Origin of the sequence: Pseudomonas sp. BF-R-01, assembly GCF_019946615.1 — a bacterium.
In the GTDB taxonomy this organism is placed as follows: domain Bacteria; phylum Pseudomonadota; class Gammaproteobacteria; order Pseudomonadales; family Pseudomonadaceae; genus Aquipseudomonas; species Aquipseudomonas migulae.
The window spans coordinates 1-40,674 of record NZ_JAGYFX010000056.1 but is presented as its reverse complement, the minus strand read 5'-3'; the positions used below and the strand labels follow the sequence as shown (position 1 = coordinate 40,674).

Below are 40,674 nucleotides of genomic sequence, written 5' to 3'. Positions count from 1 at the left end.
GTCAGGCACCATTGATGTCGACTGATCCACCGCTATCGCCAGCAAGCCGGCTCCTACAGGGGAATGTGTGAATTCGATTATCCCGCCTTTCGCACCAAGCCCATATCAATCCCCAGGTGCACCAGCTCGGCATGGGAGCTCACCTGCAATTTGCTCTTGAGCAACGTCAGGTGATTGGAGACGGTCTTGCTGCTGATGCTCAGCTGTTCGGCAATCACACGGGCCGGGGTGCCTTTGGCGAGCATCACGAAAATCTCCAGTTCGCGCTGGGTCATGCTCTGCAAACGCGGGTCGCTGGCGTCCTGTTGCGGGTGACACGCCAGTTGAGTGGCCAGGGGCTGTTCGATATAGGCGTGGCCCGCGAGAATCCGCCGCACCGCCTCGATCAGCACTTCGGGCGCCGAGCTTTTGGTCAGGTAACCCGAAGCGCCCGCCTCCAGTGCCTGGCGCACCAGCGGCAGCTCATCGTGCATGCTGAAAAACAGCACGCGCAGTTGCGGCAGACGCTGTCGCAACCGGCGCGTGGTTTCCAGCCCGCTGATCCCCGGCAGGCCGAAATCCATGATCACCAGATTCGGCACGGTCTCCTGAACCCTGATCAGCGCTTCTTCACCCGTCGCTGCTTCACGCACTTCCATCGCCGGCAGCAACGCGCGCAATAAACTCGCGTAGCCCTGTCGGACCACCGCATGGTCATCCACCAGCAGAATATTCATGACGCCTCCAAAGGCATGCTCAAGGCCAGCGCCCAACCGGCGCCGGGGTGGCTGATGATGCGTAACTCACCGCCCAGACTGCGGGCGCGCTCGAACATCGAATACAAACCGACACCCGGCCGCTGTGGCTGGCGGGCGCCGCATCCGTTGTCACGAATCAATAAGCGCAAGTGGCCGCCGCAGTGTTGCAGGCGAACCCGCACCTGGCTTGCATCGGCGTGGCGAGCGACGTTGGTCAAGGCTTCCTGCAACAGGCGGTAGAGATGGGTTTTGGCCGGCGCAGACAATGGCGGCAACGAAGCGCTGACGCGCAACTGACAATCGACACCCTGTCGGCCTTGCCACTGCTCCACCAGCAACGCGAAAGCCTCGGCCAGCGGCAGGTGTTGCAACACCACCGGATAGAGGTCGTGCACCAGCGCTCTGAAACCTTGTTGCAGGTGCTCGCAGTTGTGTTCCAGCTCACGCACCGTGCGCTCCACGGTGTCCGGCTGATCGGCGACCAGGCGCAACAGACAGGCCTGCGCGCGAATCCCCGCCAGGTATTGACCGAGGTCGTCGTGCAGGGTCTGCGCCAGATGAGTGCGTTCCTGTTCCTGCACCGCCAGCAAGGTCTGGGTCAGTTGCGTGTTGTCGGCGCGCGCCTGTTCCAGTGCTTCGGTCATGCGATTGAAGTGCACCGCCAGTTGCCGCGCTTCCGGCAGCCCTTGCGCGCGCAGTCGCACCTTGAGCTGGCCTCCGGAAACCTGCCGCAATGCGCGCAGCAACTCATCGAGCAGGCCCATGCCCCGGCGCACGGCCCAGCGAATGGTCAACAGACTCAACAACAACGCCAGGCCACACAGGCTCAGTAATTGCTGGAGGGAATCCCAGACTTCATCGATTTCATCCCGTGGGTCGACCGCAATCAGCACACGCCGGCCATCCTGCAGATCCAGCTCCCGCGCGCTGTACCGGGCCTCGGCAAACAGCAATCGCCCGAGCCAGGCGTCGAGCCCGTCCTGCATTGGCGGTTGTGCCGCTTCGCCCGGTTCGAGCCAGCGCACCCGCACGTGACGCAGACTTTGCGTCAGCCGTGGTTGCAGGCTGGCGGGATCGCGCGCGGCGGTTTCGCTCAAGTACTCGACCACCGCCTCGGCGGATTGCAGCTCTCGCTCCACATCCGCCAGCGCCTGGTGCATCAGCAAGCCCATGCACGCCAAAGTGACCAGCGCGAAAAATCCGCAGACCCAGAGGTTGATCCGCCATAGGGCCGACACGCCTAGCGCCCCGGTGTCGCAGGCATCACCAGCAGCGACGCAGGGCGCGGGCCGTGGAGTTTGTCGACGCCGATCAGGCTCAGGATCAGCAGCAACGGCAGGAGCAGCGCCTTGAGAATACGCATGGTCGATCTCCTTCAGAGTGATGGCCGTTGTTGCCCATGCTAAAACCGCGCCGCCCTCGGCGAGTTACTACCTTGGTACTGCCTCACTGGTACTTTCTGCATATTTCATCCCGTCCTCAGGCTTCCTATGCTGGCGCTACCCGTGATGGAGTGCCCTATGCGCCAGCTTGCCCCTTACGCCCTGATCTACCTGTTGGCGATTGCCTGCGCCGCCGGGCTGGCGACGCAAAGTCAGGCGGCCGATGCACCGCTGCAAGTGCAGATCGGTTACCTGGGTTATCGCCCCGACCCGGGGCCCTTGCTGTCGAACATCATTCCCGAGCCCGTCGATGCCGGCCTGCGTGGCGCCGAACTGGCGATCACCGACAGCAACAGCACCGGGCGCTTTCTCAATCACAGTTACAGCCTGGCCAACGCCAACGTCGACAACCCGCAGGCCTTGCTCGATGCGGCCAAGGCGCAACACGCGCAAGGCCTGCGCCTGTTTGTGGTGAACGCACCGGTGGCCAGCCTGCGGCAACTCAGCGCCGCCCTGCCCGACAGTTTGCTGATCAACGCCGGCAGCCCGGATGACAGCCTGCGCACCACCGATTGCCTGCCAAACGTGCTGCACACGCTGCCAAGCCGGGCGATGCTCGCTGATGCCTTGGCGCAGTTTCTGGTGGTGCGCAAATGGCAACGGGCGCTGCTGATTGTCGGCCCGACCGTCGACGATCAAGCCTATGCCGCCGCCCTGCGCCGCGCGGCGAAACGCTTCGGCGTGCAACTGGTGGCGGAAAAAGCCTGGAGTTTCGATAACGATCAACGCCGCAGCGCCCAGGCCGACATGCCGCTGTTCACCCAGACCGCCGAGTACGACGTGGTACTGGTGGCCGATGAACGCGGTGACTTCGGCGAATACGTGCCCTACCAGACTTGGTATCCGCGCCCGGTGGCCGGCACTCAAGGCCTGACCCCGGTGGGCTGGCACAAGACCGTGGAAACTTACGGCGCAGCGCAATTGCAGAAACGCTTCGAAGCTATGGCCGGGCGCTGGATGAACGACCGCGACTTTGCCGCGTGGATAGCCGTGCGCAGCATCGCCAGCGCGGTGAGCAAACTGCGTCAGACCGATCCGATGGCGATCCGCAACCTGGAAGTCAGCGACCAATTGCCGCTCGATGGCTTCAAGGGTCGCAAGCTCAGTTATCGCCCTTGGAACGGCCAGTTGCGCCAGCCGATTCCCATCGTGCAGCCGCGGGCGCTGGTCAGCACCTCGCCACAGGACGGCTTTCTGCACCCCTTCAACGAAATGGACAGCCTCGGTTACGACAAACCCGAGGTCAGCTGCCGCTTTCCCTGATCTTCCACAACAACAATAAGGAATCCGCCATGCGCCGCACCCTGCTTTCATGCGCCCTGTTGCTCGCTGCCGGGCACGCCGCGGCCAGCACCGCCTGGGTCTCCAACGAAAAAGACAACAGCCTCAGCCTGATCGACATGCAGACCCTGCAAGTCACCGACACCCTGCCCGTCGGCCAGCGCCCGCGCGGTCTGTTGCTGTCCCACGACAACAAGCTGCTGTACATCTGCGCCAGCGATTCGGACCGGGTGCAGGTGATGGACGTGGCCACGCGCAAGATCATCAAGGAGCTGCCTTCGGGCAAGGACCCCGAGCAATTCGCCCTGCACCCGAACAATCGCTGGCTCTACGTTTCCAACGAGGACGATGCGCTGGTGACGGTGATCGACACCGAAACCTCCAAGGTGCTGAGTCAGATCAACGTCGGCGTCGAGCCCGAAGGCATGGCCGTCAGCCCGGACGGCAAATGGGCGGTGAACACCAGCGAAACCACCAACATGCTGCACTGGATCGACACCGGCACCCAGACCCTGGCCGACAGCACGCTGGTGGATCAGCGCCCGCGTTTTGTCGAGTTCGCGCCCGATGGCAAACAGTTGTGGGCCTCGGCGGAAATCGGCGGCACCGTGACCATTCTTGACACCGCCACCCGGCAGGTCCTCAAGACCCTGACCTTCCAGATCAAGGGCGTGCACCCGGACAAGGTGCAACCGGTGGGCATCAAACTCAGCGCCGACGGCAAGTACGGTTTCGTCGCGCTGGGCCCGGCCAACCACGTCGCGGTGATCGATGCTAGAACCTTCGAAATCCTCGATTACCTGCTGGTCGGCCGGCGCGTGTGGCAGATGGCATTCACCCCGGATCAGAAGCAATTGCTGGCCACCAATGGCGTCAGCGGCGATGTGTCGGTGATTGATGTCGACAGCCTCAAAGTGAGCAAATCGGTAAAGGTCGGGCGCTATCCATGGGGCGTGGTGGTGACGCCATGAACGCACTGGAAGTCAGCGACCTGAGTTTCGCCTACGGCGCGCGGGAGGCGTTGCGCCAAGTGAGTTTCAGCCTGGCGCCCGGTCGTTTTGCGGCGCTGCTGGGGCCGAACGGCGCCGGCAAATCAACGCTGATTGCCTTGCTGACGCGGCTGTACGATGTGCAACGCGGTGATATCCGTGTCGGTGCTTGTTCGTTGCGGGATGCGCCGCGCCCGGCGCTCAAGCAATTGGGTGTGGTGTTTCAGCAAAGTACGCTGGACCTTGACCTCAGCGTCGAGCAGAACCTGCGTTATCACGCCGCGCTGCACGGAATGTCGCGGCGTGAAACCGCAATTCGGGTCGATGCCGAACTGGCCCGTCAGTCGTTGACCGAACGCCGTCGCGAGCGGGTACGCGAGCTGAATGGCGGTCATCGTCGCCGGGTGGAAATCGCTCGCGCGCTGCTGCATGAGCCACGCCTGTTGCTGCTCGATGAGGCCAGTGTCGGCCTCGATCCGGCCAGTCGCCTGGCGCTCAATCAACACATCCGCAGCCTATGCCGAGAGCACCGCCTCAGCGTGCTCTGGACCACGCACTTGCTGGACGAGGTGCAGCCGAGCGATGACTTGCTGATTCTCCATCAGGGTCGTTTGGTCGCCAGTGGCCAGGCCGATGCGTTGAGCCTGGAACACGGCGGCGACCTCGGTTCGGCCTTCGCTCGCCTGACGACATCGGGAGCCGTGCGATGAACGCGTATTGGCAATGTTTCAGCGGCATCGTGCTGCGTGAATGGCTGCGTTTCGTGTTGCAGCGCACGCGGTTTCTCAGTGCACTGGTGCGCCCGCTGCTGTGGCTGCTGGTGTTCGCCGCCGGCTTTCGCGCGGCACTTGGCATCGCGATCATCGAGCCCTACGACACCTACATTCCGTATGAGGTCTACATCATTCCGGGGCTGGCCTGCATGATCCTGTTGTTCAACGGCATGCAAGGTTCGCTGTCGATGGTCTACGACCGGGAGATGGGCAGCATGCGCGTACTGCTGACCAGCCCCCTGCCCCGCACGTTTCTGCTGTGCAGCAAACTGTTGGCCACGTCGCTGATTTCGCTGTTGCAGGTGTACGCCTTCCTGGCGATTGCCTGGGTGTACGGCGTGCAGCCGCCGGCCATGGGCCTGTTGATCGCCTTGCCGGCGTTGCTGCTGGTGGCGTTGATGCTCAGTGCGTTGGGGTTGTTGCTGTCAAACGCGATCCGCCAGTTGGAGAACTTCGCCGGGGTGATGAATTTCGTGATCTTCCCGCTGTTTTTCCTGTCGTCGGCGCTGTACCCGCTGTGGAAGATGCGCGAGTCGAGCGAGTGGTTGTATTGGTTGTGCGCCGTGAATCCGTTTACGCATGCAGTGGAACTGGTGCGGTTTGCCTTGTATGAGCGCTTCAACCCGTTGGCATTGGCGGTATGCATCGGCCTGACGCTGCTGTTTTCGCTACTGGCAGTCCTCACCTTCAACCCCCAGCACGCCGCTCTGCGCAAATCCAACTAACCACCCAAATCCCCCTGTGGGAGCGAGCCTGCTCGCGATGGCGGAGTGTCAGCCGACATCAATGCCGGATGTGATGGCTTCATCGCGAGCAGGCTCGCTCCCACAATTGGATCTCCATCAAACATGGCAAAATTACTACTTTAGTACTGGTTTTCCTGTCTATCGTCGCATTCCCAACGCACCGCGACTGGCATGTAATGGGCTCATAACTATAAGGACTGAACCCATGCCGCGTGCCCGACGTGTTCTGCTGCGCCCTTCCCTCGCTGTGTTATCGCTGAGCCTGTTGCTGGGCGTCGCACACGCCGAAACACCGCTGTTCTCTGCTGATGGCTATCGCATCGGCCTGTACCGCAGCCCCACGCCGAATCAGGCCGAAGGTGCCGCCATCATCGACACCGCCGCCCTGCAAACCCTGCTCACCCAGACGCCTCGCCCAGTGTTGATCGATGTCTACCGCCGCCAATGGCTGCAAGGGCGTTTCATCGAAGACCAACCCCACGAAAACCTGCCCGGCAGCCACTGGCTGGCCAACACCGGCGACGGCGACCTGACGCCCGACTGGCAGGATTACTTCTCGCGCAATCTGCAAAAATTCACCGCCGGCGATCCCCGGCAACCGCTGGTCTTTTACTGCCGGTCCGATTGCTGGTTGAGCTGGAATGCGGTCAAACGCGCCGCCGCCATGGGCTATAAGACTCTGTATTGGTATCGCGATGGCCTGGATGCCTGGCAAGCGGCGAACCTGCCCGTGACACCCGCCCTGCCCGAACCTTTTCCCTGACCTTTACGCGTGCGTGTTGTTGCCACACCATAATCAAAATAATGAGGTGAAAGGCTATGTACAAAATTCTGATTGCCGACGATCACCCGCTGTTTCGCGAAGCCATTCATAACGTCATCAGCGATGGATTCCCGGGCAGCGAGGTCATGGAAACCGCCGACCTCGACAGCGCCCTGGCGCTGACTCAGGACCACGACGACCTGGACCTGATCCTGCTCGACCTGAACATGCCCGGCATGCACGGCCTCAATGGCCTGATCAATCTGCGCAACGAGGCACCGACCATTCCAGTGGTGATCGTCTCGGCGGAACAGGACAAGCAGATCGTGCTGCAAGCCATCACCTATGGCGCGGTGGGTTTCATCACCAAGTCCTCGCCACGGGTGCAGATGACCGACGCGATCCAGCAGATTCTCAATGGCAACGTCTACCTGCCGCCGGACATCATCCGCACGCAGAAAAGTGGCACCCACCGCCGGATGAACGACACCCCGAGCTTCCCGCCGGAACTGCTCCAGGCCCTGACCCGCAAACAGTTGCTGGTGCTGGAGCGCATGACCAAAGGCGAGTCGAACAAACAGATCGCCTACACCCTGGAAATCGCTGAAACCACGGTCAAGGCCCATGTTTCGGCGATTTTGCGCAAACTCAATGTGCACAATCGGGTGCAGGCGATCCTGAGTGCCGGGGATATTGATTTCGGCTCTTATCTACGACGTTAAACCGCGTCGCGCCCATCGCCAGCAAGCTGGCTCCTACAGGAACAACGCAACCCCCTGTAGGAGCCGGCTTGCCGGCGATGAGGCCATCAGCCCCCGCACAAATTTCAGGGCCTGCCGAGCAAATCGCCAGCAAGCTGGCTCCTACAGGAACAACGCAATCCCCTGTAGGAGCCGGCTTGCCGGCGATGAGGCCATCAGCACCCGCACAAACTTCAGGGCTGGCGATGAGGCCCTCAACATCAACAAATATCTCAAGGCCGGCCGAGCAAATGACTCATCGCCGTCTTCAGCTTCATCGGCCGCACCGGCTTATGCATCAAGGTGTGCCCCAGCTCTCGAATCTGCAATTTGAGTTCATTGCTGTAATTGGCGGTGATCATCATCGCCGGAATGGCTGAGCCGCGCCGGGCGTTGATCCGCGCCACGGCATCCACGCCGTTCTGATCGTCATCCAGGTGGTAATCGGCAATCAGCAAATCCGCCTCGGCGTGATAATTGTCCACTTGCCGCGCCAAATCCTGCTCCGACAGCGCCGTCACCACCAGACAACCCCACCCTTCGAGCAAGGTGCGCATGCCGGCGCAAATCGCCGCATCGTTATCCAGCACCCATACCCGTGCACCGCGCAGACGTTCGAGCATCGGCTCGCTCATCAACAGGCTCGGCAGTGCCTTGGGTGCCGTCGCGCTCAACGGCACCTCGACGGAAAACACCGAGCCCTTGCCCGGCCACGAACGCACGTGAATGCGGTGCCCGAGAATCCCGGCAATTTTCTCGACGATTGCCAACCCCAGCCCCAACCCGCGATCCTGATCCGGACGTTGCACATCACCGCGTTTGAACTCCTGGAAAATCTCTTCCAGACGGTTTTCGGCGATGCCCATGCCGCTGTCCCAGACCTCGATCGACAGTCGCTGATGATGCCGCCGGCAACCGAGCACCACGCGGCCGCTGTAGGTGTAGCGAATAGCGTTGCTCAACAGGTTGCGCAGGATCCGCGCAAGCAATTGAATGTCGCTGCGCACCAGCGCCGAACACCCGATGAAATGCAGCTCAAGCCCTTCGCTACGCGCGACCTGGGTGTACTCGGCGGCGAGGTTTTCCAGCAACTCGCTCAAGGCGAACGGCGCAATGTCGGCCTTGATCACCCCGGCATCGAGTTTGGAAATGTCGACCAGCGTACCGAGCAGATTCTCCACGTCCTCCAGGGAATTGCTGACGTTGCGCACCAGAATCTCGTTGGCCAGCGGCTCCCGGCGTTCGAGCAAGGCGCTGGTGAACAGGCGCGCGGCGTTCAGCGGTTGCAGCAAGTCATGGCTGACGGCGGCAAGAAACTTGGTCTTCGACAGGTTGGCCTGCTCGGCTTCGAGCTTGGCCTCGCGCAGGCGTGATTCAACCCGCCGACGTTCGTCGATCTCGCGCAGCAACTGGTCATTGAGGGTCGTCAGTTCCGCCGTACGTTCGCGCACCCGCAGTTCAAGGTTCTGATAGGCCTGGTGCAACGCCTCGGCCGTGCGGCGGCGCTCGGTGATGTCGCGGATCAACACGAAAATCCCCACCACTTCGCCGGTTACCAGCCGATTGGGCACGTAGGAGCGCAGCATGTAGCGCTCCTGGTTGTTGATGTTGGTTTCGGCGAATTCGAACGTCACGCTCTCACCGGCCAATGCCCGCGCCACATAAGCTTCCAGGCGCTGGTAATGCTGCTCGCTGTGCACTTCGCGCAGGCTCTGCCCGAGCATCACGCCACGCGGCCAGCAGTACCATTCTTCGTAGACCTTGTTGGTGAACTCGTAGACAAGGTCGGCATTGAGGTAGGCGATCAGCGCCGGTACGTGGTCGGTGATCAGGCGAATCCAGCGCTCGCTTTCGCTCAGCGCTTCGGCGTGCTGGTAGCGTTCGGTGATGTCGGTAAAGGTGTTGACGAAGCCGCCGGTGGGCAGCGGATGCGTGCGGATTTCCAGGACCCGGCCATCGTAAAGTCGCTGCTCGCATTCCTGCACCGGGCGCCCGTTGCCGTCGCGGCTGGCCGGGGTCAGCAGGTTCAACTCGCTGTCGGCGATCACTTCGGCGAACGGTCGATGCGCCGCCACCGGCGCCAGGCCGCTGAGTTCAAGGAAGCGTCGGTTCCACAACTCCAGAATGCCCTCGGCGTTGACCATCGCTACGCCTTGGGACAGGTTGTCCACGGCCCGTTGCAACAAATGCGATTTCTGCGCCACGGCCTGCTCGCGGCGCACGGTTTCACTGAGTTTGACGTCGGTGATGTCGGTGAACAGGATCACCCGCCCGCCTTCCTGGGTCGGCCGTTCGCTGACTTGCAGCCAACGACCGTCCTGCAAGCGGAACAGCAGGTTCTCGTCGGCCTGCCCGCGCGGTTCTTCGGTGAACAGCCCGGTGGACAGCATCAACCGCTTGACCTCGGCCAGGCGCATGCCGGCGTTGATCCGCACCCGGCTGTTACCCCAGAACGCCTTGAAGCGGCTGTTGAACAGCACGATCCGCTGCTCTGCGTCGAACAATACAAAGGCGTCGGAAATGCTCTCGATGGCATCGATCAAGTGTTGATGCGCGGTTTCCGCTCGCAGACGCGCTTCACTGAGCAAGTGATTGCCTGACTTCAGTTCAGCCATGGCCTGGTTCAAGGCATCGGTGCGCTCACGTACCTGTTCGGCCAGCACCACCGAATGCTGGAACGCCGCGTACGGGTCGTTGCCGCGGGTGATGCCGGACTCGATCCGTTCGATCAGCGCAGCATTGATGCGCTGCAATTTGTGGTTTTCGTGCCGCAGGCTGGCGACTTGAGCCGCAAGCTCAGCGATGTCCAGGGGAGCGGCCTCGGGCAATGGCAACCCCGGTGAAGGTCTGGTTGATGTGCATGCCATTGAACTGTTCTCCGTAGGTGTTGAAACCCATCACCCGCTGGTCGCGCAAAAACCTGCCGATCTGCTCCAGATTGCCGCCGTCTTCCAGTTCCAGGCGCCTGAGAAAACAGTCGCAGCCGATGGTCAACAACAGGTCACCGAGGCGTTCCTGCAAACCGTCGAACAGGGTTTGCAGATTGGGCAGCATCGGCCCTGGGGTCATGACGGTGAGGACGATGCCGTTTTCCACGGCGCAGTAGAAACTCAGGCTCAAGTCCGGGTGCACCTGCTGGATGGCCCGCACGTAATACTGATCGTTGATCCGCACCGCCAGCGGGTGGGCGGCGAAGATCCGATGATCGAGTTCAGCCACGGGCACGCCGATGTGCCGGGCGTACTCCTCGGCGGCCGGTTCGGCATTCAGTTCGAAGACCCGGCGCGAGGCACTGTCGGCGCCAGTGACCACCAGTTTTTCCGCTCTCGGCAGGATGTGGTGGGTGGTGAAGACTTCGAAGTCGAGCCAGGTGTTGACCAGCACCACCACCGCCGCGCCGCTGTGGAACTCGCCGCCGAAGTAAACGTGGGTGTGGGTCAGGTAATTGTCGTCGCCGGCCGAGCCACCGAAATGCGGAATGTCGCCCAGCGCCGCGCTCAACGCCGCGAGCACCATTTCTTCACGGCTGGACAAACCATCGAGCAAGGTCAGCGCAAAGCTGTTGCCCTTGATCGGCGCCAGGGTGTTGCTGCGACAACCACTGACCAGACGCTCGACCATTTGCTGGGCGTCGATCAGGCTGAAGCGCTCCATCTCGTCGATCAATTCGGCATCGATGGAAAAATGCCGATGGTCGAAACCCACCGCCGTCACACAGTTGCGCCCGTAACCCAGCGGGGTGATTTCCCCGGCGCTTGTGCAACCGACCAGACGGATCCCGCCGAAGCTCTGCTGCAAGGCCTGGCCCAGCGCCTGCAAGTCGTACTCGGCGGAGCAGAAAAACAGCACAAAGCCCAAATGCGGATGCAGCAACTGCCGCGCCAGCTCCTGAGCCACCTGCTGGGCATCGGTCGCCTGGGACATCGCACTGACGACCCCGTCGCTCTGAACCTGCTGCATCGTCGCCTCCCGCAGGTGCGCATGTGTGAGGTTGGAGTGTACGAAGGCAGCGGTCGGCGACGTATGCTACTTGGGTAGCGGTCAGGCGCTTCGATGGGATGAGAGTCCCAGCAAACACCACAAAACCTGTAGGAGCCGGCTTGCTGGCGATAGCGGTGGGTCAGGCAACAATGATGGTGACTGACAGTCCGTCATCGCCGGCAAGCCGGCTACTACAAATCCGCGCCCGGCGCGCCATTTTCTGCCATGACACAAAACCTGTAGGAGCCGGCTTGCTGGCGATGGCGGTGAGTCAGGCAACAATGATGGTGACTGATGCGCCGCTATCGCCGGCAAGCCGGCTCCTACAATTCCGTGCCCGGCGCGCCGTTTTCTGCCATAACACAAAACCTGTAGGAGCCGGCTTGCTGGCGATAGCGGTGGGTCAGGCAACAATGATGGTGACTGACAGTCCGTCATCGCCGGCAAGCCGGCTCCTACAAATCCGCGCCCGGCGCGCCGCTTTCTGCCATGACACAAAACCTGTAGGAGCCAGCTTGCTGGCGATAGCGGTGGGTCAGGCAACAATGATGGTGACTGACAGTCCGTCATCGCCAGCAAGCCGGCTCCTACAAGGGATTGGGGGTTACCAGGTCAACACCGCCCCCACCGCGAAGGTGTCGGTGTCTTCGTTTTGCGCGCTGGTTTGGTGGCCATTGATTTCGAACTGGTTGTACTCGGCCACCAGTTTCAGGTTGTCGTTGACGTCATGGAACAGCGCAATGCCGCGAGTCTCATAGTCCGCGCCGCTGCCCACCACGCCGTTGCCGTCGTCCTTGGTCTTGCCGTAGGACAAGGCCAGGCGGTTTTTGCCCAGCTTGTACGAGCCCTGTAACAGGTAGCCGTCGCTGTCGACATTACGCAACGTCGGTTCGCCAGCGTTGTTGGTGAAGAACGGGTTGATACCCTTGGCCTGAAAGCCCGAACCGGTCAGCGACAAACCGCCCATTTTCGCCTGCACGCCATAGCCCAAACCTTTGGAGGTCACGGACTGCACCGTGGAATCGGTGTTGTCCGAAGTCTGGTAGCTGCCGTTCACCCAGCTGTAAATCTTCGCCCCGGCGAGGTCGAACTGGTAAGTGATCTCGCTCTCGGTGCGCGGGTTTTCCTGATAGGCCTTGCCGGTCGCGCTGCTGTCGTTGGTGTCCACCGGGTCCATGATCCCGACCGCGACTCGCAGGCCGTCCATCACCGGGGTGCGGTAAGTGATCTGCGATGTCGGGAACGGGTACGGATAGCCGCTGCCGATGTTGCCGAACGACACCCCGCCGCCATCCACCAACCCGAGCGTGTCGCTGACCTGGCCGTAACCGGCCAGCAACTCATCGAGCAGAATGTTGGAACGGGCAAACAGGCCGAAGTCCTTGCCGATCAGCACTTCGCCCCATTCCGGGTTGGCCACTGTGCCATAGAACTGCCGCACGTCGATGGCGGTGTCGGTGCCGTTGGTTTCGCTGTCGTTGATGGTCACCCAGAACGACGCCCGGGCGCCGAGCTTGAGGTCATCGACCTGCTTGCCCATGTTGAAGCCTAGGTAGTTGGGCAAAAAGCCCATTTTCACCCGCGCCTGTCGACGGTCGAACTGCTCGCCGGCACGGTCGACGTCGCTGTTCACATAGAAGGCGTTGATGTAGCCATCGGTGGAAAACGTGGTCTGGTCCTTGTCGTACAGCATGATTTCGGCTTCGGCCATTGAGCTCAAACCCAGGGCCGACAGGCTGGCGATGAAGGCTGGCAAGTAACGGTGCTTGAAATTCTTATTGTTGTGCATGACGCGCTCCGCAGCGGGGGACTGGATGTCGGAGGCGATTATCGAAAGCGGACCGGCGGCGTCATACGCTGCCTTGGGGGTGATTTTGAAGTGCTTTGGCGTGGCCGGTGGAGTGCAGCAAGTTGGGTGTAAGACCGGGCCACGACGAGGGCCCGGAACTTAAGGTGTAAGACGCCTAGATGCCGGCCTTGAACAGCATGTAGGCCGCGACCACCACGCAGAGGCTGGCGAAGCCGATCTGCAAGGCCCGGGCCGGTACTCGGGCGCACAACTGTCGGCCAACGATCATGCCGATGACGCTCGCAACAATGAACGCCACCCCCAGACCATCGATCCGCACCCCGGCATGAAATGCACCGATCACGCCGATGGCAGAAATCAGGCTGATGACCATCAAGGACGTCGCGACGATCCCGCGCATCTGCACATCGGTCAGTTGTTTGAACGCCGGGACGATCAGAAACCCGCCGCCGACCCCGAGCAACCCCGAGACCACGCCGGTCACCGCGCCGAGTGCAGCCAGGGTTGCGGTGCATTTGGCGGTCCAGGAAAAGCGCCCGGTCTGTTGATCGAGCATGCAGTTTTTCTGGCCCCAGTTGGCGTGGCCGTGATCGCTCGGCCCTTCTTCATGGCGCTCGCGGCGCAGCATCCGCCAGGCCACCATGACCATCAGCAGGCTGAACAGAATCATCAGGATTTTTTCCGGCAGTTGATGGGCAAAGTAGATGCCGACCGGGGAAAAAATCGCCCCCAGCAAGGCGATCAACAACGCTGCGCGATAACGCACCAGGCCATGGCGCAACCCATCGACGGCGCCGACCGCCGCTGCGCTGCCCACCGCAAACAATGCAACGGGGGCCGCTTGTGTCATGGTCAAACCCAACCCCAGCACCAGGGCCGGAACCGCAAGAATGCCGCCACCGGCGCCGGTCAATCCGAGGACCAGGCCCATGGCCACACCAAAAAAACTTGCCAGCAACATAAAACGCTCGTGATCCGTGAGAAGAGCCGGGAACGCCCGGTATCGATGACTGACAGGATAGAGCCCGCGCAGCTTTTTTCCTGCATTGAATTGATCGGGGCTGGTCAGCGCAGGGAAAATGAAACTACCCTGAACACCTGTCCCAAAAGAAACGGCCACCATGCCCGCCTTGATTGAAGCCTTCCTCGACCCCGCCTCATCGACCTACAGTTACGTCGTTTACGAGGCCGACGGCAGCCAGTGTGCAATCGTCGACCCGGTACTCGACTACGACCCGGCCGCCGGGCGCACCGCCACCACCCAGGCCGATAAAATCATCGCCTTTGTGGGTGAACATCAGTTGCAGGTGCAATGGCTGCTGGAAACCCATGCCCACGCCGATCACATGTCTGCCGCGCCTTATCTGCGTCGGGAGCTGGGCGGCAGGATTGCGATTGGTCAGTCGATCAGCAAGGTGCAGGGCGTGTTCAAAGGCCTGTTCAACCTTGAGCCGGAATTTGCCGTGGACGGTTCGCAGTTCGATCACCTGTTCGCCCCGGACGAATCGTTCATGATCGGCAACCTCAAGGCCACGGCGCTGCACGTGCCCGGTCACACGCCCGCGGACATGGCCTATTTGATCGACAGCAGTGTCATTCTGGTGGGCGATACGTTGTTCATGCCGGATGTCGGCACTGCGCGCTGCGACTTTCCCGGCGGGAATGCCAATCAATTGTTCGCCTCGATCCAGAAGCTGCTGGCGTTTCCGGCCAGCGTGCGGCTTTACGTTTGCCACGACTATCCTCCTGAAAATCGCAAACCCCAGTGCCAGACCACGGTGGGCGAGCAGCGCAAGAGCAACATCCACATCCATGACGGCATCGACGAAGCGGCATTCGTCGCCATGCGCACCCGGCGCGATGCGGGGCTGGGTATGCCGACGCTGTTGTTGCCGGCGATTCAGGTCAACGTACGAGCCGGGAATTTGCCACCGCCCGAGGAAAACGGCGTCACCTACCTGAAAATCCCCCTGAACAAACTCTGACTCTTGCTGGCGATGGCGATCCCGAAACCGCCATCGCTGGCAAGCCAGGCTCCCACAATTGCGCGGTGCCGCACCAACCCGCCCCCACCACAAAACCTGTAGGAGCCGGCAAGCCGGCTCCTACAGGTTTTGTGGTGTTTTTTTGGGGGGGGGCAGGTCAATTGGTCAGGGTCAATCCATTCGCCGGCAGCGGCAGCGCGGTTTTATAGCGCACCTGCTTCAGCGCAAAGCTTGAGCGGATGTTCGCCACACCGGGCACTTTGGTGAGGAAGTCCATCATGAAACGCTCCAGCGACTGAATGGTCGGCACCAGCACCCGGATCAGATAATCCGGATCACCCGCCATCAAATAGCACTCCATCACTTCCGGGCGATCCGAGATCGCTTCTTCGAAATGCTGCAACGCCTCCTCCACCTGTTTCTCCAGGCTGACATGAATGAACACATTCACATGCAGCCCCAACAGGTCGGCGTCCAACAGCGTCACTTGCTCGCGAATCAGGCCCAATTCTTCCATCGCCTTGACCCGGTTGAAGCACGGCGTCGGCGAGAGATTCACCGAGCGTGCGAGGTCGGCGTTGGTGATGCGCGCGTTCTCCTGAAGGCTGTTGAGAATGCCGATATCGGTACGGTCCAATTTGCGCATGAGAAAAAACCACCTGTTATTTTTGTTTATGCAGATTTTTTAACCTCAAATGACCACCAACGCAACGAAACACAGATAAATATTCTCCTGCGCCGGGCCTATGATGTTTGTAGGACAAGATTTCCATAACACGTGGAATGACGGTCAGCTCACTACAAGAAATTCACAAGATCGAGCGTAGAAGCCATGAACCAAGCGTATGAACCGCTGCGCCTGCACGTCCCTGAACCCTCGGGCCGTCCAGGCTGTAAAACCGACTTCTCCTACCTGCATCTGACCGATGCCGGCACGGTGCGCAAACCCCCAATCGACGTTGAACCCGCCGACACGGCCGATCTGGCCCGCGGCCTGATTCGCGTGCTCGACGATCAGGGCAATGCCCTGGGCCCGTGGGCCGAAGGCGTACCGGTGGAGATCCTGCGTAAAGGCATGCGCGCCATGCTCAAGACGCGGATCTACGACAACCGCATGGTGGTCGCCCAGCGTCAGAAAAAAATGTCGTTCTACATGCAAAGCCTTGGCGAAGAAGCCATCGGCAGCGCCCAGGCCCTGGCCTTGAACATCGACGACATGTGCTTTCCGACCTACCGCCAGCAAAGCATCCTGATGGCACGTGAAGTGCCGCTGGTGGACCTGATCTGCCAGTTGCTGTCCAACGAGCGCGATCCGCTCAAAGGCCGTCAGTTACCGATCATGTACTCGGTCAAGGAAGCTGGTTTCTTCACCATTTCCGGCAACCTCGCCACCCAATTCGTCCAGGCTGTCGGCTGGGGCATGGCCTCGGCGATCAAGGGCGATACCAAAATCGCCTCGGCCTGGATCGGCGACGGTGCCACTGCCGAGTCGGACTTCCACACCGCCCTGACCTTCGCCCACGTGTACCGCGCGCCGGTGATCCTCAACGTGGTCAACAACCAATGGGCCATCTCCACCTTCCAGGCGATTGCCGGTGGTGAAGCCACTACATTCGCCGGTCGTGGCGTCGGTTGCGGCATCGCCTCCCTGCGCGTCGACGGTAACGATTTCTACGCGGTCTACGCCGCTTCCGCCTGGGCTGCCGAGCGCGCCCGCCGCAACCTTGGCCCGACCATGATCGAATGGGTCACCTACCGCGCCGGCCCGCACTCGACCTCCGACGATCCGTCCAAATACCGTCCTGCCGACGACTGGAGCCACTTCCCGTTGGGCGACCCGATTGCGCGCCTGAAGCAGCACCTGGTGAAAATCGGTCACTGGTCCGAAGAGGAACACGTCGCCGTCAGCGCCGAACTGGAAGCCGAAGTCATCGCCGCGCAGAAAGAAGCCGAGCAGTACGGCACCCTCGCCGGCGGCCAGATTCCGAGCGCCGCGACCATGTTCGAAGACGTCTATAAAGAGATGCCGGAGCACTTGAAGCGCCAGCGTCAAGAGTTGGGGATCTGACATGAACGATCACAACAACAATATTCAACCGGAAACCGCCATGACCACGACCACCATGACCATGATCCAGGCCCTGCGCTCGGCCATGGATGTGATGCTTGAACGTGACGACAACGTCGTGGTGTTTGGTCAGGACGTTGGCTACTTCGGTGGCGTGTTCCGTTGCACCGAAGGCTTGCAGAACAAGTACGGCACCTCCCGCGTGTTCGATGCGCCGATCTCCGAAAACGGCATCGTCGGTGTTGCCGTGGGCATGGGCGCCTATGGTTTGCGTCCGGTGGCCGAAATCCAGTTCGCCGACTACGTGTACCCGGCATCGGACCAGATCATTTCCGAAGCCGCCCGCCTGCGTTATCGCTCGGCCGGCGAGTTCACCGCCCCGATGACCCTGCGCATGCCTTGCGGCGGCGGCATCTACGGTGGGCAGACGCACAGCCAGAGTATCGAGGCGATGTTTACCCAGGTCTGCGGCTTGCGCACGGTGATGCCGTCCAACCCGTACGACGCCAAGGGCCTGCTGATCGCCTCCATCGAAAACGATGACCCGGTGATCTTCCTGGAGCCAAAACGCCTGTACAACGGCCCGTTCGATGGTCACCACGAACGTCCGGTCACGCCATGGTCGAAACACCCGGCTGCGCAAGTCCCGGACGGTTACTACACCGTACCGCTGGACGTCGCCGCCATCACCCGTCCGGGCAAGGACGTGACCATCCTGACTTACGGCACCACCGTTTATGTGTCGCAAGTCGCCGCTGAAGAAACCGGGATCGACGCTGAAGTCATCGACCTGCGCAGCCTGTGGCCGCTGGACCTGGAAACCATCACCAAGTCGGTGAAGAAAACCGGCCGTTGCGTGATCGTTCACGAAGCGACCCGCACCTGCGGTTTCGGTGCCGAACTGGCTGCCCTGGTGCAAGAGCACTGCTTCCACTACCTGGAAGCGCCGATCGAACGCGTCACCGGTTGGGACACCCCCTACCCGCACGCGCAAGAGTGGGCGTATTTCCCTGGTCCGTCCCGAGTGGGCGCGGCTTTGCATCGGGTTATGGAGGTCTGAATGGGCACGCACGTTATTAAAATGCCGGACATTGGTGAAGGCATTGCAGAAGTTGAACTGTCGGTATGGCACGTCAAAGTCGGCGACATGGTCGTCGAAGATCAGGTGCTGGCCGATGTCATGACCGACAAGGCGATGGTCGACATCCCTTCGCCGGTGCACGGCAAGGTCATTTCGCTGGGCGGCGTGCCCGGCGAAGTCATGGCGGTTGGCAGCATCCTGATCAGCATTGAAGTCGAAGGCGCGGGCAACGTTAAAGAGTCGGCCCAGCCTGCGGTTGCCGCCGAGAAAGAAGCACCGGCACCCAAAGTCGAAGCTGTTGTGGCAACCAAACCGGCTACTGCCGCAGCGCCGCGAGCGGCCGTCTGCCAGGGCCCGATGGTGGCTCGCGAAGCCGACGAGCGTCCGCTGGCCTCCCCGGCCGTGCGCAAACATGCACTGGACCTCGGCATTCAATTGCGCCTGGTGCGTGGCACTGGTCCTGCCGGTCGTGTGCTGCACGAAGACCTGGACGCCTATCTTGCGCAAGGTCAGTCGAATGCAACGACTGCCACCGCCGCTTACGCCCAGCGTAACGACGAAGAACAGATCCCGGTGATCGGCATGCGCCGCAAGATCGCCCAGCGCATGCAGGACGCCACTCAGCGCGCTGCCCACTTCAGTTATGTCGAAGAAATCGACGTCACGGCCGTGGAAGAACTGCGTGCGCACCTGAACGAAAAACACGGTGCGACCCGTGGCAAGCTGACCCTGTTGCCATTTTTGGTCCGCGCCCTGGTCGTCGCCCTGCGCGACTTCCCGCAGATCAACGCCCGTTACGACGACGAAGCCCAGGTCATCACCCGCCTCGGCGCAGTGCATGTGGGCATCGCCACTCAAGCCGACATCGGTTTGATGGTGCCCGTGGTGCGTCACGCCGAAGCCCGCAGCCTGTGGGATAACGCCGCCGAAATCTCCCGCTTGGCCAACGCCGCGCGTAACGGCAAGGCCAGCCGCGATGAATTGTCCGGTTCGAGCATCACCCTGACCAGCCTCGGCGCGTTGGGTGGAATCGTCAGCACCCCGGTGCTGAACCTGCCGGAAGTGGCGATCGTCGGCGTCAACAAAATCGTCGAACGCCCAATGGTGGTCAAAGGCCAGATCGTGATCCGCAAGATGATGAACCTCTCCAGCTCCTTCGATCACCGCGTGGTCGATGGCATGGACGCGGCGCAATTCATCCAGGCCGTTCGTGGCTTGCTCGAACAACCCGCTACCTTGTTTGTGGAGTAAGGCATGCAGATTTTGAACACCACGCTGCTGATCATCGGTGGCGGTCCTGGCGGTTATGTGACGGCGATCCGTGCCGGTCAGTTGGGCATCTCGACCATTCTGGTAGAAGGCGAATCGTTGGGCGGTACCTGCCTGAACATCGGCTGTATCCCGTCGAAAGCGTTGATCCACGTTGCCGAGCAGTTCCACCAGACGCAGCACCACAGCAAACACTCTGCGTTGGGCATCAGCGTCTCGGCGCCGACCCTCGATATCAGCAAAAGCGTCGAGTGGAAGGACGGCATCGTTGATCGCCTGACCACTGGCGTTTCGGCGCTGCTGAAAAAGAACAAAATCCAGGTTATTCAAGGTTTTGCGAAAGTTATCGATGGTAAAACCGTAGAAGTCGGCGACACGCGCATTCAGTGCGAGCACCTGGTGCTCGCCACCGGGTCGAAAAGCGTGAACCTGCCGATGCTGCCGATTGGCGGGCCGATCATCTCCTCCACCGAAGCCTTGGCGCCGACGTCGGTGCCAAAACGGCTGGTGGTGGTCGGTGGCGGTTACATCGGTCTGGAACTGGGGATTGCCTATCGCAAGCTTGGCGCCGACGTCAGTGTGGTCGAGGCGCAGGATCGTATCCTGCCGGCTTACGACGCTGAACTGACCCAGCCTGTTCATGATGAATTGAAAAAACTCGGCGTGAAGCTTTACTTGAAGCACAGCGTCCAAGGCTTTGATTCTAATAACAATACCTTGCAGGTTCTCGAACCGAACGGCGAAACCCTGAACCTGGAAACCGATCAGGTACTGGTCGCCGTTGGCCGCAAACCCAACACCCAGGGCTGGAACCTCGAAGCGCTGAATCTGGACATGAACGGCTCGGCGATCAAGATCGACAACCGTTGCCAGACCAGCATGCGCAACGTGTACGCCATCGGCGACCTCAGCGGTGAACCGATGCTTGCGCACCGGGCCATGGCTCAAGGCGAGATGGTGGCCGAGCTGATCAGCGGTAAAACCCGCGAGTTCAACCCGACGGCTATCGCTGCCGTGTGCTTCACCGACCCGGAACTGGTGGTGGTCGGCAAGACCCCGGACGAGGTCAAGGCTGCGGGCCTGGACTGCATCGTTTCAAGCTTCCCGTTCGCGGCCAATGGCCGGGCGATGACGCTGGAATCGAAAAGCGGCTTCGTGCGAGTGGTCGCTCGTCGGGACAATCACGTGATTGTTGGCTGGCAGGCCGTTGGCGTGGGTGTTTCGGAATTGTCGACCGCGTTTGGCCAAAGCCTGGAAATGGGCGCCCGGCTGGAAGACATCGCCGGCACCATCCATGCGCATCCGACCTTGGGCGAAGCCGTCCAGGAAGCCGCGCTGCGGGCTCTTGGCCACGCGCTGCACCTGTAAAACAAAGCGTACGCCGAACCTGTAGGAGCCGGCTTGCCGGCGATGGCGGTATATCTGGCACACCGAGTCGTATCGATCGCCGGCAAGCCGGCTCCTACAAGGATTGCATTCCGGGCTGCGAATTGGGCCCGGAATGAAGTATTGTTGTCCCCATCCAAAAAACGTCAGAAGCCTTGAACCGTTTCGACGGTTGTTAAGTGATAGAGGGTGTCATGGGTAACGAAAGCATCAATTGGGACAAGCTGGGTTTTGATTACATCAAGACAGACAAGCGCTATCTGTCGCACTGGCGTAATGGCGAGTGGGACAAAGGCACCCTGACCGAAGACAATGTGCTGCACATCAGCGAAGGCTCGACTGCCCTTCACTATGGCCAGCAATGCTTCGAAGGCCTGAAGGCCTACCGTTGCAAGGACGGTTCGATCAACCTGTTCCGCCCGGACCAGAACGCCGCCCGCATGCAGCGCAGCTGCGCCCGCCTGCTGATGCCGCATGTGTCGACCGAGCAGTTCATCGAAGCGTGCAAGGAAGTGGTCCGCGCCAACGAGCGTTTCATCCCGCCTTACGGCACCGGCGGCGCGCTGTACCTGCGGCCGTTCGTGATCGGCGTGGGTGACAACATCGGCGTGCGTACCGCACCCGAGTTCATCTTCTCGATCTTCTGCATCCCGGTCGGCGCTTACTTCAAAGGTGGCCTGACCCCGCACAACTTCCTGATCTCCAGCTACGACCGTGCCGCCCCACAAGGCACCGGCGCAGCCAAGGTCGGTGGCAACTACGCCGCCAGCCTGATGCCTGGTTCCCAGGCCAAGAAGGCGCATTTTGCCGACTGCATCTACCTGGACCCGATGACCCACACCAAAATCGAGGAAGTCGGTTCGGCCAACTTCTTCGGGATCACCCACGACAACAAGTTCGTCACCCCGAACTCGCCGTCGGTACTGCCGGGCATCACCCGTCTGTCGTTGATCGAACTGGCCAAGACGCGTCTGGGCCTGGAAGTGGTTGAAGGTGACGTGTTCATCGACAAGCTGTCCGACTTCAAGGAAGCCGGCGCTTGCGGTACGGCTGCCGTGATCACCCCGATCGGCGGTATCAGCTACAACGACCACCTGCACGTGTTCCACAGCGAAACCGAGGTCGGCCCGGTCACCCAGAAGCTCTACAAAGAGCTGACTGGCGTGCAAACCGGTGAGATCGAAGCGCCAGCAGGCTGGATCGTCAAGGTTTGACCTGACCTCTGCTGCATCCAAGCCCCCCATCGTCTTGGCGATGGGGGGCTTTCTTTTGGGGCTTCCACTGGCTTAGCCCGATCCATTGTAGGAGCCAGCTTGCTGGCGATGGTCGTTAACGATAACGCGTACGGACTGGTTCACCGCGACGCACTTGAGCTCATCGCCAGCAAGCTGGCTCCTACAGGCTCTGTGTTTTTCAGGGAGAGTCTTTCTTTATCAGTCAGAAACTCCGTTTGCCAGTGTGAGGCGCTTGCCCACCCTGCCCTTGATGCCGCTGACCTGACCGGCCTGGGTGATCAATCCCGGAATCAGCGCGCCGACGGGCAGATTTTGCTTCAGGTCAAACCGGGCGCCGATTTCCTTGCGGCCCAACGCGGTCAACGTCAGCGCCCGGCTGTCCAGATCCTGCGTCACCCATTTGCGCTTGATCGCCGTTTGCAGCAACGCCGCGCCCAACGAACCACCCAGATGCGGGCGGCGCATGCTCCAGTCCAGGCACGGGCAGGCAAACCGTCGGCGCTGCGTGGTCAGGTCGTTGACTTCAATGCCCAGCCCTTCGAACAACGCCTCGCCGCTGTCACTCAACCGATAAGCCTGTTCATCGGTTTCCAGCAACCAGCCTTTTTCCAGCAGCCGGTCATGCAGCAACACCGCCAGCGTGCCGGCCATGTGGTCGTAGCACGTGCGGGCAAATTGCAGGCGGTCCGGAGTGCGTGGGTTAAACGTCGGCGCGGTGTTCTGGCCGATCACCATCAACGCTTCCAGCGCCTGGGCCACGCGTTTGTCCGCGAGGCTGTAATAGCGATGACGCCCTTGAACATGCAGACGCAGCAGCGCCAGGTCCTTGAGTTTGGCCAGATGCACGCTGGCAGTGGAAGCGCTGACTTCGGCAATCGCCGCCAACTCAGTGCTGGTACGGGCGTGGCCATCCATCAAAGAACACAACATTCTGATCCGGGCCGGTTCGGCAATGGCCGCCGCCACCTGTGAAACACCGAGGTCGTGAAGTTCTGCGTTCATATTTCGCTCCCGGACGAATCAAGCCCCTTTCGGACTGGAGATAGTAGCAACACTTTTCCCACCACGAACAAGGCTGCGACCCATGGACCCGATCATCGCTGCGACTCATGCCGATCCTTATCCGTATTACGCGCAACTGCGCGCTCAAGGCGGACTGGTTTTTCACCAGGGACTGAAACTGTGGGTGGCCAGTAGCGCCAAAGCGGTGGCGGCGGTGCTGGCGCATCCTGACTGTCACGTGCGGCCGACTCACGAACCCGTGCCCAAGGCCATTGCCGGTGGCATGGCCGGCAAGGTCTTCAGTCAGTTGATGCGGATGAACGAGGGCGAACGCCAGCGTTGCCCAAGATCGGCGATCCAGCCGGAGGTGGCGCTTATTGACGGGGAGGAAGTCAATGCGTTGTTCGGTGCGCGGTTGCTCAGCCCCGACGCCGAAGGGCTGCACAAGGCAATGTTTCTTGGCCCGGTGTGCGTAGTGGCGGCGTTGCTGGGGTTTTCGCCCGCACAGGCTCGGGTGATCAGCGAGCTGACCGGGGATTTCGTCGCGTGCCTGTCGCCCCTCAGCGCTCAGGCACACCTGGACGCTGCCCATGCGGCGGCGGAACAGTTGCGTGGTTGTTTCATTGAGCTGCTGGACGACCCGGACAATCAAAGCGCCCTTCTTGCCGGTATCCGCCAGCGGTTTTCGGCAACCTCCGCCGACAGCGAAGCCCTGATTGCCAACCTCATCGGCCTGTTCTCCCAAACCTATGAAGCCACCGCCGGGCTGATCGGCAATGCGTTACTGGCGTTGATTCGACATCCGCAGTGGCTGAACGATTCGATCAACATTGACGACCTGTTGGCCGAAGTCCAGCGCTTCGATCCGCCGGTACAGAACACCCGTCGCTTCGTCGCCGCATCCTGTGAAATCGAGGGTATGAACTTCAATGCGGGCGATGTGATCCTGGTAATGCTGGCGTCGGCCAATCGCGATCCGCAGTTCAATGAGCAGCCTGATGCATTCATGCTTGAACGCCCGCAGCGACGCAGTTTCACCTTCGGTGCCGGTCGTCATCAATGCCCGGGGCAGGTGCTGGCCATGAGTATCGCCAGCGCCACGCTGAGGCAGATTCTGGCCTTGAAACCCGCGCTGGAGCACTTGACCTGGCGCTACCGCCCTTCCCTGAATGGCCGAATCCCGCTGTTCTCGTGAAGATCACGCCGGCGCATTTGTTACATCAGGTTAAGTGTGTAATGACTGGCAATGCGTTTATCGCGAGTGACTTTCTCCCTAGAGTCACTCTGATAAACGTCAGCGAGGCGCCATCGATGCAAACCCAACTGGACAAAGCCCTGAGCGCATTTGCGCGAGCAGACCTTCTGCAAGGCCCCACGCCCATTCAACGAGCCGAACGCCTCGAACAGCTGTTGGGCCTGGGCGCGCGGGGAATTCGCCTGTTTCTCAAGCGCGACGATCACATGTTGCTGGGTGGTGGCGGCAACAAACTGCGCAAACTCGAATTCCATATCGGGGCGGCGCAGCAGGCCGGCATTGATACGGTCATTACTGTCGGCGGCGTGCAGTCCAACCATGCGCGCCTGACCGCCGCAGCCTGCGCACGCCTGGGCATCGCCTGCGAATTGATCCTGACGCGCTCGGTCCCCAAGACTGATGTGGATTACGAACTCAACGGCAATGTGCTGCTCGACCAATTGTTTGGCGCGCAACTGCAAGTGCTGGCGGGAGGCACCGACTCGCTCGCCCGGGCCGAGGCTCGCGCGGCGCAACTTCGGGACGCGGGGCACAAGGTGCTGGTGATTCCCATGGGCGGCTCAACGCCCCTCGGCAGTCTCGGTTATGCGCGTTGCGCCGCAGAAATCACGCAGCAGGAGACGGTACTCGGCCTGCTCTTCAACCAAGTCGTGGTGCCCAACGGCAGCGCCGGCACCCACGCCGGGCTCGCGGCAGGCTTCCAGTTGCTGGACCGAGGGGCCTCGATGGTCAAGTCTTACTCGGTGTTGTCAGATAGGGAATCGTCAGCCGCCAGAACCCTGAAATTGACCCAGGATACGCTGGCATTACTCGGCGGCAATACCAGCGTACGACCCGAAGAGATCGTCGTTGACGGCAGTCAGTTGGGCGAAGGTTACGGTCTGCCTACCGAAGCCATGCAAGACGCCGTACGCCTGATGGCTCGCGCCGAAGGTCTGTTGATCGACCCGGTGTACTCCGGCAAGGCGTTTGCCGGGTTGGTGGCGGATCTCAAGCAAGAACGTTTTCGCGCCGGGGACAACGTGCTGTTTGTGATGACGGGCGGGACACCGGGGTTGTATGCGTACCGGGAGACGTTTCAGGGTTAGCCCCAATTCGCCGAACGCCTGATCGACCGCGTTATCGTTCATCGCCGGCAAGCCGGCTCCTACAACGCCCTTTGTAGGAGCCGGCTTGCCGGCGATGGCGGCATGACAACCAACATCGTTTTCGCGCGAACATCTAAGAACAAAACACCCAGCACCATTGCCAACAACTACGTCCGTTCAGGAAAGATCAATTGAGTCAATCTTGTAACAACAGGCATGTTTTCAGATCCGTCCTACAGCCAGGCATAGCCTTCACGAGATAACGTCCGCATCGCTTTCAAAGGATGTAACAAGGACGCTCATGTCTCGCAAAACAGACATTCCACGGATTCAAAACCCACCCTCAGGGGACGGACATCACGTCACCAGCCGGTATATGACCGCAACCGAACTGGCGGAGCGGGATGCCAGACAAAAATCTTATGACGACATGATGGCCCGCCAGCAGGCTTACGAAGATCGTATTGTCAGGCAACCTCTGCAGGAAAATCGACCCACTAAGGGTTGCGTGTTCACCAAAAGCTGCAACCTCCCGTACGGAGTAATCGACCACGACAACCCAGCGGGGTTTGTTCCTGTCGAGAAACTGGCTGACTACGGAAACTTCTCTCTTCTGGGTGGTCGCGAAAGGGACGCGGCAGGAAACATTCCTCTCAAAAAAATCAGCGGTAGTGCGTTACCTGGCTCTCTTGGAACGCTTCTCTTGGGCGGGGCTGGAACGGCTGGTTTCGGGACCACAGTTGCCGGTGGTACAGGGGTAATAACTGCTGGTGTTGCTGCCGGCGCGTTAGCGGGCGTCGTTGCACTGCTCTGGCCGTCCAGTCTTGGGGACAGTTCCCTATACTCAGAGGAACAGTTCAAGACACTCAAGGAAGGTCGTACACGTGTCCGCCTGCATGTAGAACAACAGGCCGATGGAATTTTAAAGGGCTATGGGTACAACACCCAGAAGCGCAGCGACTGGGAAATGATTCCCGTCGTGCAGTTCGTGGCTCAAGGCTCTCAACAGGTGGCTGACTTTGGCAACGGGACAACGCTGATATGGACACCTGCCGTAGACCCGTCCAGCAATTCGGGAATCCCACCGCTGGAAGGTGCTCCACAAGTCCCGCACATCTGGATTTATCCGCCTACGCCAGCCGCAGACAGCATCATCGTTAATCCGATCTACCCGCCTGAGTATAAGGATTTCATTCTTGTATTCCCGGCTGATTCTGGCATCAAGCCTCTTTACATCGTCTTAACCCTGGAGTTCGATGCAGCCAGTTACCATGGAAAAACGGATACCCCAGTGAAAAGCAAGGGACCCGCCAATGGACAGGAAGCGCTCGACAACTCAGTGCAGGTAAAACCTACATCGGCACGTCGGATTGGTGTTGATCCAGAAACCAAAGAATTTGTCGTCTTTGATCGTACGGGAGGGGACATTTACCACGGCCATGTCAGGCCTTGGGATAAACTCCATCAAGATATGAAAAATGCTCTGATCAAGGCTAAAAAAGCCGACAACAAAGGAAATATTCTGGGGGTTGAAAGGTGAGTCTTCTCTATCAAGATCCATCAATGAGCCACGACGAAGCGGTCAGTCTTCTTGATACCGGCTTAGAAACAAGTATTGTCACCGCGCTGATTTCCATTGGCTTGAATGAGCAGGATAGATTTTGGGCCCAGACCATTTGCTTGAAATATCTCGACAGTGGCAGCGAGCGAGTCGTGGCATCGGCTATCACGTCGCTCGGTCATATAGCCCGCAGACACGGAACATTGGATATGAACGCAGTGCTTCCCGCCCTCGATACTGCGAAAACAAAATTCCCGGCACTTGAAGCGACCGTTGCTGACACGCTAGATGATATTGAAACTTTCATCTGACTCGCTAAATAAAAACCGGAAATCCTCCCAGCAGAACATAAAACCTGCCATCACCTCTAATCTGGATGACAGGTTTGTGTTTTCAGGCCACAACCAACAAATCAATCATCCCGCGTCAAAACTTCCAGCAATTCAATCTCGAAAATCAGGTTCGAATTCGGCGGGATCGCCCCCATCGTGCGCTCGCCATAGCCCAGATGCGCCGGCACCAGCAATTTGCGCTTGCCACCGACCTGCATCCCCATGATCCCCTGATCCCAGCCTTTGATCACGCGTCCGGTACCGATCACGCACTGGAAAGGTTTGCCCCGGCTGTAGGAAGAATCGAACTCGCTACCGTCTTCCAGCCAGCCACGATACTGGGTGGTGATCAGCGCACCTTTGACGGCAGCTTTGCCGTCGCCCGCTTCAAGATCGATTACCTGCAGTTCATCATTCATCATGTTCACTCTATTGTTCACTCGCCCAATTGGACGTAACGGCGCCGTTTTCCCAGAAACGTGCGCGATTGGCAACCCATACGGCCTGTTTCTGCCACTAAGCGTGAACTAAGATATGCAGCACCTACCCTAGGGATCAAAACGCCATGACGGCAACCTCTGCATGATTCATGTCTGGACCGGCGCAGCCATTTGCGCGTTGCTGCTTGCCTTGATTATCGCGCTGATCTGTCGCGAGCGTTCGCTGCGAAAGCAGCTCGACGAATATCGCGTGCTCATCACCCACCTGTCCGAACGACAAAACATCCATCAGGACAGCGACGCCGAACGCTTCAAACGCAGCCAGTATTTCGCCCGAATCGGCACCTGGGACTGGGATGTCGACACCGATCGGCTCTACTGGTCGGACGCGATTTACGGCATGTTCGGCTTCAAGATCGGCGAAGTGACGCCCTCCTACGCCTTGTTTTGCGCCTGCGTGCATCCCGACGACCGGGTCAGGGTCCGGGCCGGTGAGCTGCGATGCCTGGAAACCGGCGAGAACCATGACGAGGAATACCGGGTCATCTGGCCCGACGGCACCATCCGCTGGTTGCGCGAGACCGGCAACGTGGTGAAAAACAACCACGATGAAACGATCAAGATGATGGGCGTGGTCCGCGACATCACCGAGGAAAAAGCCTCCGCCAGTTACCTGCAGCACCTGGCCCATTTCGACCCGTTGACCGGCCTGCCCAACCGGCTGGTGCTCGAAGAACGCCTGTCCGAGGCGCTGGAACAAGCCCGTATCACCGCCACCCGAGTAGCACTGGTGTTCGTCGACCTCAATGGTTTCAAGGCCATCAACGACCGTTACGGCCATGCCGCCGGCGACCGCGTACTCGTCACCACCGCCACGCGCCTGAAGCGAATCCTGCGCTCAACCGACACCGTCGCCCGCATCGGTGGCGACGAATTCGTGGTCATCCTCCAGGGCCTGCCGCAAGGCGGCAGTTTGCAAGACGAAGCCCGCAACATCTGCCAGAAAATCTTCGTCGAACTCTCTCCCCCCGTGACCATCGGCAACGACCAGCGCCACATCGGCACCAGCCTGGGCGTCGCGGTGTTCCCCGATCATGCGCCGAGCATGGACCGGTTGATTCATATTGCAGACTTGGCGATGTATGAAGCCAAGCGCAGCGGGAATAATCAGTATCGGTTGGGCACCGAGCCCCCGGTGCGGGTTCACAGCGAATAGGCTTTGACGCTCCACTGGCCGACATGAAGCTGCACGATCAACCTGACTTGGCCGAAAGCAGTCAAGCCTTGGGTTTTCCGTTAACATCCTGCGCAAAATCTCCTTCCGTGAACAAGGACATCACACCATGAGCACTAACAGCATCGTCTTGCTGGTCATTTTGGCCGTTCTGGTTCTAGGCATTCTGTACGTCATCGGGCTCTTCAATAGCCTGGTCGCCCGCCGCAATGAAATAGCAAATGCCTTCGCGCAGGTTGAGGTGCAACTCAAGCGCCGTTATGACCTGATCCCCAATCTGGTAGCAACCGCCAAAGGTTATCTGACCCATGAGCGCGAGACGCTCGAGGCCGTCATCGCCGCCCGCAACAACGCACTGGCCGGGCTCAAGGCCGCCCAGGCTCAACCGGGTGACGCGCGAAATATTGCGCAACTGAGTCTGGCCGATGGTGTACTCAGCAGCGCCATGGGGCGACTGAATGTCACCCTGGAAGCCTACCCGGAACTCCAGGCTTTGCAGGCCATGCAGCAACTCAGTGAAGAAATCAGCAGCACTGAAAACAAAGTGACTTTCGCGCGCCAAGTGTTCAACGACGCGGTGCTGACCTACAACAATCTCAAACAAAGCTTCCCCGCCGTGCTACTGGCCGCTCGCTTCGGCCATGCCGCCGATGCCACCCCGCTGGAATTCCCCGACACCGCGTCTATTCAACAAGCACCTCAGGTTTCCTTCTAAAACGCTTTGCCCACGGATGGTCCGATGAATTTTTTTGAGCAACAGCGCCAGGCCAAACACCGAACGGCGCTGCTCGTCCTATTGATGATCCTGTCGGTGCTAAGCCTGATCACCATTACCTGCCTCGCATTCAGTCTTGACCATGCGAATGACGGCAGCCGCAGATTGACCCTCAACTGGCAAGCCGTCGGGGTTGTGGCGCCGTTAATCATCGGCGTTGTTCTGCTGGGCAGTCTGGTCAAGTACGCAGAGCTCCGGGCCGGCGGTAAGGTCATCGCAGAAAAACTGGGCGGACGTCAGCTCAATCACGGCGGGCGAACGCTCGAAGAGCAACGCCTGATCAACATCGTCGAGGAAATGGCGCTTGCCTCAGGCATCGCTGTGCCGACGGTCTATCTGTTACCGGATGAGGGCATCAACGCCTTCGCGGCCGGGTTCACCCCCGAAGATGCAGTGATCGGCGTGACACAGGGTGCGATATCGCTGCTCACGCGAGAAGAGCTGCAAGGCGTGATTGCCCATGAGTTCAGCCATATCTACAACGGGGACATGCGTCTCAACATGCACATGCTGGCAATCATTAGCGGACTGCTGGTGCTCGGACTGGCGGGCAGCCTGATATTGGTCAAAGCGAGTCAGAGCAACCACCGTGACCAACGACTGAAACTGGCGGGTGTACTGATCGGCATTTTTTTGTGTATAGCCGGATTCGCCGGGAGTTTTTTTGGCAGTCTGATCAAGGCCGCCGTCAGCCGGCAACGTGAATTTCTGGCCGATGCCACGGCGGTGCAGTACACCCGAAATCCGCAAAGCATTGCCGGCGCACTGAAAAAGATTGGCGGCCATGCACAAGGTTCGCACATCAAGGCCGCCAGGGCGGGTGAGTTCAGTCATCTGTATTTCAATACTGGCGTGTCGTCGGCAATGGATCGTTTATTTGCAACCCATCCTGATTTGAGTGAGCGAATCCGGCGGATCGATGCGCAATGGGACGGCACTTTTCCTCACGTTGAAATCCCTCGTTCTCAACTAAAAAGGACCTGAATAAACATTGGGGGTTTCTGTTCATCGGCTTTGTTGCAGGTGAAATACGCAACAACGCGCCATCCATACAATCATTGCAGGCCTGGCTTGCGCCCGTCGTCTCAGCCTTTATCCTTGTACCCCCCGCCGTACCGAGTTCTGGAGTTTCCCCATGCCCCATGAAGGCAACCTGTTGCAAGCCGCTGTCGTGTTCCTGTTCGCGGCGGTGCTCACCGTTCCTTTAGCCAAGCGCCTGCAACTCGGGGCGGTGCTGGGTTATCTGTTTGCCGGGGTGATCATCGGGCCGTCGGTACTGGGGCTGATCGGCAACCCGCAAAGCGTCAGTCATATTTCCGAACTCGGCGTGGTGTTGCTGCTGTTTATCATCGGCCTGGAGCTGTCGCCGCGCCGCTTGTGGGTGATGCGCAAATCGGTGTTTGGCGTCGGTCTGGCGCAGGTGCTGCTGACCGGATCGGTGATTGGCGTGGTGGCGCTGTTCGTGTTTGGCCAGCCGTTGAACAGCGCGATTGTGCTGGGGCTGGGCCTGGCACTGTCCTCCACGGCCTTCGGCCTGCAAAGCCTGGCCGAACGCAAGGAATTGACCAGCCCCCATGGGCGTCTGGCATTCGCGATTTTGCTGTTCCAGGACATCGCAGCGATCCCGCTGATCGCCATGGTGCCGTTGCTGGCGGGCGGCGATCACACCACCACCGCGACCGAGGATTTGAACCACGGCTTGCGCGTTTTGGGCAGCATCGCCGTGGTGGTGATCGGCGGACGGTATCTGCTGCGACCGGTGTTCCGTGTGGTCGCCCGCACCGGTCTGCCGGAGGTTTCCACCGCCACCGCGTTGCTGGTGGTGATCGGCACGGCGTGGCTGATGGATCTGGTCGGCGTATCGATGGCACTGGGCGCGTTCCTCGCCGGTTTGCTGCTGGCGGATTCCGAATACCGCCACGAACTGGAAGCGCAGATCGAACCGTTCAAAGGCCTGCTGCTGGGGCTGTTTTTCATCAGCGTCGGCATGGGCGCGAATCTCAGCCTGCTGCTCAGCGCACCGATCACGGTGCTGGGCCTGACCCTGCTGCTGATCGCCATCAAGCTGCCGCTGCTGTTTGTCGTGGGGCGACTGGCTGGCGGTTTGGGCAAGGTCAGTGCGATTCGCCTCGGTATCGTACTGGCGGCGGGCGGTGAGTTTGCGTTTGTGGTGTTCAAGATCGGCCGCGACCAGGGTTTGTTCGAACCGCGCCTGTACGACCTGCTGGTGTTGACCATCACCCTGTCCATGGCGGTGACGCCGTTGTTGTTGCTGATCTGCGCGCGACTGGTCAGCCCCAAGGTGCAGCCGGTGGTGGTGCCGGAGAAATTCCGCGAGATCGACACCGACGAGCCGCGTGTGGTGATTGCCGGCATGGGCCGGATGGGGCAAATCGTCGCCCGTATCCTGCGCGCGCAGAACATCAAGTTCGTCGCCCTCGACACCTCGGTGGAAACCATCGAACTGTCGCGCAGCTTTGGCGGCGTGCCGGTGTTCTACGGCGACCCGATGCGCCCGGAAATCCTCAGCGCGGCCAAGATCGAGCACGCGGAATACTTCATCATCGCCACCGACGACCCGGACACGAACATCAAGACCGCCGAGGTGGTGCACCGGCTGTATCCGCACATCAAGATCATCGCCCGCGCCCGCAACCGTCAGCATGTGCACCGGTTGGTGGACCTGGGGGCCGAGGCGATTCGGGAAACCTATTATTCGAGCCTGGAAATGAGCCGACGCACGCTGGTGGGATTGGGCCTTACCCAGGCGCAGGCGGATGCGCGGATCAAGCGTTTCCAGCATCACGACGAGCAAGTGCTGGAAGCGCAGCATGCGGTGTATGACGATGCGGCGAAAGTGTTGCAGACCGCGCAGGAAGCCCGGGCGGAACTGGCGAAGCTGTTTGAGTCGGATCAGCTGGAAGAGCAATCCGCGAAGGGTTGAGGTGAATGTGAGGGCCTCACCGCGATGAGGCCCTCAAACTCAGCGAATAATCACCCGCCGATCCGCGTCAGGAACACCCGCGTCACCCGCCGTTCCTCAACCGCCATCACCGTCATGCGCCAGCCTTCCCACTCATGGCTGTCGCCAATCATCGGCAGTCGATCCAGCATGCTCATCACCAGCCCCGCCAAGGTCTGATAGTCCTCGGTCGGTTCTACGGCGAACCCGGTCCGCTGGCGAACCCGCATCAGGTTCAACGCACCATTGACCCTGAACCCACCCGGCTCTTCCACCACGTCCGGCCCCTCGATTTCGCTGGCGTCGGGCAACTCGCCGGCAATCGATTCGAGAATGTCGGTCATGGTCAGCACGCCAACGAAGTCACCGAACTCATTGACCACAAAGGCGATGTGCGTCGAGGCCTGGCGCATCTGTTCCAGGGCATTGAGGATCGAATAACTGTCCAGCAAGTTGATGGTCTTGCGCGCCAGATGCTCAAGGTCCGGCTCGTTGCCGGCCAGGTATTCCTTGAGCAATTCCTTTTTGTGCACGAAGCCCAGCGGCTCATCCACCGCGCCGTCGCGTATCAACGGCAGGCGCGAGTAGGACGAATGCATCAGCCGTGTACGAATGGCTTCTGCGTCGTCGGACAGGTCGATGTGATCGACGTCGGCGCGGACCGTCATCAACGTGCGAATCGGGCGCTCGGCCAGTTGCAGCACGCCGCTGATCATCACCCGCTCACGACGGTCGAACAGCTCTTCGCTAGGCGCCTCGCCGTTGTCGAGCATGTCGGCAATCTCTTCGCCGACCTCTTCCACCGCCAGTTTGCGCCCCCCCAGCAAACGCAAGACCGCATGGGCCGTGCGCTCGCGCATCGGTCGCAGGCCCTGCATGGACTTTTTGCGGCGCGCCCGGGCGATCTGGTTGAACAGCTCGATCAGGATCGAGAAACCAATGGCCGCGTACAGGTAGCCCTTCGGAATATGGAAGCCCAGGCCTTCAGCGGTCAGCGCGAAGCCGATCATCATCAGGAAGCCCAGGCACAGCATGATCACCGTAGGGTGTGCGTTGACGAAACGGGTCAGCGGCTTGCTGGCGACAATCATCAGACCGATGGAGATGATCACCGCGATCATCATGACCGCCAGCTCATCGACCATGCCCACGGCGGTAATCACCGCGTCGAGGGAGAACACCGCGTCGAGCACCACGATCTGCGCGACGATCGGCCAGAACAGCGCGTAAGCCGTGTTGGACGAGCGCTGGCCAACATGGCCTTCAAGTCGCTCGTGCAATTCCATCGTCGCTTTGAACAACAGGAACACACCACCGAACAACATGATCAGGTCACGGCCGGAGAAACTGTGCTCGAACACCTCGAACAGTGGCTGGGTCAGGGTCACCAGCCAGGAAATACTCGCCAGCAGGCCCAGGCGCATCAGCAAGGCCAGGGACAAACCGATGATTCGTGCACGGTCACGCTGCTCGGGCGGCAGCTTGTCCGCCAGGATCGCGATAAACACCAGGTTATCGATGCCGAGCACCAGCTCCAGTACGATCAACGTCAACAGGCCCAGCCACGCGGTGGGGTCAGCTATCCATTCCATAAAAACGTCTCGATCTCTTCAGTGAATTCAGAATGCCGGGCACGGCAAGGCGCGGCGCAGAGGCCGTGGAGCTGCAATGACAAGGGTGTTCGGAAGGCGAAAGACCGGGTGTTTCGCGTGTATCAGGCGCGCACGATGGCGCTGAAGGGAAGGATAACTGGGGGGCTCCGAGAGGGTGTTCATGCAAGTCCTGAAAGGAAAAAGGCCTTGGAGCGTACAGGTGAAAGCGACTTTTCCTACAGCCAGAAATCATTACAAAATCTGTAGAAGGCTGCGATCTTTTAACGGTTTTTCACCCGTTCGATATACCGCACCACCGCCGCTGACTTCTCAAACCGCCGATAAACCAACGACAGCCACGAGCTCGCCTCACACCCTTTGATCGACCGGTAAACCACACCGGGCAACCCGACGTGCCCGACCACCGACTCCGGCACCACCGCCACGCCCTGCCCCAGCGACACCAGCGCCAGCACCGCCACCAGCCCGCCGGGTTGCGCCCCGAGTTTCGGCGCAAACCCGCCCTCGGCGGCGACTTGCAAGGTGCCGCTGATCTGCTCTGGCAGAATGAACGTCTCACCCTGCAAATGCTCCGGGCCGATCTCGGTCAAACGGCACAGCCACGACTCGCTCGACAGCGCCAGCACAAAACCTTCCGCGTCGAGGCGAATGGCTTCCAGCCCCTCGGGCAACGTCATGGGTGAACGCACATAACCGATATCGAACCGGCCTTCGAGGACCATCGCCGGCAAGCTCGCCATCGGGCTTTCGCGCACGTTGAGGCTGACGTCCGGGCATTCGCGGCTGAACGCCTGCACCTGCTTTTGCAGCAGGCCCGAGTACACCGCAGAAGCCACGTAACCCAGCTCGATATGACCGATATCCCCTCGCCCGGCGCGCTGGGCGTTGCGTTGGGCGTACTCGAATTGCCGCACCGTCGCCTCGGCTTCAATCAGCAGTGCGGCGCCGGCTTCGGTCAGGCTGACTTCACGGGTCTGGCGCACGAACAGTCGCGTGCCGAGTTCGTTCTCCATGTCCTGGATCTGTCGAGTCAGGGTCGGCGGTGCGATACCGAGTTGTTCGGCAGCACGCGTGAAGTTGCCTTGCCGGGCAACGGCCAGAAAGTAGCGGAAATGCCGTATGTCCATGGGCGCATTAGCTCAAAGGTAATGAAGTGCCGGTTTTCGGCTAACGAAGCCGGCATGCGGTCGCGATAAGCTCATTCGGCAATCACAGTAGAGAGCCCACAGCATGTACGTCAAACCCCTTTTCGCCGTTACAGAAAGCAGCCTTGTGCAAAAGGCAATCCGCTCATGAGCCGCGTCAATCCGCGCCTCACATTGCTGACCGCCTCTGGCGTGTGTTCGTTGATCGTCCTCGATACCAACATCGTCGCCGTCACCCTGCCGACGATCGCCCGGGACCTGGGCGCCAATTTTGCCGACATCGAATGGGTGGTCAGCGCCTACATGCTCGCCTTCGCCGCCCTGTTGCTGCCGGCGGGCAGCATCGCCGACCGCTTCGGCCGGCAGAAAACCCTGCTCTGCGGCCTGGGCATTTTCATTTTGGCGTCCATCGGTTGCGGCGCTGCGCCCAACGCGTTGTTCCTCGACATCGCACGGGCGATCAAGGGGGTCGGCGCGGCGTTGCTGCTGACCTCGGCCCTGGCCTCTATCGGCCATACGTTTCACGATGAAGTGGAACGGGCCAAAGCCTGGGCGTTCTGGGGCGCGTGCATGGGCGTGGCGATGACCGCCGCGCCGACCGTCGGCGGCTTGATCACTGAATTCATTGGCTGGCGCTGGATCTTCTACCTCAATTTGCCAGTGGGCCTGTTTCTGATGGTCATGGTCTGGCGTGCGGTGCCGGAATCCCGCGCCCCTCAATCCGCACGCCTCGATCCGTGGGGCAGCCTGGCGTTCAGTGGCAGTTTGTTGTGCCTGATCTGGGGTCTGATCGAGGCCAACCGGATCGGCTGGAACAACCCGATCACTTACGCCCGACTGATCGGCGGTGCGCTGTTACTGGGGTTGTTCGTCGTGATCGAGCGGATGCAGCGGCGGCCGATGGTCGACCTGCAATTGTTCAAACATCCGCGCTTCATCGGCGCGCTGCTGGGGATGTTTGCCTACGCCGGCTGCGCGCAGGTGATGATGACGTTGCTGCCGTTTTATCTGCAAAACGGCCTGGGTTTCTCGGCCATCGCCTCGGGGTTGGGCATGTTGCCGTTTGCCCTGACCATGTTGATTTGCCCGCGTATCGGCGTGCGCCTGGCCAGTCGGTTTGCCCCGGCCACGTTGATGGCGGCCGGTTTGACCCTGGTCGGCAGCGGCAATCTGCTCAGTGCCTGGGCGGTCAGCAGCGGCGGTTACCTGCCTTTTGCCCTGGCGATTGCCGTCACCGGCGCGGGGGCCGGGCTGCTCAACGGCGACACGCAGAAAAACATCATGGCCTGCGTGCCCAGGGAACGCACCGGGATGGCCTCGGGCATGAGCACCACCATGCGTTTCAGTGCGATCGTGCTGGCGATCGGCGTATACGGCGCGTTGCTGTCCAGCCATGCCGAACAGTTGTTGCGCGCAGATTTGTCGGCACAAGGCGCGCAATGGCTCGCCCAGACTCAGGGCATCGCGTCGCGGGTGGTGGCCGGTGACATGCCGGCAGCGCTGGACCTGTTGCCGGAAGCCGCGCGCAGCGTGGTCGAACCGTTGGCCCGACAGGCGTTTGTCGGCGGCTTCAGTCTCTTGTTGTTGGTCGCCGGATTACTCGCATTGCTGGGGGCGCTGGTGGTGGGCACGCTGATGCGCAATCCGATTCCCGCCCCATCGGCTGCCGCCATCAGCGCGAAGGCTTGAACGGCGCCAGAGCCAATTCACCAAATTTCATCCCGGTCTCGTTTTCCTGCTTGACATTAAAGTGAGCTTTAAGCTTAGCCTCTGTTCTCCACTGATGAGGAGTCAAGCATGTCGCCCTTCCAAGCGTTGAATTTGCCCAACGGCCAGACAATCGGCAATCGCATTGCCAAAGCGGCGATGGAAGAGAACCTTGCCGACACCGGGCAGGCGCCGTCCGATGCACTGTTTCGCTTGTACCAGGCCTGGGCCGGGGGCGAAGCCGGGTTGTTGCTGACGGGCAATGTGATGATCGACCGCCGCGCCATGACCGGCCCCGGTGGCGTGGTGCTGGAAGATGAACGCGACATGGAACGCTTTCGCCAATGGGCAACGATTGGCCGCTCCGGTGGCGCGCAATTCTGGATGCAGCTCAATCATCCGGGGCGCCAGACCATGGCCAACCTCGGCCAGCAAGCGTGGGCGCCCTCGGCAGTGGCACTGGATCTCGGTTCATTTTCCAAGATGTTTGCCGAACCCAAACCGATGTCCGAGGGCGATATCGCCGAGGTAATCACGCGCTTCGCCACCAGCGCTGCCCTCGCCGAAAAGGCCGGTTTCACCGGCGTGCAGATTCATGCGGCGCACGGTTACCTGATCAGCCAGTTCCTGTCGCCATTGACCAATCGCCGCACCGACCGCTGGGGCGGATCCCTGGAAAATCGCGCACGCTTGTTGCTCGACGTGATCAGCGCCGTTCGCCAGGCCGTATCACCGAAATTCTGCGTCTCGGTAAAACTCAACTCGGCCGACTTCCAGCGCGGTGGCTTCGACGCCGACGATGCCCGCCAAGTGATCCAGTGGCTCAACGATCAGCCAATCGATTTGCTTGAGTTGTCGGGCGGCAGCTACGAAGCACCGGCCATGCAGGGCGAGGCACGCGATGGCCGGACCCTGGCGCGGGAAGCGTACTTTCTGGAAATGGCCGGCGAACTGGCGAGCGTGGCGCGTATGCCGGTGATGGTGACCGGCGGGATTCGGCGCTTGGCGATCGTCGAACAAGTGCTCGACAGCGGCATCGCCATGGCCGGCATCGGCACCGCGCTGGCCCTCGAACCGCAGTTGGTCAAACACTGGCGCGAAGGCCGGAACAGCCATCCGCAACTGCCGCCGATCCAGTGGAAACGCAAACCGTTGGCCTCGCTGGCGAGCATGGCTGTGGTGAAATTCCAGCTCCAGCGCCTGAGCCGTGGCCGCAAGCCCCGGCCGGAGGTGTCGGCAGTCTGGGCGCTGATCCTTGACCGTTTGTACATTGGCCGGCGTACGCGGCAGTACCGACAGGCGATGGGGAAGTAATCGGGGGGAAGTTCAAAGTTCCACTGACGCGGGGAGACCGTGTCGCCCCCATCGCCGGCAAGCCGGTCTCGCTCCCACATTTGGTCGGTGGCGTACACAAATCCCATGTGGGAGCGAGCCTGCTCGCGATGGGGCCATTGGATACACTGATTTACCGTCCGGAGAATCGCAGTCGCGACAGCTGCCGCAAATCCCCCGCCAGGTAATAATCATCAGTCCAGCTGTCATCCGCCTTCAACGGCTGCACCTGTTTGAGCGCGAGCTTCTTGGCGAAGTAGCGAAAGCGGTAATGCTCGTAGAACCGCAGCAACTCCAAACCATAACGATCAGCCAGATCGGTATCGCCGCGCACGATCAGGTAGTTCTCATCGTTGCCGTTGCTGGCCGCAGCGCTGAGGTTGTGGCTGCCGCTGATGATCGTCGGCGCATCACTGGTGAAGTCGGTGACCACGGCTTTGGTGTGCACCAGCAAGTTGCCCTTCTGGCCCTTCATGTTCTCTCGAAGCCAGCCCTCCAGCCCGGTGTTGAGCAGCGCAGTCGCGGCAAATTCGGCGCTGCGATCAGCGTGAAAACCGGTGATGCGGCTGGCGGTGTTTTGCAGGCCGTAACGCAAAATGTCGTCGTGGGGCTGGCCGAGCAGCGCGTTGAGAATGTCATCGGGCAAGGCGAACGCCGTGACAAACAGCACGTCCTTTTTCGCGGCGTTGATGATCTCGACAAACGCCCGCAAATCACCCTGCCCCGAACGCGGTGAGAACCCGGCGAACAACGGTTGCTGCGGGTCTATCGGGTTGTGTTGCGTGATCCATTGCCGGGTGGCGCCGACGTCGTCCGGTGTCGCCCAGACTTGCTCGAAGGTCTGCAGATAGCTGGCGCTGATGCGCGCGTCGTCCAGCACATGCACCACGTTGGCCTGTCGATAAACGCCATTGGGCGTGAAGTTGGTGCTGCCGCACAGCACCGCTTCAGGCTGAAGCTGCCCGGCGGCATCGACCCGGCTCAGCACCATGAATTTATTGTGGAAGATGTTATGGGTGACACGCCCGCGCTTGTTCGCCGCCGGGATTTTTTCCAGGCTGGCCTGGTTGATGATCGTGTCGTCATCGTCCGGTTGTGCGTGATACAGCACGCGAACCTTCACACCCCGTTCGAACGCCGCGTTGACGGCATCGACGATCACCTGCAACTCGTACTCGTAAATGGCAATGTCCAGCGCCCACTGACCATCCACCGCCCGTTCGATAAACCCCAGCAGGCGCCCGAGCAAACCGTTTTCCAGCCACTGGCGCGGCGCATCGGGCCAGGCCTCGATGGGCAGGTTCTTGTTGGCGCTGATCAACGCGTCGAGGTCGGGAAACTTGCGCTGGAATGCCTGACTGGCGGCCACCGCGCGGTTGAAAATCACACTCTGATTGTGCGGCAGGCCGTTGTCGGACGTGACGGTTACCTCCAGAAATTCGCCCAGCTGCGGTGCATCGGCGCTGCCATAGGCGAGGTGGATTCGGTAATGGATCGTCATCCCCGGATTGACCGCGTAATCGGCCCAGCGAAATTTCTGCAACGGCGCGAGGTCGCTCGGGGTGGCGTGAAACTGCGGGAACGTATGAGCCTTGCCGGGGAACGTCAGGCTATTGAACAGGAACAACCAGGGCTTGCTGCCTTGCTGTTTTTCGATGGCGAAACCCAGCAGGCCTTTGCGGCGGGATTCGGCCAGGTCCATGGCCAGCAGCACGCCGTTGGTGCCGGCGTAGGCTTTGACGCGGAAATCGTCCTGACTGTTTGTGGCTAGAACACGCATGCTTCACTCCTGTGAATGGCTTGCCTGGATAGCATAGGGCAGCGCTGCAGATTAACCGGATTATCCGGAACCGAGGTGATGCCTTCGCGGGCAAGCCTCGCTCCTACAGGTTACGCATTGTCCCTGTAGGAGCGAGGCTTGCCCGCGAAGAGGCCAGCACAG

General features: G+C 60.6%; 35 protein-coding genes. 22 read left to right on the top strand and 13 right to left on the bottom strand.

From position 1 onward, the window contains the following. Positions 1-77 precede the first annotated feature (77 nt). The 3 genes from KGB27_RS20020 to KGB27_RS31400 are packed head-to-tail and all read right to left on the bottom strand — an operon-like array spanning position 78 to position 2,100. Positions 78-716: a response regulator transcription factor gene (locus KGB27_RS20020; RefSeq protein WP_223555980.1), complete on the bottom strand. Its 639-nt coding sequence runs from the start codon at positions 714-716 to the stop codon at positions 78-80. Further along, the gene (locus KGB27_RS20015) at positions 713-1,975 is read right to left on the bottom strand and encodes a histidine kinase (RefSeq protein WP_223450524.1); all 1,263 of its coding nucleotides are present in this window, start codon (positions 1,973-1,975) and stop codon (positions 713-715) included. The genes KGB27_RS20020 and KGB27_RS20015 overlap by 4 nt, the downstream gene beginning before the upstream one ends. 2 nt (positions 1,976-1,977) lie before the next feature. Further along, positions 1,978-2,100, bottom strand: a complete 123-nt coding sequence (locus KGB27_RS31400) for a hypothetical protein (protein WP_008024888.1) — start codon at positions 2,098-2,100, stop codon at positions 1,978-1,980. A gap of 157 nt (positions 2,101-2,257) precedes the next feature. Here KGB27_RS31400 and KGB27_RS20010 point away from each other — a divergent pair, with 157 nt between their 5' ends. From KGB27_RS20010 to KGB27_RS19985, 6 genes are all read left to right on the top strand, one after another. Further along, a complete protein-coding gene (locus KGB27_RS20010) occupies positions 2,258-3,442 on the top strand; it encodes an ABC transporter substrate-binding protein (protein WP_008036728.1) in 1,185 nt (394 codons plus the stop codon). Positions 3,443-3,471: 29 nt separating this feature from the next. Beyond that, positions 3,472-4,431 carry a YVTN family beta-propeller repeat protein gene (locus KGB27_RS20005; protein ID WP_223555976.1) on the top strand — a complete coding sequence of 320 codons (960 nt, stop codon included), beginning with the start codon at positions 3,472-3,474 and terminating at the stop codon, positions 4,429-4,431. Next, positions 4,428-5,159, top strand: a complete 732-nt coding sequence (locus tag KGB27_RS20000) for an ABC transporter ATP-binding protein (RefSeq protein WP_207285633.1) — start codon at positions 4,428-4,430, stop codon at positions 5,157-5,159. Before KGB27_RS20005 ends, KGB27_RS20000 begins: the two co-directional genes overlap by 4 nt. Then, entirely contained in the window at positions 5,156-5,947 is a 792-nt protein-coding gene (locus tag KGB27_RS19995; RefSeq protein WP_223555974.1) for an ABC transporter permease, read from the top strand. Before KGB27_RS20000 ends, KGB27_RS19995 begins: the two co-directional genes overlap by 4 nt. 226 nt (positions 5,948-6,173) lie before the next feature. Continuing rightward, complete coding sequence (locus KGB27_RS19990; protein WP_223555971.1) at positions 6,174-6,731, top strand: PQQ-dependent catabolism-associated CXXCW motif protein; 558 nt, start codon at positions 6,174-6,176, stop codon at positions 6,729-6,731. A 56-nt stretch (positions 6,732-6,787) separates the two neighbouring features. Then, positions 6,788-7,453, top strand: a complete 666-nt coding sequence (locus KGB27_RS19985; protein ID WP_008024898.1) for a response regulator transcription factor — start codon at positions 6,788-6,790, stop codon at positions 7,451-7,453. A 251-nt stretch (positions 7,454-7,704) separates the two neighbouring features. On the opposite strand, the gene nahK is transcribed toward KGB27_RS19985, so the two are convergent. The 4 genes from nahK to KGB27_RS19965 all read right to left on the bottom strand — a co-directional run bounded on the left by nahK (position 7,705) and on the right by KGB27_RS19965 (position 14,223). Beyond that, positions 7,705-10,338 carry a hybrid sensor histidine kinase/response regulator NahK/ErcS' gene (nahK, locus tag KGB27_RS19980; protein ID WP_162130703.1) on the bottom strand — a complete coding sequence of 878 codons (2,634 nt, stop codon included), beginning with the start codon at positions 10,336-10,338 and terminating at the stop codon, positions 7,705-7,707. Further along, positions 10,268-11,431: a nitric oxide-sensing protein NosP gene (gene nosP / locus KGB27_RS19975; protein WP_008024902.1), complete on the bottom strand. Its 1,164-nt coding sequence runs from the start codon at positions 11,429-11,431 to the stop codon at positions 10,268-10,270. Before nosP ends, nahK begins: the two co-directional genes overlap by 71 nt. A gap of 625 nt (positions 11,432-12,056) precedes the next feature. After that, positions 12,057-13,241 carry a porin gene (locus KGB27_RS19970; RefSeq protein WP_008040029.1) on the bottom strand — a complete coding sequence of 395 codons (1,185 nt, stop codon included), beginning with the start codon at positions 13,239-13,241 and terminating at the stop codon, positions 12,057-12,059. 175 nt (positions 13,242-13,416) lie between these two features. Then, entirely contained in the window at positions 13,417-14,223 is an 807-nt protein-coding gene (locus KGB27_RS19965) for a sulfite exporter TauE/SafE family protein (protein WP_008034065.1), read from the bottom strand. Positions 14,224-14,383: 160 nt separating this feature from the next. On the opposite strand from KGB27_RS19965, the gene KGB27_RS19960 reads away from it, so the two are divergent. Next, the gene (locus tag KGB27_RS19960) at positions 14,384-15,247 is read left to right on the top strand and encodes an MBL fold metallo-hydrolase (protein ID WP_008034066.1); all 864 of its coding nucleotides are present in this window, start codon (positions 14,384-14,386) and stop codon (positions 15,245-15,247) included. A gap of 157 nt (positions 15,248-15,404) precedes the next feature. Here the strand turns inward: KGB27_RS19960 and bkdR are convergent, their stop codons facing one another. Continuing rightward, positions 15,405-15,893 (bottom strand): Bkd operon transcriptional regulator BkdR, encoded by a 489-nt coding sequence (bkdR, locus tag KGB27_RS19955; protein WP_008034067.1) that lies wholly within the window; start codon positions 15,891-15,893, stop codon positions 15,405-15,407. A gap of 186 nt (positions 15,894-16,079) precedes the next feature. Here bkdR and KGB27_RS19950 point away from each other — a divergent pair, with 186 nt between their 5' ends. The 5 genes from KGB27_RS19950 (at position 16,080) to KGB27_RS19930 (ending at position 22,265) form a co-directional block, all read left to right on the top strand. After that, entirely contained in the window at positions 16,080-17,315 is a 1,236-nt protein-coding gene (locus KGB27_RS19950) for a 3-methyl-2-oxobutanoate dehydrogenase (2-methylpropanoyl-transferring) subunit alpha (protein WP_008034068.1), read from the top strand. Between the two features lies 1 nt (position 17,316). Continuing rightward, complete coding sequence (locus KGB27_RS19945) at positions 17,317-18,375, top strand: alpha-ketoacid dehydrogenase subunit beta (protein ID WP_223555968.1); 1,059 nt, start codon at positions 17,317-17,319, stop codon at positions 18,373-18,375. Then, a complete protein-coding gene (locus KGB27_RS19940) occupies positions 18,376-19,647 on the top strand; it encodes a dihydrolipoamide acetyltransferase family protein (protein ID WP_223555965.1) in 1,272 nt (423 codons plus the stop codon). Between the two features lie 3 nt (positions 19,648-19,650). Beyond that, on the top strand, positions 19,651-21,033 hold the full coding sequence (lpdA, locus tag KGB27_RS19935; RefSeq protein ID WP_192416574.1) for a dihydrolipoyl dehydrogenase: 1,383 nt from the start codon (positions 19,651-19,653) through the stop codon (positions 21,031-21,033). A 212-nt stretch (positions 21,034-21,245) separates the two neighbouring features. Then, positions 21,246-22,265 (top strand): branched-chain amino acid aminotransferase, encoded by a 1,020-nt coding sequence (locus tag KGB27_RS19930; protein WP_008034076.1) that lies wholly within the window; start codon positions 21,246-21,248, stop codon positions 22,263-22,265. A 219-nt stretch (positions 22,266-22,484) separates the two neighbouring features. On the opposite strand, the gene KGB27_RS19925 is transcribed toward KGB27_RS19930, so the two are convergent. Continuing rightward, the gene (locus KGB27_RS19925; RefSeq protein WP_223555963.1) at positions 22,485-23,288 is read right to left on the bottom strand and encodes an ArsR/SmtB family transcription factor; all 804 of its coding nucleotides are present in this window, start codon (positions 23,286-23,288) and stop codon (positions 22,485-22,487) included. An 82-nt stretch (positions 23,289-23,370) separates the two neighbouring features. Between KGB27_RS19925 and KGB27_RS19920 the strand changes: the two genes are divergently transcribed. The 4 genes from KGB27_RS19920 (at position 23,371) to KGB27_RS19905 (ending at position 27,503) form a co-directional block, all read left to right on the top strand. Next, positions 23,371-24,483, top strand: coding sequence for a cytochrome P450 (locus KGB27_RS19920; RefSeq protein WP_223555960.1), 1,113 nt, complete (start codon positions 23,371-23,373; stop codon positions 24,481-24,483). Positions 24,484-24,599: 116 nt separating this feature from the next. Then, on the top strand, positions 24,600-25,631 hold the full coding sequence (locus KGB27_RS19915; protein ID WP_223555957.1) for a D-cysteine desulfhydrase family protein: 1,032 nt from the start codon (positions 24,600-24,602) through the stop codon (positions 25,629-25,631). 301 nt (positions 25,632-25,932) lie between these two features. Next, on the top strand, positions 25,933-27,171 hold the full coding sequence (locus KGB27_RS19910) for an S-type pyocin domain-containing protein (RefSeq protein WP_223555954.1): 1,239 nt from the start codon (positions 25,933-25,935) through the stop codon (positions 27,169-27,171). A gap of 23 nt (positions 27,172-27,194) precedes the next feature. Continuing rightward, positions 27,195-27,503, top strand: coding sequence for a hypothetical protein (locus KGB27_RS19905; RefSeq protein WP_219739876.1), 309 nt, complete (start codon positions 27,195-27,197; stop codon positions 27,501-27,503). A 101-nt stretch (positions 27,504-27,604) separates the two neighbouring features. On the opposite strand, the gene KGB27_RS19900 is transcribed toward KGB27_RS19905, so the two are convergent. Beyond that, the gene (locus tag KGB27_RS19900; protein ID WP_032832522.1) at positions 27,605-27,943 is read right to left on the bottom strand and encodes an FKBP-type peptidyl-prolyl cis-trans isomerase; all 339 of its coding nucleotides are present in this window, start codon (positions 27,941-27,943) and stop codon (positions 27,605-27,607) included. 163 nt (positions 27,944-28,106) lie between these two features. Here KGB27_RS19900 and KGB27_RS19895 point away from each other — a divergent pair, with 163 nt between their 5' ends. The 4 genes from KGB27_RS19895 (at position 28,107) to KGB27_RS19880 (ending at position 32,917) form a co-directional block, all read left to right on the top strand. Then, positions 28,107-29,180 (top strand): sensor domain-containing diguanylate cyclase, encoded by a 1,074-nt coding sequence (locus KGB27_RS19895; protein WP_008040041.1) that lies wholly within the window; start codon positions 28,107-28,109, stop codon positions 29,178-29,180. Between the two features lie 127 nt (positions 29,181-29,307). Then, positions 29,308-29,913, top strand: coding sequence for a LemA family protein (locus KGB27_RS19890; protein ID WP_192416579.1), 606 nt, complete (start codon positions 29,308-29,310; stop codon positions 29,911-29,913). 24 nt (positions 29,914-29,937) lie between these two features. Beyond that, positions 29,938-30,957, top strand: coding sequence for a M48 family metallopeptidase (locus tag KGB27_RS19885; RefSeq protein WP_223555952.1), 1,020 nt, complete (start codon positions 29,938-29,940; stop codon positions 30,955-30,957). A 151-nt stretch (positions 30,958-31,108) separates the two neighbouring features. Further along, positions 31,109-32,917 (top strand): monovalent cation:proton antiporter-2 (CPA2) family protein, encoded by a 1,809-nt coding sequence (locus KGB27_RS19880; RefSeq protein ID WP_223450492.1) that lies wholly within the window; start codon positions 31,109-31,111, stop codon positions 32,915-32,917. Positions 32,918-32,967: 50 nt separating this feature from the next. Here KGB27_RS19880 and KGB27_RS19875 read toward each other — a convergent pair whose 3' ends face one another. After that, positions 32,968-34,527, bottom strand: a complete 1,560-nt coding sequence (locus tag KGB27_RS19875; protein ID WP_223415963.1) for a TerC family protein — start codon at positions 34,525-34,527, stop codon at positions 32,968-32,970. 281 nt (positions 34,528-34,808) lie between these two features. Next, positions 34,809-35,675, bottom strand: a complete 867-nt coding sequence (locus KGB27_RS19870) for a LysR family transcriptional regulator (protein WP_008040050.1) — start codon at positions 35,673-35,675, stop codon at positions 34,809-34,811. 165 nt (positions 35,676-35,840) lie between these two features. Between KGB27_RS19870 and KGB27_RS19865 the strand changes: the two genes are divergently transcribed. Both KGB27_RS19865 and KGB27_RS19860 read left to right on the top strand, forming a co-directional pair. Beyond that, positions 35,841-37,382: an MFS transporter gene (locus KGB27_RS19865; RefSeq protein ID WP_223555949.1), complete on the top strand. Its 1,542-nt coding sequence runs from the start codon at positions 35,841-35,843 to the stop codon at positions 37,380-37,382. Between the two features lie 108 nt (positions 37,383-37,490). Further along, on the top strand, positions 37,491-38,714 hold the full coding sequence (locus KGB27_RS19860; RefSeq protein WP_223555946.1) for an NADH:flavin oxidoreductase/NADH oxidase family protein: 1,224 nt from the start codon (positions 37,491-37,493) through the stop codon (positions 38,712-38,714). A gap of 151 nt (positions 38,715-38,865) precedes the next feature. Here the strand turns inward: KGB27_RS19860 and KGB27_RS19855 are convergent, their stop codons facing one another. Next, complete coding sequence (locus KGB27_RS19855) at positions 38,866-40,512, bottom strand: phospholipase D-like domain-containing protein (RefSeq protein ID WP_223555943.1); 1,647 nt, start codon at positions 40,510-40,512, stop codon at positions 38,866-38,868. Positions 40,513-40,674 lie beyond the last annotated feature (162 nt).

Excerpts from the sequence above, each read along its gene's own strand:
- KGB27_RS20020 (WP_223555980.1), bottom strand. The coding sequence starts at position 716 with ATGAATATTCTGCTGGTGGATGACCATGCGGTGGTCCGACAGGGCTAC.
- KGB27_RS31400 (WP_008024888.1), bottom strand. The coding sequence starts at position 2,100 with ATGCGTATTCTCAAGGCGCTGCTCCTGCCGTTGCTGCTGATCCTGAGC.
- KGB27_RS20010 (WP_008036728.1), top strand. The coding sequence starts at position 2,258 with ATGCGCCAGCTTGCCCCTTACGCCCTGATCTACCTGTTGGCGATTGCC.
- KGB27_RS20005 (WP_223555976.1), top strand. The coding sequence starts at position 3,472 with ATGCGCCGCACCCTGCTTTCATGCGCCCTGTTGCTCGCTGCCGGGCAC.
- KGB27_RS20000 (WP_207285633.1), top strand. The coding sequence starts at position 4,428 with ATGAACGCACTGGAAGTCAGCGACCTGAGTTTCGCCTACGGCGCGCGG.
- KGB27_RS19995 (WP_223555974.1), top strand. The coding sequence starts at position 5,156 with ATGAACGCGTATTGGCAATGTTTCAGCGGCATCGTGCTGCGTGAATGG.
- KGB27_RS19990 (WP_223555971.1), top strand. The coding sequence starts at position 6,174 with ATGCCGCGTGCCCGACGTGTTCTGCTGCGCCCTTCCCTCGCTGTGTTA.
- KGB27_RS19985 (WP_008024898.1), top strand. The coding sequence starts at position 6,788 with ATGTACAAAATTCTGATTGCCGACGATCACCCGCTGTTTCGCGAAGCC.
- nahK (WP_162130703.1), bottom strand. The coding sequence starts at position 10,338 with ATGGCATGCACATCAACCAGACCTTCACCGGGGTTGCCATTGCCCGAG.
- nosP (WP_008024902.1), bottom strand. The coding sequence starts at position 11,431 with ATGCAGCAGGTTCAGAGCGACGGGGTCGTCAGTGCGATGTCCCAGGCG.
- KGB27_RS19970 (WP_008040029.1), bottom strand. The coding sequence starts at position 13,241 with ATGCACAACAATAAGAATTTCAAGCACCGTTACTTGCCAGCCTTCATC.
- KGB27_RS19965 (WP_008034065.1), bottom strand. The coding sequence starts at position 14,223 with ATGTTGCTGGCAAGTTTTTTTGGTGTGGCCATGGGCCTGGTCCTCGGA.
- KGB27_RS19960 (WP_008034066.1), top strand. The coding sequence starts at position 14,384 with ATGCCCGCCTTGATTGAAGCCTTCCTCGACCCCGCCTCATCGACCTAC.
- bkdR (WP_008034067.1), bottom strand. The coding sequence starts at position 15,893 with ATGCGCAAATTGGACCGTACCGATATCGGCATTCTCAACAGCCTTCAG.
- KGB27_RS19950 (WP_008034068.1), top strand. The coding sequence starts at position 16,080 with ATGAACCAAGCGTATGAACCGCTGCGCCTGCACGTCCCTGAACCCTCG.
- KGB27_RS19945 (WP_223555968.1), top strand. The coding sequence starts at position 17,317 with ATGAACGATCACAACAACAATATTCAACCGGAAACCGCCATGACCACG.
- KGB27_RS19940 (WP_223555965.1), top strand. The coding sequence starts at position 18,376 with ATGGGCACGCACGTTATTAAAATGCCGGACATTGGTGAAGGCATTGCA.
- lpdA (WP_192416574.1), top strand. The coding sequence starts at position 19,651 with ATGCAGATTTTGAACACCACGCTGCTGATCATCGGTGGCGGTCCTGGC.
- KGB27_RS19930 (WP_008034076.1), top strand. The coding sequence starts at position 21,246 with ATGGGTAACGAAAGCATCAATTGGGACAAGCTGGGTTTTGATTACATC.
- KGB27_RS19925 (WP_223555963.1), bottom strand. The coding sequence starts at position 23,288 with ATGAACGCAGAACTTCACGACCTCGGTGTTTCACAGGTGGCGGCGGCC.
- KGB27_RS19920 (WP_223555960.1), top strand. The coding sequence starts at position 23,371 with ATGGACCCGATCATCGCTGCGACTCATGCCGATCCTTATCCGTATTAC.
- KGB27_RS19915 (WP_223555957.1), top strand. The coding sequence starts at position 24,600 with ATGCAAACCCAACTGGACAAAGCCCTGAGCGCATTTGCGCGAGCAGAC.
- KGB27_RS19910 (WP_223555954.1), top strand. The coding sequence starts at position 25,933 with ATGTCTCGCAAAACAGACATTCCACGGATTCAAAACCCACCCTCAGGG.
- KGB27_RS19905 (WP_219739876.1), top strand. The coding sequence starts at position 27,195 with ATGAGCCACGACGAAGCGGTCAGTCTTCTTGATACCGGCTTAGAAACA.
- KGB27_RS19900 (WP_032832522.1), bottom strand. The coding sequence starts at position 27,943 with ATGAATGATGAACTGCAGGTAATCGATCTTGAAGCGGGCGACGGCAAA.
- KGB27_RS19895 (WP_008040041.1), top strand. The coding sequence starts at position 28,107 with ATGATTCATGTCTGGACCGGCGCAGCCATTTGCGCGTTGCTGCTTGCC.
- KGB27_RS19890 (WP_192416579.1), top strand. The coding sequence starts at position 29,308 with ATGAGCACTAACAGCATCGTCTTGCTGGTCATTTTGGCCGTTCTGGTT.
- KGB27_RS19885 (WP_223555952.1), top strand. The coding sequence starts at position 29,938 with ATGAATTTTTTTGAGCAACAGCGCCAGGCCAAACACCGAACGGCGCTG.
- KGB27_RS19880 (WP_223450492.1), top strand. The coding sequence starts at position 31,109 with ATGCCCCATGAAGGCAACCTGTTGCAAGCCGCTGTCGTGTTCCTGTTC.
- KGB27_RS19875 (WP_223415963.1), bottom strand. The coding sequence starts at position 34,527 with ATGGAATGGATAGCTGACCCCACCGCGTGGCTGGGCCTGTTGACGTTG.
- KGB27_RS19870 (WP_008040050.1), bottom strand. The coding sequence starts at position 35,675 with ATGGACATACGGCATTTCCGCTACTTTCTGGCCGTTGCCCGGCAAGGC.
- KGB27_RS19865 (WP_223555949.1), top strand. The coding sequence starts at position 35,841 with ATGAGCCGCGTCAATCCGCGCCTCACATTGCTGACCGCCTCTGGCGTG.
- KGB27_RS19860 (WP_223555946.1), top strand. The coding sequence starts at position 37,491 with ATGTCGCCCTTCCAAGCGTTGAATTTGCCCAACGGCCAGACAATCGGC.
- KGB27_RS19855 (WP_223555943.1), bottom strand. The coding sequence starts at position 40,512 with ATGCGTGTTCTAGCCACAAACAGTCAGGACGATTTCCGCGTCAAAGCC.